The organism is Serratia sp. OLAL2 (genome assembly GCF_002752475.1).
Lineage (GTDB): Bacteria > Pseudomonadota > Gammaproteobacteria > Enterobacterales > Enterobacteriaceae > Serratia > Serratia bockelmannii.
The window spans coordinates 1-57,215 of record NZ_MSTL01000001.1 but is presented as its reverse complement, the minus strand read 5'-3'; the positions used below and the strand labels follow the sequence as shown (position 1 = coordinate 57,215).

The following is a 57,215-nucleotide window of genomic DNA, read 5'->3' as shown; positions in this document are numbered from 1 at the left end:
GCGCTGATGGATCGTTATGGTCATCAGGCGATGGCCGGCATGAGCATGAATCATGGCGCGACGGGCGCTGGAGACATGAAAGGCATGGAGAAGGGCGGCATGCAGGGCATGGACCACGGCAATATGAAGGGCATGGATCATGGCAAGATGGCCGGGATGGATCACGGCGGCGCGCAGAGCAAAGCCAAACCGTTCGATTTCAGCCACGGCAACATGATCAACGGCAAGGCCTTCGACATGAACAAACCGATGTTTGCCGCCAAACGGGGCCAGTATGAAAAATGGACCATTTCCGGTGAGGGCGACATGATGCTGCACCCGTTCCACATTCACGGCACCCAGTTCCGTATCCTTTCGGAAAACGGCAAACCGCCGGCGGCGCATCGCAGCGGCTGGAAGGACACGGTGCGCGTCGAAGGTTGGCGCAGCGAAGTGCTGGTGCGTTTCGATCATCCGGCAAGCAGCGAACATGCGTATATGGCCCACTGCCACCTGTTGGAGCATGAAGATACCGGCATGATGATGGGCTTTACCGTCGACGACTGATCGCGGTTCATCGCTCAGGTGGCGGTGCGCTCGCGTCGCCACCGGCGAAAGGCTATGCTAAACTCTGCGCCTTTCTTCCGGCAACTGACCTGAATACTATGAAACACACTGTAGACGTAATGATTTCCGAGCAGGAAGTTAAGACCCGTATCGCCGAACTTGGCCGCCAGATCACCGAACATTACCGCGACAGCGGCAGCGACATGGTACTGGTCGGGCTGCTGCGCGGCTCCTTCATGTTCATGGCCGATCTCTGCCGCGCGATCGACGTGCCGCACGAAGTCGACTTTATGACCGCCTCCAGCTACGGCAGCGGTATGTCCACCACCCGCGACGTGAAGATCCTCAAGGATCTGGACGAAGACATTCGCGGCAAAGACGTGCTGATCGTGGAAGACATCATCGATTCCGGCAACACGCTGAACAAAGTGCGCGAGATTTTGGCGCTGCGCGGGCCGAAATCGCTGGCGATTTGCACCTTGCTGGACAAACCTGAGCGCCGTGAAGTGCAGGTGCCGGTCGAATATGTCGGCTTCTCGATCCCGGATGAGTTCGTGGTGGGGTATGGCATCGACTACGCTCAGCGCTACCGTCACCTGCCGTACGTCGGCAAAGTGGTGCTGCTGGACGAGTAATTGGATGTGGGGCGCGGCAAGCCGCGCCCGCGGCGGGGTTATACGCCTTTATCCTGCTTCAGTTTGGCTATCGCTTTGCGGTAGCCCATCTCCAGGCTCTCGCGGCTGGTCGCCAGCACTTCCATATCGCGCAGACGGCCGTCCTGAATGCCGTACACCCAACCGTGAATCATCACCTTCTGGCCGCGCTTCCAGGCGGACTGCATGATGGTGGAGTGGCCCAGGTTGTACACTTGCTCAATGACGTTGATCTCGCACAGCATGTCGAAACGCTGTTCCGGCGGCAGCTCGCCCAGCAGCGAGCTGTGCTTGTACCACAGATCGCGAATGTGCAGCAGCCAGTTGTCGATCAATCCCAGTTCCGGGTTTTCCACCGCCGCCTGCACGCCGCCGCAGCCCAGGTGGCCGCAGATGATGATGTGTTCGACTTCCAGCACATCTACCGCATACTGCACCACCGACAGGCAGTTAAGATCGGTGTGGATCACGAGGTTCGCCACGTTGCGATGGACGAACAGTTCACCCGGCTCGAGGCCGGTCAGGCGTTCTGCAGGAACGCGGCTGTCAGAGCAACCAATCCATAAGAAGCGGGGCTTTTGCGCCTGGGCTAAACGTTCGAAAAATTCCGGGTCTTCCTGACTGATATTGGCCGACCAGGCCTGGTTGTTGGCGATAAGCTCTTCGATTTCTTTCATGAAGGTGATTGACCCGTAACGAACAGATTGCGTTGGAGTAATATAGGGTAAGCGTCACAATTTGGAAATCGGAACAGTGGTGCAACCTCATTTACCGCACGGATTCGACGCAGTGAAAACGCCGTCGATGCTAGGATTATTGTTAGTGTTTCAAGCCTCGCAAACAGGGGCGCGGCGGCATACTCATCGTTATAAGGTACTATTTTACATATGAATTATGCACTGGAATTAGCGCAGCTGACCAAGACTTACGCCGGTGGCGTCAAGGCGCTGCGCGGCATCGACCTGAGCGTCGAAGCGGGGGACTTTTATGCCCTGCTGGGGCCAAACGGCGCCGGAAAGTCCACCACCATCGGCATCATCAGCTCGCTGGTGAACAAAACCGCCGGCAGCGTGCGGGTGTTCGGTTATGACATCGATAAAGACATCGTCAACGCCAAGCGCCAGCTCGGCCTGGTGCCGCAGGAGTTCAACTTCAACCCGTTCGAGACCGTGTTGCAGATCGTGGTGAACCAGGCGGGTTACTACGGCGTCACGCGGCGTGAAGCGATGGCGCGCGCCGAGAAATACCTCAATCAGCTGGATCTGTGGGGCAAGCGCAACGAGCGCGCCCGTATGCTGTCCGGCGGCATGAAGCGCCGTCTGATGATCGCCCGCGCGTTGATGCATCAGCCGAAGCTGCTGATCCTCGATGAGCCGACCGCCGGGGTGGATATCGAACTGCGTCGCTCGATGTGGGGCTTCCTGAAAGAGCTGAACGCCCAAGGCACCACCATCATCCTCACCACCCACTATCTGGAAGAGGCGGAAATGCTGTGCCGCAACATCGGCATCATCCAGAACGGGGAACTGGTGGAAAACACCTCGATGAAGGGGCTGCTGGCCAAGCTGAAGTCGGAAACTTTCATCCTCGATCTGGCGGCGAAGAGCCCGCTGCCGAAGCTGGATGGTTACCACAGCCGCCTGACGGATACCTCGACGCTGGAAGTGGAGGTGATGCGCGAGCAGGGGCTGAACGGCCTGTTCGCCCAGCTGAGCGCGCAGGGCGTGCAGGTGCTGAGCATGCGCAATAAGGCGAACCGCCTGGAAGAGCTGTTTGTCACCCTGGTTAACGGCAATGGAGAGAAAGCATGACGCGTTTGTATTGGGTGGCCTTACAAAGCATCTGGGCCAAAGAGGTGAACCGCTTCGCGCGCATCTGGATCCAGACCCTGGTGCCGCCGGTGATCACCATGACGCTGTACTTCATCATCTTCGGTAACCTGATCGGTTCGCGTATCGGTGATATGCACGGCTTCAGCTACATGCAGTTCATCGTGCCCGGCCTTATCATGATGGCGGTCATTACCAACTCCTATGCCAACGTCGCCTCGTCGTTCTTCAGCGCCAAGTTTCAGCGCAACATTGAGGAACTGCTGGTGGCGCCGGTGCCGACCCACGTGGTGATCGCCGGCTATGTCGGCGGCGGCGTGGCCCGCGGTATCTGCGTCGGCGTGCTGGTGACCATCATCTCGCTGTTCTTCGTGCCGCTGCAGGTGCACGCCTGGTGGGTGATTGCGCTGACGCTGTTGCTGACGGCGATCCTGTTCTCGCTGGCGGGGCTGATCAACGCGGTGTTTGCCACCACTTTCGATGATATCAGCCTGATCCCGACCTTCGTGCTGACGCCGCTGACTTACCTGGGCGGGGTGTTCTACTCGCTGTCGCTGCTGCCGCCATTCTGGCAGGCGGTGTCCAAGCTGAATCCGATCGTCTATATGATCAGCGGCTTCCGCTACGGCTTCCTCGGCATCAACGATGTGCCGCTGGCGTTCACTATGGCGGTGCTGGTGGCGTTTATCGCGGTGTTCTATCTGCTGTCCTGGTATCTGATCGAGCGCGGCCGCGGCCTGCGCAGCTGATCATATCGCGCTCCCGCTTTCCCGGCGGGAGCGCCTTTCTTGATTTGGCGCAGGCGGCGCGTAAATCAATAGAATTGCTCAAATAACCGCTAGTTCCCCGCTGTTCAAATCGTGCTATGCTGGCGCTCCACATTTCCTTCACTTTTGTCATTACGCACTCGTAAGCAGAACATCATCATGCGGTCTCAATACACGTTAACGGCTGGGTTACTCGGCATTCTGATGTCGTTGGTTTCCCCTGTGAGCCTGGCTAATCTGCTGTCGGAAGACGGCGCGGTTAAATCTGAATACATGGAAGCGCAGCGCGATAGCGAAGTCTATGCGTTGGTGGGCGAGCATGTGATCCCGGTAGGGGAAGTGAAGCGCGGGCAGCTGATCCAAGTCTTCCCGGCGGATGCGGAATACTACGAATTCAAATTCGGGCACGGTACCGGCTTTATCGATAAAGACGACGTGCGTGAATTGAAGAAGTCGCGCAAGGTGCAAGACGATTTGGGCGAGCTGAACAAACCGCTGACCAACCAGAATCTGATCACGCAAAAAACGATCGACGTATACACCGCAGCGGACAAGGACAGCGAGGTCTTGGGCACGCTGGAAGGCAACCTGCGCTATCCTATCATCGGCAAGCTGAAGGATCGCCTGAACAACACCTGGTACGAGGTCAACATCGGCGAGCGGCTGGGGTTCATTAATGAGTTGGACTGCGAGATCGATAACGGCATACCGGTGCTGACTTACCACCACCTGCTGAAAAACGAAGAGAACAAACGCTTCCGCCACACCTCGACCACCACCTCAGACGTGGCGTTCAGCAACCAAATGACCTATCTGAAGCAGGCGGGCTACGACACCATTTCGCTGTATCAGCTGGAAGCCTACCTGAAAAATCAGATCAACCTGCCGGGCAAGGCGATCGTGCTGACCTTCGACGACGGGCTGAAGTCGGTTTATCGCTACGCTTACCCGGTGCTGAAGGATTACGGTTTCCGCGCCACGGCGTTCATCATCTCTTCGCGCATCAAACGCCACCCGCAGAAATGGAACCCGGACTCGCTGCAGTTTATGAGCGTTTCGGAGCTCAAGCAGATTCAGGACGTGTTCGACGTGCAGTCGCATACCCATTTTCTGCACCGCACCGATGGCAACCGCCAGCCGATTTTGCTGAGCCGTTCGTTGCACAATATCGAGTTCGATTTTGAGCGCTCGCGCCGCGCGCTGTCGCAGTTCAACCCGCACGTGCTGTATGTGTCCTACCCGTTCGGCGGTTATAACCAACGGGCGATTCAGGCGGCGCAGGACGCCGGGTTCCATCTGGCGGTGACCACGGTGCAGGGCAAGGTGAAGCCGGGGGATAACCCCTATACGCTGAAGCGGCTGTATATTCTGCGCACCGACTCGATCCAGACCATGGCGGATCGGATAGCCAACAAGCCGGGTACGGTGGTGGTGCAGTAGGGAAGAACGGGCGCGTAAGGCGCCCGTTTTATTGTCAGGCGACCTGAACCGGCACGGCTTTCGCCTTGCGCTGCAGGTTGTTGTCACCTTCGAAATAGGCGACTTTCGGGTGGTGCTGGCGGGCGTCGGCGTCGGTCATTTGCACATAGGAGCAGATGATCAGTTTGTCGCCCACGCAGGCGCAGCGCGCGGCGGCACCGTTGACAGAAATGATGCGCGAACCGCGCTCGGCGGCAATAGCGTAGGTGGAGAAGCGCTGGCCGTTATCCACGTTGTAAATATCGATCGCTTCATATTCCAGAATGCCGGCGGCTTCCAGAAAATCCTGGTCGATGGCGCAGGATCCTTCATAGTGCAAGTCAGCCTGAGTGACTTTGACGCGATGCAGCTTGCCTTGCAGCATAGTACGTATCATAGCTTTACCTAACTGAATATCGGCCTTCACAGGCGCTGGGGTTGAACATCTCTCCTGCATCCCTGCAATCTCTATCGTCACCGATTGCTCCGCCATTGTCTACCAATGGCCAAGGCTTCAGGGTGACGATAGTATAAAAAACGGCTTATAGCGTCAGGTCAACCTGCTGGTTGTCGATAAGACGCGCCTTGCCCAGCCAGGCGGCCATCAGCACCACCGCCCGCTGGCTATCTACCGTCAGCGGCTGCAGGCTGTCGGCGTCGCGAATAAACAGCTCATCCGGCGTAAAGCCGGCGGCGCGCAGTTGCTCGGCGGTCTGCTCCAACAGCGTTTCGACCTGGCGCTCGCCATTGGCCAGCTGCTGTGCCAGCGCGTTCATGATCTTGCTCAGCTGCGGCGCGATCTTGCGCTCTTCGGCGGTCAGGTAGCCATTACGCGAACTGAGGGCCAGGCCGTCTTTGGCGCGCACGGTCGGCACGCCGACGATATCGATGTCGTAACCCATGTCCGCCACCATTTTGCGGATCAGCGCCAGCTGTTGGTAGTCCTTCTCGCCGAAGCAGGCCAAATCAGGCTGTACCAGGTTGAACAGCTTGCTGACGATGGTGGAAACGCCGCGGAAGTGGCCCGGCCGGCTTGCGCCTTCCAGAATGCTGGAGATGCCGGGCACGTCGACGTAGGTCTGCTGCTCCAGCCCCTGCGGATAGACCGCGGCCGGGGCCGGGGCGAACACCAGATCGACGCCGCGGCGGGTCAGCTTCTCGCTGTCTTCCTGCAGCGTGCGCGGGTAGCGCGCCAGATCGTCCGGCCGATCGAACTGCATCGGGTTGACGAAGATGCTCACCACCACCACGTCGGCGCGGGCACGCGCTTCATCGACCAGCGTCATGTGGCCGTCGTGCAGGTTGCCCATGGTCGGCACCAGCGCGATGCGTTTGCCTTCCTGGCGCCAGCGGCGGATCTGCTGACGCAGCAGCGGCAGGGTTTCGATAATAATCATTGGGTGACTCCTGGAACCATCGCTTAGTTAAAAGAGTGTTCAGCCGCCGGGTAGAGGCCTTGCTCCACTTCCTGAATGTAGTGCTGCACCGCCGTGCGGATATCGCCGCTCTGCGCCAGGAAGTTCTTGGCGAACTTCGGCGTGTGGCCGCCGGTAATGCCGAAGGCGTCGTGCATCACCAGGATCTGGCCGTCGGTGCCGTTGCCGGCGCCGATGCCGATGACCGGAATGGACAGCGCTTCGGTGATCTGGCGCGCCAGCTCGGTCGGCACGCATTCCAGCACCAGCAGCTGAATGCCGGCCAGTTCCAGATTCTGCGCGTCCTGCAGCAGCTGTTTGGCGGCCAGTTCGTCGCGCCCTTGCACCTTATAGCCACCGAACACGTTGACCGACTGCGGCGTCAGGCCCAGGTGGCCGCACACCGGCACGGCGCGCTCGGCGAGCATTTTCACCGTGTCGCACAGCCAGCTGCCACCTTCCAGTTTCACCATGTTGGCGCCGGCGCGCATCAGCTCGGCGGCGTTGGCGAAGGTCTGTTCCGGGGTGGCGTAACTCATGAACGGCAGATCGGCCAGCAGCAGGCAGGCCGGCGCGCCGCGGCGCACGGCGCGCGTGTGGTAGGCCACGTCGGCGACGGTGACCGGCAGCGTGGAGTCGTGGCCCTGCAGCGTCATGCCCAGCGAATCGCCCACCAACAGGACTTTGATGCCTTGCTCTTCAAACAGTTTGGCAAAGCTGGCATCGTAGGCGGTAAGGGTAGCAAACTTGCGCTGCTCCTGTTTCCACTGGCGCAAATGGGTCACGGTGGTGGGTTTCATCACAACGTCTCCTGAAACGGGCCGTGCGGCTTACGCAGGCCCAGGCTGCAAAAAAGTGCAGCCATTCTACTGTAACCCGATCGGGGTGGGTAGCGCGGATCGCCATGCTTAAGCGGTTCTTAAGAACCTTGTGGTGCAATGGCGCCAAGACTCAAAAGGGATACTCATGCGAATTCTGTTGATCGAAGATGACAAACTGATCGGTGACGGCATCAAGGCCGGGCTGACCAAACTCGGCTTCAATCTGGACTGGTTCACCGACGGCGCCGTCGGCAAAAATGCGCTGGACAGTGCGCCGTACGACGCGGTGATCCTCGATCTCAGCCTGCCGGGCCTCGACGGCCTGGATCTGCTGCGCCAGTGGCGCCAGGCGGGGCAGGACGTGCCGGTGCTGATCCTCACCGCCCGCGACGCGCTGGAGCAGCGGGTTAGCGGGCTGCAAAGCGGCGCCGACGATTACCTGTGCAAGCCGTTCGCGCTGGCCGAAGTGGCGGCGCGCCTGCAGGCGCTGATCCGCCGTCGCCACGGCCAACTGATGCCACAGCTGACGCACGGCAACGTGGTGTTCGACAGCGCCACCCGCAGCGTGAGCTGCAACGGCGAGCCGGTGACGCTGACGCCGCGCGAATTGGCGGTACTGGAGCTGTTTCTGCACAACAAGGGGCGGGTGCTGGCGCGGCCGTTGATCCAGGAGAAGCTGTACAACTGGGATGACGAGGTGAGCAGCAACGCGGTGGAGGTACATATTCACCACCTGCGGCGCAAGCTGGGCAACGGCTTCATCCGTACCATCCACGGCGTGGGTTACACGCTGGGGGATGCGCCGTGAAGCGTCTCAGCCTGCGGCTGCGCCTGATCCTGATCTTCAGCCTGCTGGCGCTGCTGACCTGGAGCACCGCCAGCGTGGTGGCCTGGGTGATGTCGCGCAACACCATCAACGAAGTGTTCGACACCCAGCAGATGCTGTTCGCCAAACGGCTGGCGACCGCCAACCTCGGCGATCTGCTGGCCGATGAAAGCGCGCGCAGCCTGCCGAAAACCAAGAAGCTGGTGCACCACGGCAAGCGCGGCGAGCAGGACGACGACGCGCTGGCGTTCGCCATCTTCGATCGCCAAGGCAAGATGCTGCTCAACGACGGCGAGAACGGCGCTGATTTCCTGTTTGACGGGGAGCGTGAAGGTTTTACCGACGGTGAGCGCAAAGGCGATGACGACAGCTGGCGCCTGGTATGGTTGACCAGCCCGGACGGGCGCTACCGCATTGTCGTGGGGCAGGAGTGGGATTACCGGCGCGATATGGCGCTGGGCATGGTGACGGGCCAATTGGTGCCCTGGCTGGCGACGCTGCCGGTGCTGATGCTGCTGATCGCGCTGATGGTGGGGCGCGAGCTGCGGCCGCTGCGTGCGGTGGCCGCCGGTTTGCGTCGGCGTGCACCCGATGACGCCACGCCGCTGGATGCGCGCCAGGTGCCGACCGAGGTGCGCCCGCTGGTGGATGCGCTCAATGCGCTGTTCGCTCGCATCAACGCTTTGCTGGTGCGAGAGCGACGCTTCACCTCCGATGCCGCGCACGAATTGCGCAGCCCATTGGCGGCATTGCGGGTGCAGACCGAAGTGGTGCAGTTGGCGGGGGATGATGCGCCGATGCGCGAGCACGCGCTGGACAATCTGACGGTCGGCATCGATCGCGCGACCCGGCTGGTGGATCAGCTGCTGACGCTGTCGCGGCTGGATTCGCTGTCGGATCTGGCCGAGCTGACGCCGATCGACTGGAACGATCTGGTGACGATGACCCTGGCGGAACAGGATCGGCAGGCCCATGCGGCGGGTGTGATGCTGCGCTATGAACATCGGGGAACGCCACCGCCGCGTCAGGGGGAAACCTTGCTGTTGTCGCTGCTATTGCGCAACTTGCTGGACAACGCAGTGCGCTATACCCCGCAGGGCGGCGTCGTCACCGTAACGCTGAGCGAACGTTCGCTGACGGTGGAGGACGACGGTCCGGGGGTGACCACGGAGCATCTGGCGCGGCTCGGAGAACGTTTCTATCGCCCGCCGGGACAGGAACAAACCGGCAGCGGGCTGGGGTTATCTATCGTGCAGCGTATTGCCGGCTTGCATGGTCTACAGATCAGTTTCGCCAATCGCCCGGCGGGGGGATTCGTTGCGCGGTTGGCATTGTAGGTGAGTCAGGATTTCGGTTTTGGCTGATGCCATAGCGCCATGCCGTTTTCCGGCACGCGCTTGAGGCAGCTGGCGAGCGGTTCGCCATCGGGGAAAATCAGCTCGGGGGCGATTTCCGCCAGCGGGTAGAGCATGAACTCGCGCTCTTTCAGGCCGTAATGCGGTACGGTCAGGCGATCGGTATGGATCACCTTGTCGCCGTACAGCATGATGTCTAAATCGAGCGTGCGCGGCCCCCAGCGTTCATCCTTGCGCACGCGCCCCTGATTGCGTTCTATCGCCTGGGTATGGTCGAGCAGCTGTTCGGGCGGCAACAGGGTATCCAGCGCCACCACCGCGTTGAGAAAGTCCGGCTGGTTTTGCGGCCCCAGCGGCTTGGTGCGGTAAAACGAAGAACAGGTGACCAGCCGGGTGCGCGGGAGATGCTCCAGCGCCTCCAGCGCGGCGTTAACCTGTTGCAGCGGCTGCGCCAGGTTGCTGCCCAGCGCGATATAAACGCGGATCATTATGCCCCTTCTTTACGCGGTGCCCGGCGACGAGGACGGCGTTGACGCGCGCGGCGCGGCGCCGGATCGTCACCCAGGGTGCTCAGCATGGCTTTCTGCCGCGCCGGCGTGGCGTCTTGGAACTCACCCCACCACTCGGCCAGACGCAGCATCTCCTGATTGTCTTCCACTTCCGCACGCAGCGCCAGCAAATCATAGGCGGCGCGGAATTTCGGATGTTCCATCAGTTTGTGCGCGCGTTTGCCCTGACGGCGGGACAGGCGCAGCTGCAGCTGCCAGATATCGCGCACCAGCGTGGTGATGCGTTTCGGGATCGCCAGCGAGCGGCACTGCTCGTCGAGTACGTCGTTCATCGCCAGCGCGAAGGCGTCGTAGTACGCCAGGCCGCTTTCCTGCGCCAGCTTCTGCGCGTGCTCCAGCAGCGGGTACCACAGCATGGCGGCAAACAGGAAGGCTGGGTTGACGCGCATGTCGTTCTGCAGACGGTGATCGGTGTTCTTCAGCACCTGCGCCAGAATGCGCTCCATCGGCGTATCGTGGTTCGGCGTGAAGTTGCGGGCGATCAGCGGGAACAGCGGTTGGAACAGCTGGTATTCGCACAGCTTCAGGTAGGTCTGGAAACCGTAACCCGCCTGCAGCAGCTTGAGGGATTCTTCGAACAGGCGCGCCGGCGGGATCTCGTGCAGCAGCGAGGCCAGGCGCGGGATCGGCTCGGCGGTCTCTTCGCTGATGCGCATATCCAGCTTGGCGGCGAAGCGCACCGCGCGCAGCATGCGCACCGGATCTTCGCGGTAGCGGGTTTCTGGATCGCCAATCAGGCGGATCACGCCTTGCTTCAGATCGTTCAGGCCGCCGACGTAATCGCGCAGGGTGAAATCCGCCACGCCGTAGTACAGGCTGTTGATGGTGAAATCACGGCGCTGGGCGTCCTCCTCGATCGAACCGAAGATGTTGTCGCGCAGCAGCATGCCGTTTTGCGCCTGCTGAGACGAGTTCTTGTCGGATTCCTGATTCTGTTCGTGGTGACCGCGGAAGGTGGCCACTTCGATGATCTCCGGCCCGAACATCACGTGCGCCAAGCGGAAACGGCGGCCGACCAGGCGGCAGTTGCGGAACAGCTTGCGCACTTGCTCCGGCGTGGCGTTGGTGGTGATGTCGAAGTCTTTCGGCTTTTTGCCGAGCAACAGATCGCGCACCCCGCCGCCGACCAGATAGGCCTCGTAGCCGGACTTGTTCAGGCGATAAAGCACTTTCAGCGCATTTTCGCTGATGTCTTTACGGGAGATCGAGTGCTGTTCGCGCGGGATCACGGTCATCGAGTCGTTGCTCTCGGCGATAGGAAAAGGCGGACGCTTGCGCGGCGTTGAGCGGCGGGCAGGGGCGTTGCTGCCGTTATCGGCGGCGCGCGGCTGCGGCGCAGGGCGGCTTGGCGCCGCGGCACGCTCTTCGCGGACTACGTTTTTATCGCCGGCCGCCGCGTCGTCGCGGGGCAGCTTGTCATCGCGGGTCAGTACCTTACGACAGAAGTTGGCTACTCGGGTAAAAATGGTACACCTCGATAGTGACTGATAAAAATGGAGCTAACAAAAAATAGCGGCTAATCATAGCTCACCATGGCTCCTTTGAGAATGCCGGCGTGTTTTCATCCAGAGGGATAGCCTCCTGACGCGGCACGTTTTCCAACCGCCAGTGTTCGATCGCCCAGCTCAATAATAATGGCAGGTCAAGATCTTGCCAGCTTTCCGGCAGCGGTTGGCGCAGAAATTTCAGCGCGGCGATCAGCACCGGCCGCGGATCGCCAGCGGGCAATGCCGGCGCATGGTTTTGCTTCGACAGCTTGATGCCGTTGGCACCCAGCGCCAGCGGCAGATGCACATAAGTGGGCACCGGCGCCTGCAGCTGGCGGTAAAGGGCAATTTGGCGCACCGTCGGTTCGATCAGATCGGCGCCGCGGACAATCTCGGTCACGCCCTGAAAATGGTCGTCGATCACCACCGCCAGATTGTAAGCGAACAGCCCGTCGCGGCGGCGAATGATAAAGTCTTCCCCCGCCAGCGCCGGATCGGCGTGCAATTCTCCCTGCAGGCGATCGTGGAACCGGTAAACGGGGGCGGTCTGACGCAAGCGGATGGCGGCACCCTGCGGGCCGAGCTGCAAATCGCGGCAGTGGCCGTCGTACAATCCGCCGATGTGCTGGATGCGGCTGCGGGTGCAGGTGCAGTAATAGCTGAGCCCCTGGCGCTGCAACAGATCCAGCGCGGCGCGATAGGCATCGTGACGTTGGGATTGATAGATGACCTGGCCGTCCCAGTGGAGACCATAATGTTCCAGCGCGGACAGGATGCGAGCGGCGGCGCCGGGGACTTCGCGCGGCGGGTCGATATCTTCGATGCGAACCAGCCACTGCCCGCGTTGGGCGCGAGCCTGAAGGTAGCTTCCCAGAGCGGCAATCAGCGAACCGAAATGCAGATCCCCGGAAGGCGATGGGGCAAAGCGCCCCACATAATGACTTTCTTGCATATCAGAGGGGAGAGGTTCCCTTTTCTCTGTGCGGCGCACGCAGGTGCGCACGCCGCAGCGGTAACAACGGTATTAGCCGGCCATCTGCTTTTCGCGGATCTCAGCCAGCGTCTTGCAGTCGATGCACAGATCGGCGGTCGGACGCGCTTCGAGTCGACGAATGCCGATCTCCACGCCACAAGATTCGCAGTAGCCGAAATCATCGTCTTCCACTTTCTTCAGCGTTTTCTCGATCTTTTTGATCAGTTTGCGTTCACGGTCACGGTTACGCAGTTCAAGGCTGAACTCTTCTTCCTGGGTAGCGCGGTCGGCCGGATCAGGGAAGTTGGCTGCCTCTTCTTGCATATGCGATACAGTACGGTCCACTTCGTCCCTGAGCTGGTTGCGCCACGCTTCAAGAATGCGCTTGAAATGCGACAACTGGGCGTCGTTCATGTACTCTTCGCCCGGCTTCTCTTGGTACGGCTCCACCCCAGCGATGGCGAGAATGCTCAAGGACGAGGTTTTACGGTTTTGCCCTTCTTGCATGTTGCTTCTCCTACATACACACGCACTATCGAATCCCCAATGCGGGGGAAAAACAGGCCGCTATAAATAACAGAAGGAAGGTAGGTTGGCAATTATTCCTGTCGCCCGCTTGACAATCGTGTGAAGGAGGGCGTATTTGGCGATCGTGCTGGCCGGTTGTCTATTTATAGGGACCCGACTGCGCTAATCGATAAAAAACGGCAGCTTATCGCAGAGATAAATACCGTCAGGTGATAATTTTGCCCCATAGCAAACCACTTCCACTCCCAACTGCCGGACCTGTGCCAACAGCGCCGCATAGCGCTCATCTATATGATGTGCCGGTGCGACCTGCTCAATACCGCTGTGTAACACGGCAAAGAACAACACCGCCCGTTGCCCGCTTTCAACCACGCTGAGCAACTCACGCAGATGCTTTTGCCCTCTGAGCGTTACCGCATCAGGAAAGTAACCACGTTGTTGTTGCAGTAATGTGACTGACTTAACTTCAATATAGCAGTTAACCCGATTTTCTGCCTGTAATAACAAATCGATACGGCTGTTTTCACCGCCGTATTTCACTTCGCCACTAATTTTACTGTAACCGGATAATTCATTGATTGAATTGTGTTCAATCGCCTCGCGCACCAGCGCGTTGGCGCGCAGGGTGTTGACGCAGATCCAGTGTCCCTGTTGGGTATGGGTCAGCTCCCAGCTGTGGGCGTATTTACGTTTGGGGTTGTCCGAGGTGGAGTACCAAACGGTATCGCCGGGCGTGGCGCAGCCGGTCATGGCGCCGGTATTGGCGCAGTGCAGCGTAAAGGTTTCCCCTTCCGGGGTGATCACGTCCGCCAGAAAGCGCTTGTAACGTTTGATCAGCGTGGCGGAACGCAGCGGTGGAGAGAAAATCATGCGGATGCCTGCTTGGCCAGCGGCCACTGTTCGAGGTGTTGATAGCGGGTGCGGCCGTTTTCGAACACCGACTCATATAAGGAAAAGGCGTCGGCGCTGAACGCCCAGCCCGGCGTCGCCGGCGGGATGGCCACCGGCTGGGTGGCGGCGCGCAACAGCGTGATGTGCGGATGGAACGGCAGCGCGCTTTGGTGGCAGCCGCTGCGGGCGGCCTGCGAACGCAGCAGCTCGGCCAGCTGCAGCAGCCCGCGCGGTGCGCGGCGGGTGCCGAGCCAGACCACGCCGGGGCGCGGCCAATGGCCGAGATCGTCGAGCCGCATGCTGAAGCCGGGTTGAACGATGCGGCCGGCCAGTTTGCGCAGCGCCAGCTCTTTCTGCGCGGTGACCTCGCCAAGAAACGCCAGCGTCAGGTGCAAATTGGCCGCCGCCACCGGTCGGCCGGCCTCCGGCGCAAACGCCTCGGCGCGCCAGCGGATCACCTGCTGTTGCAGGGCATCAGGCAAAGACAGGGCGAAAAACAGGCGGCGCGAATTGGACATGGGGGCTCGGTAAATAATGACAAATCCGTCAGGAACAGACTTGAATGCGGTTTGCAACGGTCTCGCGCGAAGCGGGGCGCATGGATGAGCTCCGTACTATAGCTAACGACGCCGCAGTTTGAAAGGCTACGGGGGCAAAGCTAATGCTACACTGTACGCCGTTTAACGTTAACCACCACGGAGAGTTCAGTGTCTTCATTGCCCGTCAGCGCGGTGCTTGATGAGTTGCTGGCTGCGCTGCAGTCCGCTCCTCAGGTGCTGTTGCACGCCCCGACCGGCGCCGGTAAATCCACCTGGTTGCCGCTGCAGATCCTGGCTAAGGCCGGATTGCCGGGGCGCATTATCATGCTGGAGCCGCGGCGGCTGGCGGCGAAAAACGTCGCTTACCGCCTGGCACAGCAACTGGGGGAGGAGCCCGGCCAGACCGTGGGCTACCGCATGCGCGCCGAAAGTAAAAGCGGGCCGCAGACCCGGCTGGAAGTGGTGACGGAAGGCATTCTCACCCGCATGCTGCAGCAGGATGCCGAGCTGCAGGGCGTGTCGCTGGTGATCCTCGATGAATTTCACGAACGCAGTCTGCAGGCCGATTTGGCGCTGGCGCTGCTGCTCGACGTGCAGCAAGGGCTACGCGACGATCTGAAACTGCTGATCATGTCGGCCACGCTGGACAACGTCCGTATGACGCAGCTGTTGCCGCAGGCACCGGTGGTGGTGTCAGAGGGACGCAGCTTTCCGGTTGAACGTTTATATCAGCCGTTGGCCAGCCATCAGCGGCTGGAGGATGGCGTAGCGGCGGCGGTGAAGCGCATGCTGGCCGAACAGCCGGGGTCTTTGCTGTTGTTCCTGCCGGGCGTAGCGGAGATCAATCGGGTGCTGGAGCGATTGACCGGCGAGGTGGCGAGCGATACCGATCTTTGCCCGCTGTATGGTGCCCTGCCTTTGGCGCAACAGCAAAAAGCGATTCAGCCGGCGGCACCTGGCCGCCGCAAGGTGGTGCTGGCGACCAACATCGCCGAAACCAGCCTGACGATCGAGGGTATCCGGCTGGTGGTGGACAGCGGCCTGGAACGCGTGGCGCGTTACGACGTGCGCAACGGTTTGACGCGGCTGGCGACGCAGCGCATCAGTCAGGCCTCAATGGTGCAGCGTGCCGGGCGCGCCGGGCGCCTGGAGCCGGGCCTTTGCTGGCATCTGTTCGCCAAAGAACAGGCGGAGCGCGCGGCGGAACATGCCGAACCGGAAATTTTACAGAGCGATCTCACCGGCTTCTGGCTCGAGCTGTTGCAGTGGGGGTGCCATGATCCGGCGCAGCTGACCTGGCTTGATGCGCCTCCGGCGGCGGCATTGGCAGCGGCCAGGGCACTGTTGCACCGGCTGGGAGCCACGGATGACGGCGGCAAACTTACCGCGCCGGGGCGCCAGATGGCCGCGCTGGGGTGCGAGCCGCGGCTGGCGGCGATGCTGGTCGCCGGGGCGGCACTGAGCGCCGACGGCCTGGCGACGGCGGCGTTGCTGGCGGCATTGCTGGAAGAACCGCCGCGCGGCGGGCAGATGGATATCGACTACTGGCTGAGCCGCCCGCAACCGAACTGGCGGCAGCGCGCCGCGCAGTTGACCAAACGCCTGCCGCAACGTGCGGGGCAAGTCGACGTCGATCTGGCGCCGCGCCTGTTGGCGCAGGCGTTTACCGATCGCATCGCCCAGCGCCGTGGCCAGGACGGCCGCTACCTGCTGGCCAACGGCCTGGGCGCGGCGATGAACCAGGACGAGGCGCTGTCGCGCGCCCCCTGGCTTATCGTTCCCAGCCTGTTGCAGAGCCACAACAGCCCCGATGCGCGTATCCTGCTGGCGCTGCCGGTGGACATCGAAGCCCTGGCGGCGCAGCTGCCGGCGATCGTCACGCAGCGCACGGCGGTGGAATGGGATGAAGAGAAGGGGACGCTGCGCGCCTGGAAGCGCCAGCAGATCGGTCGTCTGACGCTGCGCGCTCAGCCGCTGGCCAAACCGGCGGACGAAGAGCTGCAGCAGGCGCTGCTCGACTGGGTGCGCGCGCAGGGGTTGGCGGTGCTCAACTGGGAGGGTGCCGCTGAACAATTGCGGGTGCGCCTGCAGTGCGCGCAAGCCTGGCTGCCGGAGGCGGAGTGGCCGGCGATGGATGAAGAGCCGCTGCTGGCGGCGCTGGAGCAGTGGCTGTTGCCGTCGCTGAACGGCGTGCGCGATCTGCGCGGATTGAAGCAGGTCAACATCGCCGAGGCGCTGTCCCGTCTGCTGGACTGGCAGCAAAAGCAGCGGCTGGATAATGCGCTACCCACTCATTACACTGTGCCGACCGGCAGCCGCTTACCGATCCGTTATGAGGCGGGTAAACCGCCGGCGCTGGCGGTGCGTTTGCAGGAGGTGTTCGGCGAGCAGCGCAGCCCGATGTTGGCGGAGGGTCGCATCCCGGTGGTGCTTGAGTTACTCTCACCGGCGCACCGGCCGTTGCAAATCACCGGCGATCTGGCGGCCTTCTGGCAAGGCGCCTATCGCGAGGTGCAAAAAGAGATGAAGGGCCGCTACCCTAAACACGTTTGGCCGGACGATCCGGCCACGGCGGTACCGACGCGCCGAACGAAGAAATATCAGTAGGTCGCGATCATTTAAGGTTTGGAATTCAGATGTTTCTTCTGGTCAGCGCTGCGGCGTAGGCACAGATTAAGCGACTAATCATGGCCGGCAGTGTCGGCAAGCTCGGAGAACAACAGCCATGGCTGGGGATGACCGCGAGCCCATCGGGCGCAAAGGAAAACAACCAAAAAGCACCGCGTCGCGCAAGCCGCCGCGCCGTCGCCGAGACGACGATTATGACGATTACGAAGAAGACGAGTATGACGATGATGAGTATGAAGAGGAGGAGGAACGCATGCCGCGTAAGGTAAAAGCGACTCCGCCGCGTAAAAAACGCCGTTGGCTCGGCCTGTTTATCAAACTGATCCTGGTGATCGCCGTCTTGTTGGCAATCTATGGCGTCTACCTGGACTCGCAGATCCGCAGCCGCATCGACGGTAAAGTCTGGCAGCTGCCGGCGGCGGTGTACGGCCGCATGGTCAACCTGGAACCGGGTATGCCGTACAGCAAGAAGGAGATGGTCAACCTGCTGGAAGGCATGCAGTATCGCCAGGTCAGCCGCATGACGCGCCCGGGCGAGTTTACCGTGCAGGCCAACAGCATCGAAATGCTGCGCCGCCCGTTCGACTTCCCGGATGGTAAAGAAGGGCAGATCCGCGCCCGCCTCGATTTCCAGAACAACCGTTTGGCGAAGATCGAAAACCTGGACAGCGGCCGCAGCTTCGGCTTCTTCCGCCTCGATCCGCGTCTTATCACCATGCTGCAGTCGCCGAACGGTGAACAGCGCCTGTTCGTGCCGCGTTCCGGTTTCCCGGATCTGTTGGTAGACACGCTGATCGCCACGGAAGACCGCCATTTCTATGAGCATGACGGCATCAGCCCGTACTCCATCGGCCGCGCGGTGCTGGCCAACCTGACCGCCGGTCGTGCGGTGCAGGGCGGCAGTACCCTGACGCAGCAGCTGGTGAAGAACCTGTTCCTGACCAACGAACGTTCGCTGTGGCGTAAGGCCAACGAAGCCTATATGGCGCTGTTGGTGGATTACCGTTACAGCAAAGACCGCATCCTGGAGCTGTATCTGAACGAGGTGTACCTCGGCCAGAGCGGTAGCGACCAGATCCGCGGCTTCCCGCTGGCCAGCCTGTATTACTTCGGCCGTCCGGTGGACGAGCTGAGCCTCGATCAGCAGGCGTTGCTGGTCGGCATGGTCAAGGGCGCGTCGCTGTATAACCCGTGGCGCAACCCGAAACTGGCGCTGGAGCGCCGCAACCTGGTGCTCAAACTGCTGCAGAACCAGGGCGTGATCGACGGCGAGCTGTATGACATGCTGAGCGCGCGTCCGCTGGGCGTGCAGCCGAAAGGCGGCGTCATTACGCCACAGCCGGCGTTTATGCAGATGGTGCGTCAGGAACTGCAAACCAAGCTGGGCGATAAGGTCAATGACCTGTCCGGCGTGAAGATCTTCACCACGCTGGATCCGGTGTCGCAAGACGCGGCGGAAAAAGCGGTCGAAGACGGCATCCCGGCGCTGCGCGCTGCGCGCCACCTGCAGGATCTGGAAGCGGCAATGGTGATCGTCGATCGCTTCAGCGGTGAAGTGCGCGCCATGGTCGGCGGCGCCAACCCGCAGTTCGCCGGCTTCAACCGCGCCATGCAGGCGCGCCGTCTGGTCGGCTCGCTGGCCAAGCCGCCGACGTACCTGACCGCGCTGTCCGAACCGGATAAATACCGCCTCAACACCTGGCTGGCGGATGCGCCGCTGTCGCTGAAACAGCCGAACGGCGCCGTCTGGCAGCCGAACAACTATGACCGTAAATTCCGCGGTCAGGTGATGCTGGTGGATGCGTTGGCCAACTCGCTGAACGTGCCGACGGTGAACCTCGGCCTGTCGGTCGGGCTGGATCAGATCAGCGCCACGCTGCAACGCCTGGGGATCCCGAAAGCGGAGATCAATCCGGTGCCTTCGATGCTGCTGGGGGCGATCGGCCTGACGCCGATGGAAGTCGCGCAGGAGTACCAGACCATCGCCAGCGGCGGTAACCGTGCGCCGCTGTCGGCGGTGCGTTCGGTGATCGCCGAAGACGGCACGGTGCTGTACCAGAGCTTCCCGCAGGCGGAGCGCATGGTGCCGGCGCAGGCCGCTTACCTGACGCTGTACGCGATGCAGCAGGGCGTGGCGCGCGGGACCTCCCGCTCGCTGTCGGTGAAGTTCCCGAACTACAACCTGGCGGCGAAAACCGGTACCACCAACGATCTGCGCGACAGCTGGTTCGCCGGCATCGACGGCAAGGAAGTGGCGATCGCCTGGGTGGGGCGCGACAACAACGGCCCGGCCAAGCTGACCGGCGCCAACGGCGCGTTGACCCTGTATCGCCGCTATCTGGAAAACCAGACGCCGCTGCCGCTGATGCTGCAGCCGCCGGAAGGCATAAACCAGATGAGCATCGACTCTGCCGGCAACTTTATCTGCGGCGGCGGCAGCTGGCGCACCATCCCGGTCTGGACCGACAATCCGCAGGGATTGTGCCAGGCCAGCCAGGCGGCGGTGCAGCAACAGCAGCAACCGGCGGCGGGTGAGCAAAAAGATGGCGATGGCGTCGCCGGCTGGATCAAGGATATGTTCGGTCAGTAATCGCTACCGGGGCGTCGGCCCCGGTGAAAATTTTTCTTTGTTATTAGGCCCGTAACCTTGGTTGCGGGCTTTTTTGTTTTTCCGCTCGTTTTATTTCCCTGTTAACTACATGGCTAAGCGCCTAATCCTTAACCTATTTGCCCTATGAATTCGGCTTGCAGTTTAATTTGGCTTCTGCATAAAATGCGACGCTTATAATAATTATTATCGTTTACATTCGTCATTTAATAATTCATCAGAGAAATAAATCATGCCGACCAAGCGTCTTTCATCATCCGCGGCCAAGCAGGGCCGTCTCCCCGTCAGCGCGTTAGCGATCACCGTCGCTGCGGCGTTAGGCACGCTGGCGATGCCGGCTTTTTCCGCCGACGCCAAGCCGGCCGCCAAGGAAGACACGATTACCGTTGTGGGCGGCAGCAATTCCGCCCAGCAGGAAAGCGCCTGGGGGCCGGTCGGCACCTATGTCGCCAAACGTAGCGCCACCGGCACCAAAACCGATACGCCGATCGAAAAGAACCCGCAGTCCGTTTCCGTGGTGACGCGTGAAGAGATGGACATGCGCCAGCCGGATACGGTGAAAAGTGCTCTGGCCTATGCGCCGGGCGTATTCGCCAGCCGCGGCAGCTCCACGACCTATGACGCGATGGCAATCCGCGGCTTCCCGGCTACCAACACCACCCAGTATCTGGATGGCCTGCGGTTGCTGGGCGACAACTACAGCGAAGCGTCCATCGATCCTTATTTCCTCGAACGCGCCGAGCTGCTGCGCGGCCCGGTCTCGGTGCTGTACGGTAAAAGCAACCCGGGCGGTTTGGTCTCGATGGTCAGCAAGCGGCCAACCACCGAGCCGCTGCGCGAAATCCAGTTCAAAATGGGTACCGATAACCTGTTCCAGACCGGTTTCGATTTCAGCGACGCGCTGGACGATCAGGGCATCTATTCCTATCGCCTGACCGGCCTGGCGAAAGACAGCGATACGCAGCAGAACATGAGCAAAGAGAAGCGCTATGCGATCGCGCCGTCCTTTAGCTGGCGCCCGGATGACAAAACCAACTTCACGCTGCTGGCCAACATTCAAAACGATCCCTATACCGGTTATTACGGCTGGTTGCCGAAGCAGGGCACGCTGATCCCATTGCCGGACGGCAGCAAACTGCCGACCGATTTCAACGAAGGCGAAGCCAGCAACTATATGGCGCGCAAGCAGCGGATGATCGGGTACAGTTTCGAACACGCCTTCAACGATACCTGGGCGGTGCGCCAGAACCTGCGTTATATGCAGGTGGACACCGATATGAAGAGCATCTATGGATTCGGCTTGTCATCACCGACGACGATCAATCGCGCTTACGTTCAGTCGAAAGAGCACCTGAACAATTTTGCGGTTGATACTCAGGCACAGGCGAAGGTGAAAACCGGCGATATCGACCATACGTTGTTGTTTGGCGTAGATTATTCGCGTATGCGCAACGATATCAATTCCGACTATGGTTCCACAGACGGCCTGAGCATGACCCGGCCGCAGTATGGCAATGATGTGGTCAATATCAACTTCCCATACAAGTACTTGAACCGTCAGGAGCAAACCGGTTTGTATGTGCAGGAGCAAGGGGAGTGGAACCAGTGGCTGTTGACGCTGGGCGGGCGCTATGACTGGGCGAAAACGTCGGCCAATAACCGCGTTCTCGGGTACACCAACGAACGCTCCGATGGGCAGTTTACCTGGCGCGGCGGATTGAATTACCTGTTCGACAACGGCGTGACGCCGTATTTCAGCTACAGCGAGTCGTTTGAACCGACCCTCGATACGTCAATCAATGGCCAGACCTTTAAGCCCTCGATCGGCAAGCAGTATGAAGCCGGTGTGAAATACGTGCCGAAGGATCGCCCAATCGTGCTGACTGGTGCGTTGTATCAACTGACCAAGAACAACAACCTGACGCCGGATCCGGATAACGCGCAGTTCAGCGTGCAGAGCGGCGAGATCCGTTCGCGCGGTGTGGAGCTGGAAGCCAAGGCGGCGTTGAATGCCAACGTCAACCTGATCGCCTCCTATACTTATACCGATGCGAAGTACACCAAGGACAACACCTATCAGGGCAAACCGACCGTCGAAGTGCCGAAACACATGGCGTCGCTGTGGGCGGATTATACTTTCCACGAAACGGCAGTGAGCGGTTTGACGCTGGGTTCCGGTGTGCGTTACGTCGGCTCCAGCTCGAGCTTCAACAGCGATAACACCACCTTCAAGGTGCCGGACTACACGCTGGTGGACGCGACCATTAAATACGATTTGGCGCGCTTTGGCCTGCCGGGCTCGTCCGTGGGCGTCAACATCAACAACCTGTTCGACAAGACTTACGTGTCGAGCTGCTACCGCGACTACGCCTGCTACTGGGGCGCAGAACGCCAGGTGGTCGCCACCGCAACCTTCCGTTTCTAACCGGATAGCCGGGGCGGCGCCGCGTCGCCCCGGACAAAGCAGGATCTATGCAGGACAAACTTCTTAATCCCGGCGCGGCCTTTGCGCTGGATAACGCCAGCTTCGCCGTCCCCGGCCGGGTGCTGCTGCAACCGCTGTCGCTCAGTTTTCCCCAGGGCAAAGTCTGCGGCCTGATCGGCCATAACGGTTCCGGTAAATCCACCCTGTTGAAACTGCTCGGGCGGCACCATGCGCCCAGCGGCGGCCAGGTCTTGCTCAATCGGCAGCCGTTGGCGCAGTGGGACAGCAAATCCTTCGCCCGCCAGGTGGCCTACCTGCCGCAGCAGTTGCCGGCGGCGGAAGGCATGACGGTGCGCGAGCTGGTGGCCGTCGGCCGTTATCCGTGGCATGGCGCGCTGGGGCGTTTTGGCGCCAACGATCGTCAACAGGTGGAAGAGGCCATCGCGCTGGTGGGCTTGAAGCCGTTCGCCAACCGGCTGGTGGACAGCCTGTCCGGCGGCGAGCGCCAACGCGCCTGGTTAGCGATGATGGTGGCGCAGGACAGCCGCTGCCTGCTGCTTGACGAACCGACGTCGGCGCTGGATATCGCGCACCAGGTCGAGGTGCTGGCGCTGATCCAGCGCTTGAGCCGCGAACGCGATCTCACGGTGATCGCCGTACTGCACGACATCAACATGGCGGCGCGCTACTGCGACCATTTGGTGGCACTGCGCGGCGGTGAAATGATCGCACAGGGCGGCCCGCTGGAGCTGATGCAGGGGCCGGTGCTGGAGCAAATTTACGGTATTCCTATGGGCACGTTGCCGCATCCGAGCGGCGGCGCGCCGGTGAGTTTTGTCTACTGATGTCCTCTGCATTCACTTCTTCTCACGATCCGCTGCGCCGCCGTTTGTTGATGGCGCTCGCGCTGTCGCCGCTGTTGGGTTCGTTGCCCGGGCGGGCGGCGGAGGCGCCGCCGGATATCGCGCGCGTTGCGGCGCTGGAATGGCTGCCGATCGAGCTGCTGTTGGCATTGGGCGTGACGCCGCTGGCGGTGGCCGATGTGCATAACTACAACCTGTGGGTGGCGGAGCCGAAGCTGCCGGCGACGGTGGTCGACGTCGGCCAGCGCACCGAACCGAATCTCGAACTGCTGCAGCAGCTCCAGCCTTCGCTGGTGTTGCTGTCGCAGGGCTATGGCCCGACGCCGCGAAAAATCCAACCCATCGCGCCAACCATGAGCTTCGGCTTCAACGACGGCAGCGGCAAACCGCTGACCGTCGCCCGCCAGTCGCTGCTGGCGCTGGGCCAGCGGTTGGGCATAGAAAGCCGGGCGGTAAACCACCTGGCGCAGTTCGACCGCTTTATGCAGGACGCGCGTCAGCGCCTGCAAAGCTACACCCGCCAACCGTTGCTGCTGTTTTCCCTGATAGACACGCGCCATGCGTTGATCATCGGCCAGAAAAGCCTGTTCCAGGAAGCGATGGACCAACTGGGCATCCGCAATGCCTGGCAGGAGCCAACCGACTTTTGGGGCACGGCGGTGGTGGGGATTGAACGGTTGGCCACGGTGCGTAACGCCCGAGTCATCTATCTCGATCACGGCAATCAGGCGATGATGGACAAGGTCAGCGCGACGCCGCTGTGGCAGTCATTGCCCTTCGTGCGGCAAAACCAGCTGCGGCAGGTGCCGGCGGTGTGGTTCTATGGCGCCACGCTGTCGACGATGCGGTTTTGCCGCCTGTTGGCACAGGCTCAGGAGAGTGCGGCATGAATGCTGGCATCCGGAAATTACCGCTGACGCTGATCCTGCTGTTGCTGGCGGCGGCAGGTGGCCTGACGATATACAACCTGACGCAGCAGCTGCCGCCGGCGCAATGGGCGCGGGCGCTCAGCACGCCGGACATCGACGACGTGCGGCAAATGCTGTTCCATTACAGCCTGCTGCCTCGGTTGACGGTGTCGCTGTTGGCCGGCGCCGGCCTGGGGTTGGTCGGCGTGCTGTTCCAGCAGGTGTTGCGCAATCCGTTGGCGGAACCGTCGACGCTCGGCGTGGCCGCCGGTGCGCAGCTCGGCCTGACCATCGCCACGCTGTGGGTGCTGCCGGGGGGCGAATTTACCCGCCAGCTGGCCGCTATGGTGGGTGCGATTGTGGTGGGCGGGCTGGTGTTCGGCGTCGCCTGGGGCAAGCGGATGTCGCCGGTGACGCTGATTCTGGCCGGGCTGGTGTTGGGACTGTACTGCGGCGCGGTCAACAGCTTGTTGGCGCTGTTTCATTACGATCAGCTGCAGGGCATGTTCCTGTGGGGCACCGGCGCGCTGAACCAACAGGATTGGAGCGCCGTACAGTTCCTCCTGCCGCGTTTGCTGGTGGCAGGCCTGCTGGCGGCGCTGTTGCTGCGCCCGCTGACGCTGCTGGGGCTGGACGACGGCGTGGCGCGCAACCTGGGGTTGGGGCTATCGATGGCGCGCTTCTGCGCCTTGGGGCTGGCCATTATCTTCAGCGCCATGTTGGTGAGTGCGGTGGGCATTATCGGCTTTATCGGCCTGTTTGCGCCGCTGATGGCGAAGATGCTGGGCGCGCGCCGCCTGGCGCACCGCATGATGTTGGCGCCGTTGCTGGGGGCGCTGCTGCTGTGGCTGACCGATCAGGTGATGCTCGGGGTGACGCAGGTGTGGCGTGAGATCCCGACCGGCGCGGCCACTGCGCTGTTCGGCGCACCGCTGCTGCTGTGGCTGTTGCCGCGTTTGCGCAGCGCCACCACGCCGCCGCCGATGAACCTTGGCGACAAGGTGCCTGCCGAGCGCGGGAATCTGCCCGGCTGGATCCTGCTGGGTGGCCTCGTATTGCTGATCGGTCTGACGCTGGCGCTGATGCTGGGCAAAAATGCCGGCGGTTGGCACTGGAGCCTGGGTGCGGAGCTGGATTCCCTGCTGCCGTGGCGCTGGCCGCGGGTGCTGTCGGCGCTGGCGGCGGGCATGATGCTGGCGGTCGCCGGCACGTTGATCCAGAAATTGACCGGCAACCCGATGGCCAGCCCGGAAGTGTTGGGGATCAGCTCCGGCGCCGCTTTTGGCGTCGTGATGATGCTGTTTATGGTGCCGGGCGACGCCTTCGTTTGGCTGCTGCCCGCCGGCAGTTTGGGAGCGGCCGCTACGCTGCTGATCATCATGATCGCCGCAGGCCGCGGCGGTTTCTCGACGGAACGCATGCTGCTCGCCGGTATCGCGCTCAGCACCGCCTTTACTACCGTCATCTTCCTGCTGTTGGCCAGCGGCGATCCGCGTATGGGGGGCTTGCTGACCTGGCTCTCCGGTTCGACCTATTCGGTGGAGCCGGCGCAGGCGCTGCGTACCGCGCTGGTGGCCGCCGGCCTGATGGTATTGGCGCCGCTGTGCCGCCGTTGGTTGACCATCCTGCCGCTCGGCGGCGCCACCGCCCGCTCGGTGGGCATTGCGCTGACGCCGGCGCGGTTGACCATTTTGTTGCTGGCTGCCACCCTGACCGCCATGGCGACCCTGACCGTCGGGCCGCTGAGCTTTGTCGGGCTGATGGCGCCGCATATGGCGCGTATGCTGGGCTTCCGCCGCGCGCTGCCGCAGATGGTGATCGCCGCGCTGCTGGGCGGCTTGCTGATGGTGTTTGCCGACTGGTGCGGGCGTATGCTGCTGTTCCCGTATCAGATCCCCGCCGGGTTATTGGCGACCTTTATCGGTGCGCCGTACTTCGTTTATCTGTTGCGTAAGCAGACGTCGTAAGCCTCGCTCCCACCTTGCTTTCTCTGCCCTCAATGGCCCTGCGTTGCTGGGCCTTTTTTCAACGCTTTGCAAGGCGTTGCGTGCCGCTACGCAAGAAAGACATTTAACGTGAAAAGGAACGTGGGAAGAGAGGGGGAGGTGAATATACTGCGGGCGGGTGCTCTGGATCTTTGTCTCTGGAGCCTGCGTGAAAGATACAAAGAGAAAAGCCCCGAGTCGATATCCATCAACCCGAGGCCTACTCTAACGCACGACAACGTTAAGTTAGCCTCTTACCCGCCGCGAGGCAAGGAGAAGAAGGCATGATGCCGAACAAACGGAGCCTGTTAAAATTGGTGGTTATTTGTGCCACGGTAATATCACTGGCATGGATAACCCGCAGCACGCTGTGTGAGCTGCGTATCCGATCGGGCACTACGGAGGTTGCGGCCATTTTGGCTTACGAATCCGAACGGTAAGGCAACCCGGCGGCGGGGGCTTTGCCTCCGCCGCCGGCAGTCGATGCGTTGATCCAGGAGCACCCATCCGTTCAAAAAAAACGGCGAGCCTTGGCTCGCCGTTTTCATGTTGATGTCGGGGCTTATTTCAGGCCGGCGGCATCGCGCAGCAGTGCGGCTTTGTCGGTCGCTTCCCACGGGAAGTGCTCGCGGCCGAAGTGGCCGTAGGCGGCAGTTTCGCGGTAGATCGGCTGCAGCAGATCCATCATCTGGATCAGGCCGTATGGGCGCAGATCGAAGAATTCGCGCACCAGCAGCGTCAGCTGTTCGGTTGGCACTTTCTCGGTACCGAAGGTTTCCACCATGATGGAGGTCGGTTCCGCTACGCCGATAGCGTAAGACACCTGAATCTCGCAGCGATCGGCCAGGCCGGCGGCAACGATGTTTTTCGCCACGTAGCGCGCCGCGTAAGCCGCGGAACGGTCAACCTTGGACGGATCCTTACCGGAGAAGGCGCCACCGCCGTGGCGAGCCATGCCGCCGTAGGTGTCGACGATGATCTTACGGCCGGTCAGGCCGCAGTCGCCCATCGGGCCACCGATAACGAAACGGCCGGTCGGGTTGATGTGGTATTTGGTGCCCGCCGTCAGCCATTCCGCCGGCAGCACCGGCTTGATGATCTCTTCCATCACCGCTTCTTGCAGATCTTTCAGCGAGATGTCTTCTGAGTGCTGGGTGGACAGCACCACGGCGTCGATGCCGACGATTTTGCCGTCGTCGTACTGGAAGGTCACCTGGCTCTTCGCATCCGGGCGCAGCCACGGCAGGGTGCCGTTTTTACGCACTTCGGACTGGCGCTGCACCAGACGGTGCGCGTAGGTGACCGGTGCAGGCATCAGCACGTCGGTTTCGTTGGTGGCGTAGCCAAACATCAAGCCCTGATCGCCGGCGCCCTGCTCGAGAGGATCGGTACGGTCAACGCCCTGATTGATGTCTGGGGATTGCTTGCCGATGGCGCTCAATACTGCACAGGAGTTGGCGTCAAAGCCCATGTCCGAATGAACGTAGCCGATCTCGCGCACGGTCTTGCGGGTGATCTCTTCGATATCGACCCAGGCGCTGGTGGTGATTTCACCGCCGACCAGCACCATGCCGGTTTTCACGTAGGTTTCGCAGGCGACGCGCGCTTTCGGATCTTGTTCCAGGATGGCGTCGAGGACGGCATCGGAGATCTGGTCGGCGATTTTATCTGGATGTCCTTCGGAGACGGATTCGGACGTGAAGAGGTGTTTAGCCATTGTGTTCTTTACCTTGCATAAGACGGGTTAGAAATTACTGCACAGCGCTGGAGATCCGGCATCGAAGCGAAGGGTCTTCCGCTGATGGCGCGAGATGCATCCTGCAACGCCCCTCAGGCAAAGCCGTTAAGCAGTTTATCAGTTAACCAGTATAGATGGATTAACATCTGGACGTCTATTTTAGGTCAGGGTTTAGCCAGATTGCCAGTAATTTTTTGCGCTTTCGCTCTTTTGCGCAAACGGGTTGGCGCCATTTTCATCGCTTGAAACAGTTTTCGGCAAATTTTCATTTTGCTTTTTCACCTGCTTACCGGTATAAACTGCGCGCGCGGTTCATTTGCTGCACAGTACGGCGGTCTGGCGTGGGGGAAGGTGCGATAAACTTCCGCTTTGCATTCGCCAGCGTTGCGCTATTATCCGTCGCGGGCGTTCGCCGCTTCATCGAACGGTCACGTTCTTACACTATATTTAGAGGCTGGGTCGTTCACTCCGAACGGCGCGCGTGGAGGTGGTTGGATTAATGATCCGTTGTCTACCGGTTGTTGGTTCTCAACAGCAGTGCCGTTCTGGCGCACATTCTTCTGCTATTTCCCGTCTTGTCTCTCTGTCACTTACCAGGTGCGATAAACACTTGGCCGCTACTCAGGATTCTCGGGCCGGCTAACGGTCGTCTGAAGAACTGAACAAGGGTAGCCTGCAGCCTTCCTGTGGGATGTTTCTTGGCCCGATTCACGAGGTTTGAACAGGGTGTCTTACAATTATATGAGTGATAAACCGATCGCTGACCGCGAACGGCAGTTCTCTTCGCTGCCGCCGGCGCGGCTTGTTGGGTTGTTCTCGCGGGTTGTAGCTGCGATAGTGGCTGACGGTTTCGTCAGTAGGGAATGTGAGGCGAACCATGTCTGATGATCTGTTGATTCACCGCCCGCCGGTTGCGGGCGAGTCTTTATCTTTGCGCTCCATGCAGGAGGTTGCCATGAATGATCGTAATGCCAGCAAGATGCTGCGTACTTATAACGTCGCCTACTGGGGCAACAATTACTATGACGTCAACGAGCTGGGCCATATCAGCGTGTGCCCGGATCCGGATGTCCCGCAGGCGCGCGTCGATCTGGCAGAACTGGTGAAAACGCGCCAGCAAGACGGCCAACGTCTGCCGGCGCTGTTCTGCTTCCCGCAGATCCTTCAGCATCGCCTGCGCTCTATCAACGCCGCGTTCAAACGCGCGCGTGAATCCTTCGGCTACCAGGGCGGTTATTTCCTGGTGTATCCGATCAAGGTGAACCAACACCGCCGCGTGATTGAATCGCTGGTGAACTCCGGCGAACCGCTGGGGCTGGAAGCCGGCTCCAAGGCCGAACTGATGGCGGTGCTGGCGCATGCCGGCATGACCCGCTCGGTGATCGTCTGTAATGGTTATAAAGATCGTGAATATATTCGTCTGGCGCTGATCGGGGAAAAGCTGGGGCACAAGGTGTACCTGGTGATCGAGAAGATGTCCGAGATCAACCTGGTGCTGGAAGAGGCCGAGCGGCTGAACGTCATACCGCGCCTGGGCGTGCGTGCGCGTCTGGCATCGCAAGGCTCCGGCAAATGGCAGTCGAGCGGCGGCGAAAAATCCAAGTTTGGTCTGGCGGCGGTGCAGGTGCTGAAGCTGGTGGAGACCCTGCGTGAAGCGGGCCGCCTCGACAGCCTGCAGCTGCTGCACTTCCATTTGGGTTCGCAGCTGGCCAATATTCGCGACATCGCCACCGGCGTGCGCGAATCGGCGCGCTTCTACGTTGAGCTGCACAAGTTGGGCGTCAACATTCAGTGCTTTGACGTGGGCGGCGGCTTGGGCGTCGACTACGAAGGCACCCGTTCGCAGTCCGATTGCTCGGTCAACTACGGCCTGAACGAATATGCCAACAACGTGATTTGGGGCATCGGCGACGCCTGTAACGAACACGGCCTGCCGCACCCGACGGTGATCACCGAGTCCGGTCGCGCCGTGACCGCGCACCACACGGTGCTGGTCTCCAACGTGATTGGCGTCGAGCGCAACGAGTTCAGCGAACCGCAGCCGCCGGAAGCCGACGCGCCGCGCGCGCTGGAAAGCATGTGGGAAACCTGGCTGGAAATGAACGAGCCGGAGAACCGCCGCTCGCTGCGCGAATGGCTGCACGACAGCCAGATGGATCTGCACGACGTGCATACCCAATACGCGCACGGCATGCTGGACTTGACCAAGCGCGCCTGGGCCGAGCAGCTGTATCTGAACATCTGCAACAAGATCCAGCAGCAGCTCGATCCGAGCAACCGCGCGCACCGTCCTATCATCGACGAACTGCAAGAGCGCATGGCGGACAAGTTCTACGTCAACTTCTCGCTGTTCCAGTCGATGCCGGATGCCTGGGGCATCGACCAGCTGTTCCCGGTGCTGCCGCTGGAAGGGCTGGATAAGCCGCCGGAAGGCCGTGCGGTGCTGCTCGACATCACCTGCGACTCCGACGGCACCATCGATCATTACGTCGACGGCGACGGCGTGGCGACCACCATGCCGATGCCGCCATACGATCCGGAGAACCCGCCGGCGTTGGGCTTCTTCATGGTCGGCGCGTACCAGGAGATCCTTGGCAACATGCACAACCTGTTCGGCGACACCGCCTCGGTTGACGTGTACGTGTTCCCGGACGGCAGCGTCGAGACCGAGCTGTCCGACGAGGGCGATACCGTGGCGGACATGCTGGAGTATGTGCAGCTGGATCCGAGCGCGCTGCTGTCCAAGTTCCGCGATCAGGTCAAAGAAACCGATCTGGACAGCGAGCTGCAGGCGCAGTTCCTGGAAGAGTTTGAGGCCGGTCTGTACGGTTATACGTATCTGGAAGACGAGTGATGAAATGAAGAAAGGCCGGGCGTCGTTAAGGCGCCTGGCCTTTTCTTTTCTGTTGCACGACTATGTTACGGATGGCGTGTAGGTTGCAGACAGCTATGCTGCCGTTCGAACGGCGGCGCAGAGCGTACCGGGCTTTTGCCGCCCTGATACCACGCCTAACTCTGCAGCAGTGAGCTCAACGCGTTACGAACAGTCTGTTTTCTTTCATCTTTTTTATTGAAGTTATCCTTCCAATAAATTTACTTCCTAAATACAAGAAATCTCTGAAATTAACCTTTTCATTCATAAATTAGATTTTTAAATTAAAAAATATAATCAATATTAGTTATTTGTGTTCATTATAAATACGATAATTGATCAGTTTATCTTTCATTATGTGTTGTACTTGTGATGGTTTTAAGTTTTTAATTCATTATGCATATGGTTTGGTCTTTTGGTGAGCGATGCTAATCTCCTTGTTTTATAGTGAGTTGTATTTTTTCTATATTTAGGTATTCCTGTTGATAGGGCATGATTCTGATTTTTTAAAAAAGTAAATTCGTTAATTATGATGTGCGGTCCTGTTTTTTGTTCATTTTTTATTTTTGGTTGAATTAATTTTTTAAAATGTCTTAGTATCCTTGGTGGGTTTCTGAGTACTAATGACATTCCTTAGGTTTTATAATGATGACTTCATGCATGGCGCCCATATTATCGTGCGTGATGCGCAATATATTGGCATCGGTAACAGCGATGCGCAGTAAGCGTGGTGTTCACGCCACGATCAATTATGTATATCGACATATAACTTAGTGGTTTAAATAATATAAGGGACTTATATGAAAAAGTATCTGGTAGCTTCCGCACTGGCCTGTGCGGCGATCTCTTCCTCGGCGTTTGCCGCCGATGGTGTGATTAACTTCACCGGTAAAATCATCGATAACGCCTGTGTGGTTAACCCGACGCTGAACGTGCAGATGGGGGATGTGGCGGCGGCGGCGTTTAAGAATGTGGGAGATGAATCCGGTGCCCGGAAATTTGATCTGGAGCTGAAAGATTGCCCGGCTAACCTGAGCAGTGCCAAAGTGACCCTGGACGGCGCGGCGGACGACAACAACACCGAGCTGTTCAAACTGAATGACGGTGGTGCAACTGGCCTGGCGCTGCGTATTGCTGCGCCAGGTGAAAGGATGGGGCCGGGCAGCACCAAGGAATTCAAGCTGTATGAGGGTGACAATGTATTGACATTCGAGGCGGCTTATAAATCAACGGATAAAGTCACCGCCGGTGATGCTAACACGACTATTCAATTCAGCGTTGCGTATAACTAATTTTCTATCCGGCGTTAATTTACCGGTGAAACACGTTTTCGCCGGTAATTCGTTAAATTCTCATCGGGCGGAAGGCTTTTGCGGGTGAGGAGTGGGGTATTTGAAAAACAAAAATGTGTTTTAGGGGACTTCGATGAAAAAGTATCTGGTTGCTTCTATGCTGGCGTGTACGGCGCTCTGCTCCTCTGCGTTTGCCGCCGATGGTGTGATTAACGTTACTGGAAAAATTATTGATAACGCTTGTTTGGTGAGCCCAACTCTGGATGTGCGTCTGGGGGACGCGGCTGCGGCTGATTTTGAACACGTGGGAGATTGGGGTTATGCAACAGCGTTCTTCTTGGAGCTGAAAGATTGTCCGGCAAATACCAAGGCGGCTACTGTACAGCTGGATGGCGAGGCAGATTCCAACAATAAAAATCTATTCCAACTTATCTCTGGCGGCGCCACTGGTATAGCCTTAGAACTTATTGCAATAAGTGAGAGTGGTTGGGGAAAACAATCGATTGTACCTGGTGGTACTTCGGAGAAATTTTCGCTGAATGAGGGTGAGAATCGCCTGTCTTTTGCGGCACGCTACAGATCAACAGATAAAGTCACCGCCGGTGCGGCTAACGCCACTATACAATTCAGCGTTTTGTATAACTAATCTATCTGACTTGGCTTTATTGATCGATGGAATACGCATTCTGTGGCGGTAACTTGTTAATAGAACGACTTAATCACAACATCAAGGGAATGCACAATAATGAAGGCTGTCTATTTGGCGCTGTGCGCCGCGCTGTTAATCAATAGTTTTCAGGCTGCTGCTGGCGTGGTGATCGGCGGCACCCGGTTGGTGTATCCCGGCGGCAAGAAAGAAGCGACCATCACGGTAAAAAACCCGGACGACATCCCTTACTTAGTGCAATCGTGGGTCAATGCGGATCTGGAAGGCAACGTCAAGGCGCCGTTCTTGGTCACGCCGCCGCTGTTTCGCCTGAACGGCGGCAAAGAGAATACGCTGCGGGTGGTGAAAACCGCCCAGCCGCTGCCGGAGGATCGCGAGTCGGTATTCTGGTTCAGCGTCAAAACGGTGCCACCGGAGGCGGAAGGCAAAGGCAACCACCTGCAAATCGCGGTGCGTACCCGCATCAAACTTTTCTATCGCCCGGCGTCGCTGCCCGGCTCGCCGGAAGAGGCGGCCGGGAAAGTGCGCTGGGAGCGCAGCGGCAACACGCTGAAAGCGATCAATGATTCCCCCTACTACCTGAGTTTCTCTACGGTCTCGGTCGCCGGTGAAAAAATCAAGGAGCCGCAGATGGTGGCGCCGTTCGCCACGCTGGCCTATACCCTGCCGCCTTCAGCCACCGGCAAACAGGTGAGCTGGCAGGTGATCAACGACTACGGCGGCCTGAGCGCTCAGCACCAACAAGCGTTGTGATGGCTCGGTTGATAGCCAGGGGCGCGGTGTGAACAGGGATGTGAAACATGAACAGCAAAACAGCGCGCTGCCTATCTGGGCGGCGCAGCGAATATCGGCTGACGCCGTTGGCCTGGCAACTTGCCGGCCTGCTGATGTACAGCGGCGTAGCGCAGGCGGAATACCGTTTTAGCTCGGCTTTATTGCAGATAGGCAATACGCCGCAAACCGAAGTGGATCTGGCGCTGTTCACCGATGAGGAGAAACAGCCGCCGGGGGAGTATCGCGTTGATCTGTTTCTCAACGAGCAGCGGCTGGATACTCGCACGCTGGCCTTTTCTCTGCAGCCGGACGAACAGGGCAAAGAACGTCTGGTTCCTTGTCTGAAATGGGAAGATCTGCAGGGCTTTGGCGTGGATCTGGCCGCCTTTCCCGCGCTGAAACCCTCCGATGCGTGCATCAACTTGCCGCAGGTCATTCCCGGCGCCCGAACGGAACTGCTGTTCGAGCAACAGCAGTTGAAGCTGAGCATCCCGCAGGCGGCGTTAAAACGCCAGGCGCGCGGCTACGTGCCGCCGGAGCAGTGGGACAGCGGCATTCCGGCGTTGCTGAGCAACTATACCCTGCGTGGGGCGCACGATCGCAGCCGGCAGGGGGGCGGCAATGAAAGCAGCTATTTCGTCAACCTGCGCAACGGCGCCAACTGGGGCGCCTGGCGGTTGCGGCATGACGGCGTGTGGAACCGGAACGGTCAGGGAGAGGCGCACTGGCGCACGTTGAACAGCTATGTACAGCGAGACATCACCCCGCTGAACGGGCTGTTGACGCTGGGCGATGCCACCACGCCGGGCGATATCTTCGATTCGCTGCCGCTGCGCGGCGTACAGCTGGTCTCGGTGGAAGAGATGTACCCGGACAGCCTGCGCGGCTACTCGCCGGTGGTGCGCGGCATCGCCAAAAGCAATGCGGAGGTGATCATTCGCCAGAACGGCGTGGTGGTCGATCAGCGCTATGTGCCGCCGGGCGCCTTTGAAATCAGCGATCTGTATGCGGTTTCCGGCAGCGGCGATCTGGATGTCACCATCAAGGAAAGCGACGGTACGGAACAGCGCCTGCTGGTGCCGTTTGCCTCGCTGCCGGTGCTGCAACGCGAAGGGCGGCTCAGCTACGGCCTGGCCGCCGGGCAATACCGTGCGCAGGACGCGAGCGCCGATGACGAGAAGTTTATGCAGGGCACGCTGATCTACGGCCTGCCGCTCGGCGCCACGCTGTATGGCGGTGGCCAATGGGCCAATCGTTACCGTTCGCTGGCGCTGGGCGTGGGGCAAAACCTGGGCCGCGCCGGCGCGTTGTCGCTGGATATGACGCAAAGCTGGGCCCGGCGGCCGGAGGAGGCCGTTCAGGGGGACGATCGGCAGGGCAACATGTGGCGCCTGCGCTATGAAAAAAGCTTCCCGCTCACCGGCACCCAGCTGAGCCTGGCCGGTTATCGCCATGCCAGCGAAGGCTACACCACGTTGCAACAGGCGATGCAACCCCGCGATAGGACAAGCAACAGCGCGACCCGCAGCCGTAAAGAACTTTCGCTGCAGCAGGGATTGGGGCCGCTGCCAGGCTCACTGTTCTTGAGCCTGGCGGAAGATCGGCGCTGGGGGGAACAAGGCAAGCGCCAGTCCGTCAGCCTGGGCTACAACGGCAGCATCAAAGGGGTGAGCTATGGCCTTAACTACAGTCAGAACCAGAGCTATCAGGCTCAGACCGATCGCGTCGTGGCGCTGAATGTCAGCATTCCACTGAACCTGTGGGCACACAACACCTGGGCCGGTTATGGCATCAGCAATAGCAACAACGGCAAAACGTTGCAGACGCTGGGGCTGAACGGCACCGCGCTGGAAGGCGACAACCTGAACTGGGGGATAACCGGCGGCTATGGCAATCAGGGCGAAGGCGAGAATGGCAATCTGACGCTGGGTTATCGCGGCAGCAAGGCGCTGCTCGGCGCCGGGCTGAGCCACGACGGCCAGCGCCAGCGGCTGAATTACGACGTTCAGGGCGGGGTGTTGCTGCATGCCGGCGGGGTGACGCTGTCGCAACCGCTTAACGATACGGTGGCGCTGGTGCGCGCGCCGGGTGCCGGCGGGGTCAGCGTGGTGAATCAGGTGGGGGTGAAAACCGATAGCCGCGGCTATGCGGTGGTGCCTTACCTCTCCGCCTATCGCCAGAACGCGATTGCACTGGATCCGACCACCCTCGCGGACGACGTGGAGCTGGGGCTGACCAGCCAGACGGTGATCCCGACCCGCGGCGCGGTGGTGCTGGCGGATTATCAAACCAAGGTCGGTGCACGGATGATGATGACGCTGACGCGCGCCGACGGCCGGCCGGTGCCGTTTGGTGCGATCGCCACGCTGGCAGGCGCAGGCGGTGACGGCAGCATCGTCGGCGACGGCGGGCAGCTGTTCCTGGCCGGCATGCCGGCCAACGGCATGCTGCACGTGCAGTGGGGCAAACAACCGGACCAGCAATGCCAGGTCGTCTACGGCCTGCCGGAAACTGCCGGCCCGGAGATCCCAGAGATAGCGGCCGAGTGCCGTTAAGGAGCAAAGGATGAAAGCGGGAGTATGGATGCTCGGCCTGTGCGGGCTGTGGGCGGCGGGCGGCGCCTGGGGAGCGGAATGCCTGCCGGCCGGCAACCCGGAACGGCTGCTGTTCGACATTCCGCCGCAGACGCTGCAACGCGATCTGCCGGTCGGCAGCGTGGTGTGGCAGGGCACGCGCCAGGTGCAGCAGGCCGCGTCGCTGGCGCCCTGCGCGGAGGCGAAGGACGCCCGGCTGAATCTGCAGGGCGTCGACAGTGGGTTGAAAAGCGGCAACAGCGCGGTCTACGGCACCACGATTAGCGGGCTGGGCTATGCGCTGGATACCGATGCCGCTTTCAGAGATGGCTGGCCGGCGAGCGGCGCCATTGCCGCCGGAAAACGGCAAATCAGCCTGCGGCTGGTGGTGACCGGGCCGCTGGTCTCCGGCGTGTTGACGACGGAAACGCTGGCTCGGCGCACGGTTAATGGGCTGCCGGTGCTGGATATCGCCCTGCAAAAACCGGTCGCTATTATCCGGTTGGCCTGCGAGCTGCAGGGCGGCCGCCATCGCACGGTGGCATTGGGCGAGGTGGCGCGCAGCGATTTTCGCGGCGTGGGCAGCACGCGCGGCGAGCAGCCGTTCCTGCTGGATCTGGCCTGCGACGCCGGCGCCCGGGTCAATGTTCAGTTCGACGGCATCGCCGCAGGCGGCGACGCGCCCGGGGTGCTGGCGTTGACCCACCCCGAAGCGCAGGAGAGCGCGCGCGGCGTCGGGGTACAGCTGCTCTACCGCGGCGCGCCGCTGGCGCTGGGGGAACGGCTGCCGCTGGAAACGGCCTTACAGGGGCTGCGCAGCTACCCGTTCAGCGCCCGTTATTACCAAACGCAACCGCAGATCGCCGCCGGCGAGGCCAACGCGGTAGCAACCTTTAGCCTCACCTACCAATAAGGATGAAGATAATGATGAGAAAAATAGCACTGCCCCTGACGCTGCTCGGCGCCGCCATGCTGGCACCGCCGCTGCAGGCGGCGGATGGGAATATTAATGTGACTGGCAGAGTCACCGAAAGCAGCTGCGTGCTGGATGCCAGTTCTAAAAACCAGAAGGTGAATAAGGGGGTGCAGAGCGCTACCATTGCGACTTGGTTAGGGGGCGCTGGCTATATCTATGTGCAGTTGGCGGACTGCCCGGACAGCATTAGCCAGGTACGCATCAGGTTTGAAGGGACGTTGGCTAATACCCAAAAATACTCAGGAAAAGTTTTTGCCACCGATAATAGCGATCAACCCGATGCCGCTAAAAATGTGGGTTTTATAATTCAAAAGTCAGGGGAAGTTGCATTTCAAAATTTGCTGGGGGTAAATGAGTTCAGCCCAGCTATTGAATTGAAAAAAGGGGCGGTGAATGAGCTTAAATTCAGTACGGGATATACCACCGATAACAAAATGCCTACTGCAGGGGTTGCTCGTACTCGCCTACAGTTTAGCCTGATTTACCCATGATGGATTATTGAATTTCGTTTTTATTGAGATAAGGAACAGCTAATGAAAAATATCATCAAGGGGCTGCTGCTGGTGGGGGGCGGATTGGCCTTTAGCGCTTATGCTGCAGACGGCAGCGTGGATATGGAATTAACGCTTGCTCATGGCACCTGCAATTTAACCGCAGGCAGCAAAAATATGCAGGTAGCGCTGGGGAATATTTCCCGTACCGAGCTGACATCAATTGGTGCGACTAGCAAGCCGGTTGATTTTACCGTTGAAGCAACCGACTGTGCCCCAGGCTTGGCCGTATTTTTCCGCTTTGATGGCGTTGCTGCCGGCCAAAATAATAAAGCCTTTGCATTAGGCAGTGGCTCCGTTGCCGAGGGGGTTGGGGTACAGGTGGCCGATGTTTCCCCTTACGAGGAGTATGTCAAAATTCCTAATGCAAGTTATGGGTATGGAGTTATCCCAAGAAATGATGGTTCTTTTTCTAAACCATTTAATGCACGATATATCGCTTTAACCGATAAGGTAACACCCGGCACGGCAAACGCCACCGCTCAACTCAATCTGGTCTATGACTAAATAACGCCACCCGCCACCCCCTGCGTCGGCTTATCGATATCATCAGAATAAAAGGCTGTTATCCAGTAATAAGGAAAGTGGCGAGAGTAAAAAGTAAATCAGCGGCGCGGCTGCCTATATTGCCACGAAGGCGCAAACGGTCATCCCCGGCAGCGCCAACCTGACCACGCAGATTAGCCTGGTTTATCCATAATAACCGGGCCTGTTTCAGCACGATGATTGTTTGGCATTATCAGACATATAAGGAAATTAATGATGATAGCAACAGTAAGAAAAAGAATGCCACTGCTGACATTATTCAGTGCAGCAATATTATCCCCGTCGTTATACGCAGCGGATGGGAATATTAATGTGACCGGGCGGGTGGTGGAGAATGCCTGTGTAGTCGCCGCCGAGTCGAAGAATATCATGGTGGATTTTGGTGTGCAGGCAGGTAATTCCTCATTGGGTGGCAGAGGTTATTGGGAAACTATAAGGCTTCTGGATTGCCCTTCGGGGGCTAAGCAGGTGAAGATTAGATTTGAAGGTACCGCTATTAGCGGTAACGAGTATATTTTCGCCCCCGATAATCAGGGGCAGCCGGGAGCTGCACAGAACGTAGGGTTCACGATATACAATCGGTATCCTATTGATACTGATATTAAAGTTAACGGTGAATCGCAGCCTTATGAGCTGGAAAACAGCGGTTCCGGCAGTGTGAATGAGCTTGATTTTGGTGTGATGCTACGTTGGCTTAATGGGGGCGGGGGGAGCCAGTCCATCCCACTTGGTGAGGCGACGAGTACTATTCAGTTCAGCATTCTTTATAACTAAACCCGCCATGGCCTATTTTTAGGACAGCGAAGGAAAATATGATGAATAAAGCAATCAAAGGCATCGCTCAGGGCTTGTCCATTTGCCTGATTGGCCTGGCCTGTGCGGCACAGGCAGCAGACGGCACCATCAAAACTAAAGTGAAGTTTATTCAGTTTACCTGCAACCTGACGGCTGCCAGCAAAAATATGCGCGTGCCGCTGGGGGATATCAACCGCAGTCAGCTGGCTAAAACCGGGAGCCTGAGTTCGCCAGTGTTGTTTGAATTAAAAGCGACCGGTTGTCCGACTAATGGCGATACTAGCGTTGGAGTGCGTTTTTCAGGCACAGCAGCGACGGGGGATCATCAATCTTTTGTTTTGGATCAAGACAGTGTGGCATCGGGGGTCGCAGTTAAGATAGCTAAAGAATTTCGAGGCAGTTATGATTATTTCGTTACCCCCAATGAAAAGGGTGGAGCTTACTTTGGTCCAAACTCTGGCGGTGAGGTAACCCTGAAGTACGCGGCACGGTATGTCGCCCTCAATGATAAGGTTACGCCCGGTACCGCCAATCTGACTACCCAAATTGATTTGTTTTACTATTGAGTTACCCAGCCCGATGGCGTAAAAACTGTCGGGCTGATGCTATTGATAGCAAAGTAAAGCTACCCAAAATAATTCGCGGCGGTAACGGAGCGAGTTCCCAGGCGCTTATTTCCGACTTTTTCAGGCGCAGTGATGTCTATTATCTGCCTCATCAGCCGGGGAGAATACGATTGATATGGCCGCCAGCCTGCGCGCATCATCCCCTTGAAGCATGAACAAAATGCGGCCATAATCTGCCGTATCGGTAGCACCGAAACACACATCGAATAAATCCCTTTCTCGTCGGGCTAACGACGCGGGAGGGATTTTTTTTTGTAACGGCCCGGCGTCTGCGCCCGGCAACTTGTTGAACTACGAGGGTTTACTATGAGCACCTTAGGCCATCAGTCCGATAATTCATTAGTGTCCAACGCCTTTGGTTTCCTGCGCTTTCCGCTGAACTTCATGCCTTACGACAGCGATGCAGAGTGGGTCATCACCGGCATTCCGTTTGACATGGCGACCTCCGGTCGCGCCGGTGGCCGCCATGGCCCGGCGGCCATCCGTCAGGTGTCCACCAACCTGGCCTGGGAAGGCAACCGTTGGCCGTGGAGCTTCGATCTGCGCGATCGGCTGAACGTGGTTGACTGCGGCGACATCGTGTTCAACTTCGGCGATGCGCAGGACATGAGCGACAAGCTGCAGGCGCACGCGGAGAAACTGCTGAAGGCCGGTAAGCGCATGCTCTCGTTCGGTGGCGACCACTTTGTCACCCTGCCGCTGCTGCGCGCGCACGCCAAGCATTTCGGCAAACTGGCGCTGGTGCACTTCGACGCCCATACCGATACCTACGCCAACGGCAGCAAGTTCGACCACGGCACCATGTTCTACCATGCGCCGAATGAAGGCCTGATCGATCCGCACCACTCGGTGCAGATCGGTATTCGTACCGAGTTCGATCATGACAACGGCTTTACCGTATTGGACGCCGCGCAGGTGAACGATCGCAGCGTGGACGACCTGCTGACCCAGATCAAAGGCATCGTCGGCGATATGCCGGTGTACCTGACCTTCGACATCGACTGCCTGGATCCGGCGTTCGCACCGGGCACCGGCACGCCGGTGATCGGCGGCCTGACTTCCGATCGCGCGCTGAAGCTGGTACGCGGCATGCAGTCGCTGAACATCGTCGGCATGGACGTGGTGGAAGTGGCGCCGGCCTATGACCAGTCCGAGATCACCGCGCTGGCCGCGGCGACCCTGGGCCTGGAGATGCTGTACCTGCAGGCGGCCAAGAAACACGCCTGACGCCAGACCACTCCTCGCTGAAAAAGCGGCTTCCATTGTATGGGGGCCGCTTTTTTTATTTCATTTGTCGCCATCCGCACTGAGATTTTCAGTCTGTTGCAACGCCTTTGCGCAATTTTGCGCAGAAATGAAACTGAGTCGGAGAAAAGGAACCGGGACAACGGAGAGGATGAATATACTGCGCGCGGGTGCTCTGGATCTTTGTATCTGGAGCCTGCGTGAAAGGTACAAAGAGAAAAGCCCCGAGTCGATATCCATCAACCCGAGGCCTACTCTAACGCCAGCAACGTTAAGTTAGCCTCTTACCCGCCGCGAGGCAAGGAGAAGAAGGCATGATGCCGAACAAACGGAGCCTGTTAAAATTGGTGGTTATTTGTGCCACGGTAATATCACTGGCATGGATAACTCGCAGCACGCTGTGTGAGCTGCGGATCCGATCGGGCACTACGGAGGTTGCGGCCATTTTGGCTTACGAATCCGAACGGTAAGGCAACCCGGCGACGGGGGGTGTCCCCCGTCTGCTGGTTGTTGGCGTCCAGATCCATGAGCACCCTCTCAACGCTTTCGGTTTGCCGCCGTAGAACACGGTGAAACGGATTTATGCCCGCTTCACCTGGCGAGCCAGCAACATGCGGCTAAACAGCGCGCCGCCCGCCAGCAGCGTCAGCAGCTGTGAGGCAATCAGTACCGCAAAGCCCGAAGACACCTTGCCCTGGCTGGCCATCACCATGCCCATCGCCATCGGCACAAACGCCGAGAACAGATTGCCGATGCCGTTGATCAGCCCATAGGCGCTGCCGACCGCCTCCGGCCGCGCATAATGCTGCAGCAGAGTGGGGATTGCCGCGCCCTGTGCGCCCCAACAGGCGTTGGCCGCCAGCAGGAAGAAGGCGATCCAGCCAAGCTGATGACTGTTCATTACGCCATAGATGCACAGTGCGGTCGCCGCGCCGCCAAAGACGAAGATCAGTGGCGCCTGATAGGGGCGGATACGATCGAGCAGCACGCCGCCGAGGTATTTTGAGGCGATGCTGACGATGAAAGGCAGTGCGGCCATCCATCCCATCTGCTTGATGGAGAATCCTTTTTCATCAGTCAGGTAAGCCGGCAGCCAGGCGCTGGATCCCCACAGGTAGCTGAGCGTGGCGATCTCGATCAGCAGGATCCAACCGAGCATCGGTGTGCGCCAGGCCAGCGCGAAGGTGTGCCAGACGCGGCTCAACACCGGCTGAGGATCGGCGGGGCGTGAAGATGAGGGTAAGGCGAGCGGATGAACGAACAGCCGCACCAGCGCCAGGCCCAACAGCAGGTTGAGCAGTGCCAGCAGGTGAAACGACATCGCCCACCCGAAGTGCGCCATCAGAAAACTCACCAGCGGAAAGCCGATCACCAGCCCCAACGAGACGCCCAGCGCGCTGACCGCGTTGGGTTTGCCACGCTCGTCGGCGGCGAAATGATCGCTGATGTACATGGTCTTCAGCGAGAACAGCGGCCCTTCGCTGACGCCAAGCAGCGCGCGCACCGCGCACAGCAACAGCAGCGATCCCGCCAGCGGCGACGCGGCGGTGAGCAGCGCCCACAGCACCACGCTCAGCGTCAGCGCGCGGCGGTAACCCATCAGCGTTTCCAGAAACGGCGTCAGCAACATGGCGGACAGGCCGTAACCGAGTAAAAACACCGTCATCAGCGTGCCCTGATGGGCGCGGTCACCGCCGAGTTGAAAGTGTTGCAGGAAGTCGGGATTGACCAACATCACGGCGATATTAACCCGATCCGCATAGGCGATAACGATCAGAAACAGCAGGGCGATCACCCCAAACCAGCGTTGACGTTGTTGCACGGCGCGTTCCTCAGTGCGAGCGGTTGACGAATTCAGGCAGCAGTAAACTCGCCCGCGGAGGCCATTACGCGCAAACGCGGGGGACGAGGCTGATTAATGTAAATTAATTGTTATTAAATTGAGTGTAAAAGACAGTGAGAAAACACTTTTACGCGCAATGCGCCGCCGGGATCAACGCATTTTTTGCCATAAATTAGCGGAAGAGCGCACAACTGACATAGGTTTTTCATATCCGTGCATGATTTCGTGATCCCTCCCGCATTTGTCATTTTTAAACAACCTTTCATTAACATTTGCCGTTCCGCTCGCTTGACGAAAGTTTCGCCAGACTTATAGTGGCTGTATTAAATAAGAAACTGAGTTTCATATATGAAACAATCAGATAGAGGATAAAAGCAATGAGCTGGAAGAATGTGTGCGAAGTGTCTCAGGTGAAAGAAGATTTTCCTTTCTCCGGCAAAGTGGAAGGAAAAGAGATCGGGGTGTACCTGCTCGACGGTAACTACTACGCGCTGGAAGACGTCTGCCCGCATGCTTATGCCTTGCTCAGCCAGGGGTTTGTAGACGACGGCAAGGTTGAGTGCCCGCTGCACGAAGCGCTGTTTGACGTGCGCACAGGCCAGTGCCTGCGCGAGCCAGGCGGCCGCGATCTGCAAACCTATCCCACCCGGGTGGTCGACAACCAAATCCAGATCACCTTTATCGCGGAGGAGTAATCATGCAGCACATCACCGATTTCAATCCCTGGCTGCCGGACACCCAACAGGTGACGCCGGCCCGCGAAGGCGGCAACGGCCAAATCCATCAGCCGGGCCAGTTCCGCAATGTCATCTGGCAAAACCGCGCCCGGGTGCCGGACGGTTTCGAAACCGCGCTGGTGGCGGCGCTGGAAACGATCTTCGATCAGGGGGCGGAAGAGCTGGAGCAGATCGTCAGCGCGTTGAATCAGCGCCGCCTGTTCGATCGCAGCGGCCAACCGTGGAATGAGGCGACGTTCCGCGAATTCCTTCACGTTAACGGTTTCTGAGCCACATCCGGGAGAAGACAATGACAGCAAACACAACATCCTCCGAACAGAGCCTGCAGGACTATCTTGACCAGGGATTGCGCGGCATGTGGTATCCGGTGCTGGCCAGTTGGGAAGTGGGCAACAACCCGGTCGGCATCACCCGTCTCGAGCAGCAAATCGTGGTGTGGCGCGACGGTGAAGGCCAGATCCACGCGTTGGAAGATCGCTGCCCGCACCGCGGCGCGCGGCTTTCCATGGGGTGGAACCTCGGCGATCGTATCGCCTGCTGGTATCACGGGGTGGAAGTCGGCGGAGACGGGACGGTGAAAGACGTGCCGGCGGTGGATCGCTGCCCGCTGGTGGGGCAAAAATGCCTGCGGTCTTACCCGGCCAAAGAAGCCTACGGCGCAGTGTTTCTCTATTTCGGCGTGACGGCGGATGAAGCGCCGGCGGAGCTGACTTTCCCGCAAGAGCTGGCGGACGAAGCGTCGTACAGTAATTTTCTGTGTACCGCCAGCTGGGACTGCAACTACCAGTACGCATTGGAAAACGTGATGGATCCGATGCACGGCACCTACCTGCACTCTTCCTCACACTCGATGGCGGAAGGCGATCGCAAGGCGGATATGGGGCTGGAGCCGACCGACAGCGGGTTTATCTTCAAAAAGAACGGACAGATCGGGGTTAACTTCGACTGGGTGGAATTCGGCAGCAGCGGCGCGTATTGGATGCGCCTGTCGATCCCGTACAAGAAGCGCTTCGGGCCGGGTGGTCACTTCTGGATCATCGGCATGGTGGTGCCGGAAGACAAGGATCACTGCCGGGTGTTCTTCTGGCGCATCCGTAAGGTCAAAGACTGGCAGCGCGACATGTGGCGCTTCATGTACCGTAATCGCCTGGAATCGTTGCATTGGGACGTGCTCGAGCAGGATCGCATCGTGCTCGAGAACATGGCGCCTAACGCTCGCGGCCGCGAATACCTGTACCAGCACGACGTCGGTCTGTCGCGCCTGCGCCGCCTGATGCAGAAAGAGGCGCAGAAACAGCTGGCGACGCTGCGCGAGCGGGAGGCGGCGCAGTGAACGGCTTGCTGGACGGCAAGCGCATCGTGGCCACCGGTGCGGCGCGCGGCCTGGGCTACAGCTTTGCCGCCGCCATCGCCGCAGCAGGCGCGCAGGTGGTGATGTGCGACATCTTGGCGGATGAGCTGGCGGCGAGCGGCGCCGCGCTGCGCGAGCAGGGCGCTCGGGTGGAAACGCAGACGATCGATCTGGCCTCACCGGATTCGATCCGCTTGGCGTTCGAGAAGATCGCCGCTGGCGGCGGGATCGACGGTCTGGTGAACAACGCGGCGCTGGCGACCGGCGTCGGCGGTAAAACCATGATGGAATACGATATCGATCTGTGGGATCGCGTGATGCAAGTCAACGTGCGCGGCACCTGGCTGGTGAGCCAGGCGGCGGTGCCGCTGCTGGCGCGCAATCCGCACGCCAAGATCGTCAACGTGGCGTCGGACACCGCGCTGTGGGGCGCGCCGCGCCTGATGGCCTATGTCGCCAGTAAAGGCGCGGTGATCGCGATGACCCGATCGATGGCGCGCGAGCTGGGCCCGCAGGGTATCTGCGTCAACGCCATCGCGCCGGGCCTGACGCGAGTGGAAGCCACTGAGTATGTGCCCGCCGAGCGCCATCAGCTGTACGAGCAGGGGCGCGCGCTGGCCGGGGCGCAGCACCCGGACGATGTGAACGGTACGGTACTTTATCTGCTGTCGTCGCTGGCGGATTTCGTCACCGGCCAACTGCTGCCGGTCAACGGCGGCTTCGTATTCAACTGACGGCCCGCAGGGCAGGCGCACAGCGCAGGAGCGAGAGATGGCGGACGAGCAAGCATGTAAGTATCTGATCCCGGGACTGGATCGCGGGTTGCAGTTGCTGCTGGCGTTTGGCGAGCAGCATAAGGAAATGACTTTTGCCGAGTTGCATCGCCTGGTCGATATGCCGAAGGCCACCGCCTACCGCGTGGTGCAGACGCTCGAGCACCTGGGCTTTCTGGAGCGCAATCCGCGCACCAATACCTTCGCACTGGGCATCAAGGTGCTGCGTCTCGGTTTTGAATACATCGCGTCGCTGGACGTCGCGCAGGCCGGCCAGCCGGTGATCGAGCAGTTGCGCGATCGCAGCCAGTGCAGCAGCCATCTGGCGATCCGCGACGGGCGCGACGTGATCTATATCGCCCGCGTCAGCGCCGCCGGTTCACAGATCAATCAGGTCAGCGTCGGCACCCGCTTGCCGGTGCACCAAACCTCGCTCGGCCGCATGTTGTTGACCAGCGCCACCCGCAGCGAGTTCGAACAACTCTATCCGGACGCGCAGCTGCCGGGCAACGCGCCGGGCACCCCGGCGGATCGCGAAATGCTGTGGCAGATGGTGCAGCAAGACAAGGCGCGCGGCTATGTGATCGGCGAATCGTTCTTCCGCCACGGCATCTCCTCGATCGTGTACCCGATCTTCAACCGTGAGCAGCGGGTCGAGGCGGTGGTCAGCATCATGGTGCCGTCCGATGAGATCCCGAAAGCGGATCGCGAGCGGCTGCGCATGGAAGTGCGCGATGCGGCGGAGAAAATTTCTGGCTTCCTCGGCGCGCCGCCGCAGGCCAACGTCGGCTAACCGACAGGACCGACTCTTTCACTCAGGCAGGGATAAGGCCCACAGCAAACAGGGGCCGGGGTTCACTCATGCCTGAAAACCGTATGCAGCGAGAACGTGAGGCTGAACAATGAGCGTAATCGGAATCGAAAAACTGGAATTTGGCGTCGAAGATCTGCCAACCTGCGAAAAATTCATGCAAGACTTCGGCCTGCAGCCCGCCACGCAACATTGGGGCGAACCGCAGCGCGAATTCACCACCCTGAGCGGGGCGCAGGTCGTTCTGCACCCGTTGCAAAGCGCGGCGCTGCCTGCGGCGTTTGAAGGCGGTTCTACCCTGCGCCGCATGACCTGGGGCGTGGGCTCACCCGCCGATCTGGCGCGCCTGCAGCCGCGTTTGGCGTTGATGCCCGGCTTCCGTCAGGTGGGAGAAGAGCTGGAATGCCTCGATCCCAACGGCATGACGCTGCGCTTCGTCGTCAGCCGCCAGCAGGCGGTTGAGGTGCCGGTCACGCCGATCAACCAATGGGGCGACGTGCGCCGCATCGATCAACCCAGCCCGGTCTATTCGCAGGCGCAACCGATCAATATTGGCCACGTAGTGTTCTTCGTTGACGATCTGGCGGCGACCGAGCGTTTCTATCGCGAGCTGTTGGATTTCCAGGTTTCCGATCGCTATATCGATCGCGCCGTCTTCCTGCGCACCCAGGCGCGCGGCGGCCACCATAACCTGTTCCTGCTGAAGCTGCCTAACCGCCCACGCGGCCTGAACCATGTGGCGTTCACCGTGCGCGATATCCATGAAGTGATCGGCGGCGGCATCGCCATGAACAAAGAGCAGTGGAGCACCTTTATCGGCCCCGGCCGCCACCCTATTTCCTCGGCCTATTTCTGGTACGTCAACAGCCCGACCGGCGGCGCGTTCGAGTATTACACCAACGACGATTATCTGACGGAAAACTGGCAGCCGCGCGAGCTGGAGCATTCGCTGGTCTCCTTCACCGAATGGGCGGTAGAGGGCGGCATCGATCACGATACGCGCCGCCAGCATAAAAAGGCGCAAGCGTTATGAACCGGCCAGAACAGACGGGCATCGTCATCGTCGGCGGCGGCCAGGCCGGCGGCTGGGCGGCCAAGACGCTGCGCGACCGCGGTTACAGCGGCCGGCTGACGGTGGTCAGCGACGAGCCCTACGATTTTTACGAGCGGCCGCCGCTGTCGAAAGCGGCGCTGCTGGATGCCGCGGCTCCCCTCAGTCGGCTGTTCAGCGAACAGGCGGTGGCGGAGCTGAATATCGACTGGCGTCGCCCGCTGCGCGCCGAGTCCATCGACGCTGAACAGCAAATCGTCACGCTCAGCGACGGGCAACGGCTGCAGTTCGAGCAGTTGCTGATCGCCACTGGCGGGCGGCCGCGTGTGCCGGGCGCCGCCTGGGCGCAGCATCCGCGCGTGATGACGCTGCGTTCCTGGGACGATGCGGCCCGGTTGCGGCAGGGCCTGCAAGGTTGCCGCCATCTGGCGATCGTCGGCGGCGGTTGGATCGGGCTGGAGATCGCCGCTTCTGCGCGCCGTCTCGGCGCCGAGGTGACGGTGTTTGAACGCCAGCCCGCGCTATGCATGCGCAGCGTCGGCGCCGATGTCTCGCAGGCGTTGCTCGAACTGCATCGCCGGCAGGGCGTTACGGTGTTGTGTGGCTGCGGCGAGATCTCGCTGGAAGATCGCGACGGCGCCGCCTGGATCGGCAGCGAAGTCAGCGATCCGCAGGTCTTCGATCTGGTGGTGGTGGGGATCGGCGTCGAGCTGAATCTCGAACTGGCGCGCAGCGCCGGGCTGGCGATCGAGTCCGGCATCGTGGTCGACGGCCAAGGGCGTACCAGCCATCCGGCGATCTTCGCCGCCGGCGACGTGGCGCGCCACCCGACGCTTGGCCTGTGCCTGCAGTCCTGGGCCTACGCGCAAAATCAGGCCATCAGCACCGCCTGCGCGATGCTCGACGCCTTTGCCGCTCCGTATGACGACGTGGCCTGGCTGTGGTCGGATCAATATGACGTCAATATCCAGATCCTCGGCGTGCCGAGCGGCGGCGTGCACCATGTGGTGCGCCGCACGCCGCAGTCGCAGGTGTTCTTCACGCTGAACGCCGATCGGCAGCTGGTGCAGATGGTGGCGTTCAACGACGCGCGCACCATCAAGCTCGGCAAGCGCTGGTTGGCGAGCGGCCGGGTGCTGGACCCGCAGCAGCTGGCGGATGCGGAGTTTTCTTTGATGGCGTTGAAATAACGCCCGAACCTCGGGAGCGTTTTATGACTACGCAAGACATTGACGCCCGCGCTGGACGGGCGGGGGAAGCCGTTGCCGAAAATCCGCAGCAACGGGTGCGCTGGTCGGTGCCGATCGCGCTGTTCGCCTGCGTGCTGCTGGCGTTTTTCGACAAGATCAGCATCGCGGCGCTGTTTTCCGACGCCGAGTTTCAGCAGGCGTTAGGGATCGGCTTTGACCCGGCGCGGCTGGGCTTGCTGATGAGCGCGTTTCTGTTCTCCTACGGCATCTCCTCGATGCTGCTCAGCGGCATCGGCGATCGGCTTAACCCGGTAAAAGTATTGATTGGCATGATGGTGGTGTGGGGCGTGCTGATGGTGTTGATGGGGCTGGTGCGCTCCTATCACGCCATGATGACGCTGCGCATTCTGCTCGGCATCGCCGAAGGGCCGCTGCTGCCGATGGCCTACGCCATTATTCGTCAGGCCTTTCCGCCGCAGCTGCAGGCGCGCGCCACCATGCTGTGGCTGCTCGGCACGCCGCTCGGGGCCGCGCTCGGCTTCCCGGTCACCCTGTACATCCTCAATACCTTCGACTGGCAGACCACCTTCTTCTTTATGGCGTTTCTGACGCTGCCGGTGATGTTGCTGGTGCTGTTCGGCATGCGCCACCTGAACGTCTCGCGCCCGGCGGCGGCGGCCAAGCCGGCGGTGTCCGAACGCAAACAGCACCGCCGCGAGCTGCTGCGCAGCCCGCATTTCTGGATGATTTGCCTGTTCAATATCGCCTTCCTGACCTACCTGTGGGGCATGAACGGCTGGTTGCCGAGCTACCTGATCAAGGGCAAAGGCATTCATCTGGAGCATGCCGGTTACCTCTCTTCGCTGCCGTTCATCGCCATGCTGCTCGGCGAAGTGCTGGGCGCCTGGCTGTCGGACAAGCTGGATCGGCGCGCGCTGGCCTGCTTCCTGTCGCTGTGCGGCGCGGGCCTCGGCCTGGCGGTGGTGCTGCACCTGCAGGGCACCTACAGCGTGATTGCGGCCATGGCCTTCAGCACCTTTATGTGGGGCGCCGGCGCGCCGAATATTTTCGCGCTGTTGGCGAAGGCGACCAGCAGCAAGGTCAGCGCCACCGCCGGCGGTATTTTCAACGGACTGGGCAATTTTGCCGGCGCGCTGGCGCCGGTGCTGATGGGGGCGTTGATCGCCGCCACCGGCAATATGGATAACGGCCTGCTGTTCCTGGTGGTGATGGCGTTCGTCGGCTGCCTCATTCTGCTGCCGTTGCTGAGAAAGTACTGAATTAACAATTGCTAAGCCCAATGGATTTCATGCTGTGGCTAGGCGGCAAGTTCGTGAGTTTCCAGGAGCTTACTGCGGTAAGTGACTGGTGTGAACGAATGCAGCCAACAACGCCACAGCGTGAAAGACGAAGGGGATAACCATTTGATTCAACAGAGGAGTGACAACATGTCTCAGGTTGAGAACAAAGCCGGCGTCAAGCCGCAGGATCTGTCGATGGAAAACTGGGTAGAGTCGCGCATCGCCCGTTTCGAGGGCCGCAAATACGACTGGAACGCGCTGAAATTCCAGGCCGACTTTGACCCGAAATACCGCCGCGCGCAGATGCGCTACATCGGCACCGGCGCCACCGGCGTGGCCAGCGACGCCAACACTATTCCGGCGGGCAACTTCACCTTTTCCACCATGGTGCTGCCGTCGAAGTGCGAGGGCCCGTTGCACCTGCACGACGACGTGGAAGAAGTGTTCTTCATGCTGAAAGGCAGCATCACGCTGATGATCCAGGATGGGGAAGAGTATTACGAAACCAGGCTGAAAGAGCGCGATCTGATCTCGGTGCCGGCGGGCGTGTACCGCGGCCTGTTCAACCACGGCGAGGAAGAGGCGCTGATGTGCGTGATGCTCGGCACCGCCAAGCCGGAGATCCCAACCTATCCGGCGGATCACCCGCTGTCCAAAGTGAAGCGCAACTGATGAACGGCCTGGCGCAACGCCAACGGGCGCGCTGCGGGGCGTACACCCTGAGCTGGCGCGAGGCCGGGCAGGGGCGGCCGGTGGTGTTGCTGCACGGCATCAGCTCCGGGTCCGCCTCGTGGATCAAGCAGTTCAACGACAGCGGTCTGACGGACGGTCACCGCCTGTTGGCGTGGGACGCGCCGGGCTACGGCGGCAGCCTGCCGTTGGCGGACCCGCAGGCCGATGCCGCCGGTTATGCGGCGGCGTTGGCGGCGCTGATTGCTGAGCTGCAGCTGGCGCAGCCGCTGATCGTCGGCCATTCACTGGGGGCGCTGATCGGCAGCGCCTACGCCGCCGGCTATCCGGACGGACTATGTGGGCTGGTGTTGGCGGATCCGGCGCAGGGCTATGCCACGGCGCCGGAGGAAAAACGCCGGCAGGTATACGGCCAGCGCCAACAGATGATAGAGACGCTGGGGCCGGTGGGCTACGGCGAGCAGCGGGCGGCGGCCTTGCTGCATGAAGAGGCGGATCCGCAGGACATTGCCTGGGTGCGCAACGGCATGCAACAGCTCGATCCCGACGGTTTTCTGAGTGCCGCCTGGATGCTGGCCAACGACGACATCGGCCGCTATCTGGCGCGCTATCGCGGCCCGCTGGAAGTGTGGTGCGGTGAACAGGATCGCATTACGCCGCCGGAGAAGGCGGCCGAGCTGGCGCGTGAGCAAGACGCGACGCTGCGTCTGATCGCCGCCGCCGGTCATGCCAGCTACCTCGACGCGCCGGCGTGTTTCAACCGCTATCTGCGGGATTTTACGGGAGCAATCCAACGATGAATTTTCAGCTTGAGGATCGGGTGGCGGTGGTGACCGGCGGCTCGTCGGGCATCGGTTTCGAAACTCTGAAGCTGCTGCTGGCCGAAGGGGCGAAGGTGGCGTTCTGCGGCCGCGATCCGGACAAACTGGCCGGCGCGGAGGCCAGCCTGCGCGCGGACTTCCCGCAGGCGGAGATCCTGGCGCTGCGCTGCGACGTGCTGGATGCACAGCAGGTGGCGCAGTTCGCCGCTCAGGTGACGGCGCGTTTCGGCGGCGTGGATCTGCTGATCAACAACGCCGGTCAGGGCTTCGTCGCCCATTTTGACCAGACGCCGCGCGAGGCCTGGCTGCATGAGGCCGAGCTGAAGCTGTTCGGCGTGATCAACCCGGTGCAGGCGTTTTTACCGGCGCTGGAACGATCGGCGATCGCGTCTATCACCTGTGTGAACTCGCTGCTGGCGCTGCAGCCGGAAGAACACATGATCGCCACCTCGGCGGCGCGTGCCGCGCTGCTCAACATGACGCTGACGCTATCGAAAGAGCTGGTGGACAAAGGTATTCGCGTTAACTCGATCTTGCTGGGGATGGTGGAGTCGGGTCAGTGGCGCCGCCGTTTCGAAGAGCGCAGCGATAAAGATCAAAGTTGGGAGCAGTGGACGGCGGCGATCGCCGAACGGCGCGGCATCCCGATGAAGCGCCTGGGCAAGCCGCAGGAGCCGGCGCAGGCGCTGCTGTTCCTCGCTTCGCCGCTGGCTTCTTTTACCACCGGTGCGGCGCTGGACGTTTCCGGCGGCTTTAACCGCCATGTGTAGCAGGGGCAGAAAAAGATGAAGAAGATCATGATGATTGGCTACGGCGCGATGGCGAAGGAAGTGATCGCCCGTTTGCCGGAAGGCGTGGAGGTCGGTTGGATCCTGGCGCGCGCAGCTCATCATGCGGCGATCGCCGAGGCTTTTGGCGGGCGGGTGCAGGCGCTGGCCCATCCTGGGCAGTGTTCGCAGCGGCCGGATCTGGTGCTGGAGTGCGCCAGCCAGCAGGCGGTGGCGGAGTTTGGCGAAGCGGTGCTACAGCGCGGCTGGCCGCTGGCGCTGATCTCGACCGGCGCGCTGGCGGACGCCGCATTGCAACAGCGGCTGCAGCAGGTTTGCCGCCGCCATCACGGGCAGCTGATCGTGCTGTCCGGCGCGGTGGCGGGGATGGACGGGCTGGCGTCGGCGCGCGAAGGCGGGCTGGAGAGCGTGACCTATCAGGCCAGTAAAAGCCCGGCCAGCTGGCGCGGCAGCCCGGCGGAACAGTTGATCGATCTCGATGCGGTGAGTGAAGCGCAGGTGTTTTTTGAAGGTTCGGCGCGTGAAGCGGCGCGTTTGTTCCCGGCTAATGCCAACGTGGCGGCCACCATTGCGCTCAACGGCCTGGGGATGGACGCCACCCGGGTACGCCTGCAGGTCGATCCCGCCACCCGACGCAATACCCATCGCCTGCAGGTGTGCGGCGATTTTGGCGAGTTTCACATCGAGCTGAGCGGCACCCCGCTGGCGAGCAATCCCAAAACATCAACCCTGGCGGCGCTGAGCGCGGTACAAGCCTGCCGCCGTCTGGTGGACGGCGGTTTTATTGCCTGAACGGCAGGAGCGGAGCATGGAACGATTGAATATTTTTGTCGCCGGACGCTGGCGCGAAGGGCGTGGCGAAGAGATGGCTTCGGTATTCCCGGCCGACGGCAGCGTCAACGCGCGGCTGCGTGCCGCTAACGTCGAGGACGTGAATGAGGCGGTGGAGGCAGCGGAACGCGCCTGGCGCGCGCCGGAGTGGCGTGGGTTGGTGCCGCACCAACGCGCCTCGATCCTCTACCGCGTCAGCAACCTGATCCTGGCGCAGCAGGAACAGCTGGCCGAGCTGCAGACCCGCGACAACGGCAAGCCGCTGGCGGAGACCCGCGGGCTGGTGGCCAGCGCAGCGGCGACCGCGCGCTACTTCGCCGCCGCCTGCGAAGTGTTGGAAGGCGAATTGCCGACCCCGCGCAGCGCCGAGGTGATGACGCTCAGCCAGTATCAGCCGATGGGGGTGATCGCCGCCATCACGCCGTGGAACTCACCGATCGCCAGTGAAATGCAGAAGGTGGCGCCGGCGCTGGCGGCGGGCAACGCGGTGGTGCTCAAACCGGCCGAAGCCACGCCGCTGATGGCGCTGAAGCTGGCCGAGCTGTTCGAACAGGCGGGCCTGCCTGCCGGGCTGCTCAGCGTGCTGCCGGGCAAAGGTTCGGTGATCGGCGAGGCGTTGGCGCGCCATCCGCGGGTGAAAAAGATCGCCTTTACCGGTGGGACCAGCACCGGGCGCCATTTGGCGCATATCGCCGCCGACAAGCTGATCCCCACCTCGTTGGAACTGGGGGGCAAATCACCGACCATCGTGCTGGAGGACGCCGATCTGGAACAGGCGGCGCGCGGTATCTGCTACGGCATTTTCAGCTCCGCCGGCCAGGCGTGCATCGCCGGATCGCGGCTGTTCGTGCATCGTTCGCTGTATCAGCCGCTGCTGGCGCGCTTGACCGAACTGACGGCGGGGCTGCGTATCGGCAACCCGCTGGTGCCGGGCGTGCATCTCGGTCCGCTGATCAGCGCCAAACATCGGCAAAGCGTGGCGGACTACGTGGCGCTGGCGCGGCAGGAGGGTGGCCGGGTGATCATCGGCGGCGAAGCGCCGGCCGATCCGCAACTGGCGAGCGGCAGCTATTACCTGCCGACCATTATCGAAGGTTTGAACAACGACGCCCGCGTGTGCCAGGAGGAGATCTTCGGCCCGGTGCTGGTGGCGCTGCCGTTCGACGACGAGCAACAGCTGATCGAACAGGCCAACGACTCGGTGTACGGCCTGGCGGCCGGCATCTGGAGCCGCGATTTCCCGCGGGCGATGGCGCTGGCGGAGCGGCTGGAAACCGGCACCGTCTGGATCAACACCTACAAAACGTTCTCGATTTCTACACCGTTCGGCGGTTTCAAGGAAAGCGGGCTGGGCCGCGAAAAGGGCCTGAACGGCATCAAGGCCTACATGCAGCAGAAAAGCGTGTATCTGGCACTGAGCCATCAGGTGAACCGCTGGAGCGACTAGGCCGACACCTCTACGCATAACCCTAATAACGACTACCCTAAGAAGGCAGATGATGAGCGATAAAATCACGGTTGGCGAGGCGATAGCCCGGACTCTGGAACAGTACGCGGTGTCGGCGATGTACGGCATCATTTCGATTCATAATCTGCCGATCGCCGATGCGGTGGGGCAGCGCGATAAAATTCGCTTCGTGCCGGCGCGCGGCGAAGCGGGTGCGGTCACCATGGCCGACGCGCACGGGCGCTTCTCCGGCCTGGGCGTGGCGTTGACCAGCACCGGCGCCGGCGCGGGCAACGCGGTGGGGGCGATGATTGAGGCGCTCAACGCCAACACGCCGCTGCTGCATATCACCGGCCAGGTGGAAAAAGCCTATCTGGACGCCGACGCCGGTTTTATTCATGAAACCCGCGATCAGCTCGGCTTCCTGCGCGCCTGCTCCAAGCGCGCTTACCGGGTCAATTCGCCGGAGCAGGCGGTGGCGGTGATCCAGCGGGCGATCCTGGATGCGCAAACCGTGCCCTGTGGCCCGGTGGCGGTCGAGATCCCGATCGATATTCAAAGTAGCCTGGTTTCCCGTTCGGTGCTGACCGAAGCGTTGGCGCCGGCGCCGCTGCCGAAGGCGGACGATGCGGCGGTGGAGCGGCTGCATCAGCGGCTGAAACAGGCCAAGCGTCCGCTGCTGTGGTTAGGCGGTGGCGCCTTGGCCTGCGGCGACGCGGTGCGCAAGCTGGCGGACGCCGGCGTGGCGGTGATCTCCAGCACCCACGGGCGCGGCATTCTGCCGGACAGCCATCCGCGCAGCCTGCGGGCGTTCCACAACTCGCCGAGCATCGAGGCGATCCTGACGCAGTGCGACCTGACGCTGGTGGCTGGTTCGCGCCTGCGCAGCAATGAAACCCGCACCTGGACGCTGCCGCTGCCGCGCCCGCTGGTGCAGATTGACATCGATCCGGCGGCGGCCAACCGCAACTACCTGGCCGATGAGCAGATCAACGGCGACTGTGCGGCGCTGCTGGCCGCGCTGGCGGCGCGGCTGAGCCCCGGCGAGAAGGTTAACGCCGAGTGGGATGCCGAGATCGCGGGGGCGGTGCAGCAGGCGGAGAGCGCGTTGCGTCAGCAGTCCGGTGAATACGCCAAACTCAACGACGCCATCGACGCCGCGTTGCCGCAGGACGGATTGCTGGTGCGCGATATCACCGTTTCCGGCAGCGTCTGGGGCAGCCGTTTGTTCCGCGCGATCTCGCCGCTGTGCAACATTCACTCGCTGGCCGGTGCTATCGGCATGGGGCTGCCGATGGCGATCGGCACCGCGATCGCCAACCCGCAGCGCAAGGTGGTGGGGCTGGTGGGCGATGGCGGTCTGGCGCTGGGCCTGGGGGAACTGGCGACCATGGCGCAGGAACAGGTGAACATCACCCTGCTGATCATGAACGACGGCGGTTATGGCGTGATGCGCGGCATTCAGGACAAGTATTTCGCCGGGCGCCAGTATTACAACGAGCTGCATACGCCGGCCTTTACTCAAATAGCCGAAGCGATGGGGCTGAAAGCCTGGAAGGTCGAGGCGGCGGCGCAGTTCAACGGCGTATTGGCCGAGGCGATCAACTACCCGGGGCCGTCGGTGGTCGAGGTGGACATGAAGCAGGTCGGGCCGCTGACCTTCGCCGGGCCGCCGCAGAAAACCCTGTATTGAGACGATAAAAAACGCCCGGCGGTTGCCGGGCGTTCTCGTTGTTACTTCTCTGCCGCGATGCGATCGCGAATGTGCTGCGCGCGCGCTTGGGAAGACGGGTGATCGTCGAACATGCTGCTCTGACGGCCGGCTTCCATTTGGGCCAGTTTTTCGAAGCTGGTGGCCAGGCCGTTCGGATCGATGCCGCGCTTTTTCAGCAGATCGAACGAGTAATCATCCGCTTCGCTTTCCTGTTTCTGCGAGAACTGGGCGCTGACCAGCTTCTCGCCGATGTCCGCCAACTGCGACTGCGACAGCGAGCCGATGACGCCGCCGGCGGAGGACGCCGCGGTGCGCAGCGCCACGGTGCCGTAAGCCACCTGCATCGCTTTACGGGTGTGGCCCAGCGCTACGTGGCCCATTTCGTGGCCCAGCACGCCTTCCACTTCGTTGTCGTTCATCATGTCCATCAGGCCGCTGTAGACGCGGATACAGCCGTTGGCCATCGCCCAGGCGTTGACGTCTTTGGTCACGTAAACCTTATAGTTGGCCGGGGTGCCGTTGATGTTGTCGCCCAGCGCCGCAGCGATTTTGTTGAGACGCTTGGCGTAGGTGCTGCCGGCCGGCGCGATTTGTGCCTTGCTGTCCATCTCGGCGCAGGATTTATCACTCAGGGCCTTAACGTCGTCGTTGCTCAGGGTCGCCGCCTGGAACGCCTGCGCGCCGGACTGCATCAAGGTTTCGGTATTCAGGTTTTGACAGCCGGTTGCCAAGGTGGCAATGCCCAACGCAATCAAAGAGGTACGGATCTTCATAACGCCATCTTCCTGTGAAGGTAACAAGGTAAAAGAGTCATTTTGCTTTGAGGAAATCTTGTCGCAAGAGCCTAGTGTACGCCAGCTAAGGCGAGAATAGTGTTATTCCGAAAAAGCGTCCAATCGTGCTAATAAGTGGTGAACTCGCTCTCATTTGGCATTAGGGATTGCCGTTGTGATGTGGAGTCTGAGAAAATAGGGAACTTGACTGCTTTTTTTATCCGACCTGGAGTAAAACATGTCCTCTCGTAAAGAGCTTGCCAACGCCATCCGCGCACTCAGCATGGACGCCGTACAAAAAGCAAATTCCGGCCACCCGGGGGCCCCTATGGGCATGGCGGACATCGCCGAAGTCCTGTGGCGTG

The 57,215-nt window shown here is 60.7% G+C and carries 54 protein-coding genes (1 of these 54 running past the window's edge); 41 read left to right on the top strand and 13 right to left on the bottom strand.

The genetic code is table 11. The annotated features are described in order from the left end of the window. Both cueO and hpt read left to right on the top strand, forming a co-directional pair. Positions 1-546, top strand: the 3' portion of a protein-coding gene (gene cueO, locus BVU99_RS00275) for a multicopper oxidase CueO (protein ID WP_025304229.1). It extends 1,098 nt beyond the left edge of the window; 546 of the gene's 1,644 nt are visible here — the last part of the coding sequence; the start codon falls outside the window, past its left edge; the stop codon is at positions 544-546. A 98-nt stretch (positions 547-644) separates the two neighbouring features. After that, positions 645-1,181 (top strand): hypoxanthine phosphoribosyltransferase, encoded by a 537-nt coding sequence (gene hpt, locus BVU99_RS00270; protein WP_048234659.1) that lies wholly within the window; start codon positions 645-647, stop codon positions 1,179-1,181. A gap of 38 nt (positions 1,182-1,219) precedes the next feature. Here hpt and can read toward each other — a convergent pair whose 3' ends face one another. After that, the gene (gene can, locus BVU99_RS00265) at positions 1,220-1,876 is read right to left on the bottom strand and encodes a carbonate dehydratase (RefSeq protein WP_016930066.1); all 657 of its coding nucleotides are present in this window, start codon (positions 1,874-1,876) and stop codon (positions 1,220-1,222) included. Positions 1,877-2,086: 210 nt separating this feature from the next. Here can and BVU99_RS00260 point away from each other — a divergent pair, with 210 nt between their 5' ends. The 3 genes from BVU99_RS00260 (at position 2,087) to BVU99_RS00250 (ending at position 5,235) form a co-directional block, all read left to right on the top strand. Further along, complete coding sequence (locus tag BVU99_RS00260; RefSeq protein WP_015379030.1) at positions 2,087-3,010, top strand: ABC transporter ATP-binding protein; 924 nt, start codon at positions 2,087-2,089, stop codon at positions 3,008-3,010. Next, a complete protein-coding gene (locus tag BVU99_RS00255; protein ID WP_004937535.1) occupies positions 3,007-3,777 on the top strand; it encodes an ABC transporter permease in 771 nt (256 codons plus the stop codon). Before BVU99_RS00260 ends, BVU99_RS00255 begins: the two co-directional genes overlap by 4 nt. 177 nt (positions 3,778-3,954) lie before the next feature. Beyond that, positions 3,955-5,235, top strand: a complete 1,281-nt coding sequence (locus BVU99_RS00250) for a polysaccharide deacetylase family protein (protein ID WP_025304228.1) — start codon at positions 3,955-3,957, stop codon at positions 5,233-5,235. Between the two features lie 34 nt (positions 5,236-5,269). Here BVU99_RS00250 and panD read toward each other — a convergent pair whose 3' ends face one another. From panD to panB, 3 genes are all read right to left on the bottom strand, one after another. Then, positions 5,270-5,650: an aspartate 1-decarboxylase gene (panD, locus tag BVU99_RS00245; RefSeq protein ID WP_004937544.1), complete on the bottom strand. Its 381-nt coding sequence runs from the start codon at positions 5,648-5,650 to the stop codon at positions 5,270-5,272. A 145-nt stretch (positions 5,651-5,795) separates the two neighbouring features. Continuing rightward, on the bottom strand, positions 5,796-6,650 hold the full coding sequence (panC, locus tag BVU99_RS00240) for a pantoate--beta-alanine ligase (protein ID WP_089181281.1): 855 nt from the start codon (positions 6,648-6,650) through the stop codon (positions 5,796-5,798). Between the two features lie 23 nt (positions 6,651-6,673). Continuing rightward, positions 6,674-7,468: a 3-methyl-2-oxobutanoate hydroxymethyltransferase gene (gene panB / locus BVU99_RS00235; RefSeq protein ID WP_004937548.1), complete on the bottom strand. Its 795-nt coding sequence runs from the start codon at positions 7,466-7,468 to the stop codon at positions 6,674-6,676. 166 nt (positions 7,469-7,634) lie between these two features. Between panB and qseB the strand changes: the two genes are divergently transcribed. Beyond that, entirely contained in the window at positions 7,635-8,297 is a 663-nt protein-coding gene (gene qseB / locus BVU99_RS00230) for a quorum sensing response regulator transcription factor QseB (protein WP_004937550.1), read from the top strand. Continuing rightward, positions 8,294-9,652, top strand: coding sequence for a quorum sensing histidine kinase QseC (gene qseC, locus BVU99_RS00225; protein WP_099817515.1), 1,359 nt, complete (start codon positions 8,294-8,296; stop codon positions 9,650-9,652). Before qseB ends, qseC begins: the two co-directional genes overlap by 4 nt. Positions 9,653-9,657: 5 nt before the next feature. Here qseC and folK read toward each other — a convergent pair whose 3' ends face one another. The 6 genes from folK to thpR form a co-directional block, all read right to left on the bottom strand. After that, entirely contained in the window at positions 9,658-10,158 is a 501-nt protein-coding gene (gene folK, locus BVU99_RS00220; protein ID WP_060448070.1) for a 2-amino-4-hydroxy-6-hydroxymethyldihydropteridine diphosphokinase, read from the bottom strand. After that, entirely contained in the window at positions 10,158-11,474 is a 1,317-nt protein-coding gene (gene pcnB / locus BVU99_RS00215; RefSeq protein ID WP_025304223.1) for a polynucleotide adenylyltransferase PcnB, read from the bottom strand. Before pcnB ends, folK begins: the two co-directional genes overlap by 1 nt. A 292-nt stretch (positions 11,475-11,766) precedes the next feature. Further along, positions 11,767-12,678, bottom strand: coding sequence for a tRNA glutamyl-Q(34) synthetase GluQRS (gene gluQRS, locus BVU99_RS00210; protein ID WP_025304222.1), 912 nt, complete (start codon positions 12,676-12,678; stop codon positions 11,767-11,769). A gap of 72 nt (positions 12,679-12,750) precedes the next feature. Further along, the gene (gene dksA / locus BVU99_RS00205; protein WP_004937569.1) at positions 12,751-13,206 is read right to left on the bottom strand and encodes an RNA polymerase-binding protein DksA; all 456 of its coding nucleotides are present in this window, start codon (positions 13,204-13,206) and stop codon (positions 12,751-12,753) included. 183 nt (positions 13,207-13,389) lie between these two features. Then, entirely contained in the window at positions 13,390-14,097 is a 708-nt protein-coding gene (gene sfsA, locus BVU99_RS00195) for a DNA/RNA nuclease SfsA (RefSeq protein WP_060419704.1), read from the bottom strand. Further along, a complete protein-coding gene (gene thpR / locus BVU99_RS00190) occupies positions 14,094-14,636 on the bottom strand; it encodes an RNA 2',3'-cyclic phosphodiesterase (protein ID WP_025304220.1) in 543 nt (180 codons plus the stop codon). Before thpR ends, sfsA begins: the two co-directional genes overlap by 4 nt. Before the next feature lie 189 nt (positions 14,637-14,825). Between thpR and hrpB the strand changes: the two genes are divergently transcribed. The 7 genes from hrpB (at position 14,826) to BVU99_RS00155 (ending at position 26,514) form a co-directional block, all read left to right on the top strand. Then, positions 14,826-17,264, top strand: a complete 2,439-nt coding sequence (gene hrpB, locus BVU99_RS00185) for an ATP-dependent helicase HrpB (RefSeq protein WP_210403902.1) — start codon at positions 14,826-14,828, stop codon at positions 17,262-17,264. Between the two features lie 118 nt (positions 17,265-17,382). Then, positions 17,383-19,875 (top strand): bifunctional glycosyl transferase/transpeptidase, encoded by a 2,493-nt coding sequence (mrcB, locus tag BVU99_RS00180; protein ID WP_025304218.1) that lies wholly within the window; start codon positions 17,383-17,385, stop codon positions 19,873-19,875. A gap of 250 nt (positions 19,876-20,125) precedes the next feature. Beyond that, a complete protein-coding gene (gene fhuA, locus BVU99_RS00175) occupies positions 20,126-22,318 on the top strand; it encodes a ferrichrome porin FhuA (protein WP_099817513.1) in 2,193 nt (730 codons plus the stop codon). Between the two features lie 47 nt (positions 22,319-22,365). Then, positions 22,366-23,163, top strand: a complete 798-nt coding sequence (gene fhuC, locus BVU99_RS00170) for a Fe3+-hydroxamate ABC transporter ATP-binding protein FhuC (protein WP_099817512.1) — start codon at positions 22,366-22,368, stop codon at positions 23,161-23,163. After that, a complete protein-coding gene (gene fhuD, locus BVU99_RS00165) occupies positions 23,163-24,071 on the top strand; it encodes a Fe(3+)-hydroxamate ABC transporter substrate-binding protein FhuD (RefSeq protein WP_049296224.1) in 909 nt (302 codons plus the stop codon). Before fhuC ends, fhuD begins: the two co-directional genes overlap by 1 nt. Further along, positions 24,068-26,056 carry a Fe(3+)-hydroxamate ABC transporter permease FhuB gene (fhuB, locus tag BVU99_RS00160; RefSeq protein ID WP_099817740.1) on the top strand — a complete coding sequence of 663 codons (1,989 nt, stop codon included), beginning with the start codon at positions 24,068-24,070 and terminating at the stop codon, positions 26,054-26,056. Before fhuD ends, fhuB begins: the two co-directional genes overlap by 4 nt. Positions 26,057-26,361: 305 nt before the next feature. Beyond that, complete coding sequence (locus BVU99_RS00155) at positions 26,362-26,514, top strand: Hok/Gef family protein (protein WP_004937610.1); 153 nt, start codon at positions 26,362-26,364, stop codon at positions 26,512-26,514. Between the two features lie 122 nt (positions 26,515-26,636). Here BVU99_RS00155 and metK read toward each other — a convergent pair whose 3' ends face one another. Then, complete coding sequence (metK, locus tag BVU99_RS00150; RefSeq protein WP_016926681.1) at positions 26,637-27,791, bottom strand: methionine adenosyltransferase; 1,155 nt, start codon at positions 27,789-27,791, stop codon at positions 26,637-26,639. An 898-nt stretch (positions 27,792-28,689) separates the two neighbouring features. Here metK and speA point away from each other — a divergent pair. From speA to BVU99_RS00090, 12 genes are all read left to right on the top strand, one after another. Then, entirely contained in the window at positions 28,690-30,666 is a 1,977-nt protein-coding gene (gene speA / locus BVU99_RS00145) for a biosynthetic arginine decarboxylase (protein WP_004937600.1), read from the top strand. An 818-nt stretch (positions 30,667-31,484) separates the two neighbouring features. Next, positions 31,485-31,976 (top strand): fimbrial protein, encoded by a 492-nt coding sequence (locus tag BVU99_RS00140; RefSeq protein ID WP_049208784.1) that lies wholly within the window; start codon positions 31,485-31,487, stop codon positions 31,974-31,976. Between the two features lie 133 nt (positions 31,977-32,109). Then, positions 32,110-32,622 carry a fimbrial protein gene (locus BVU99_RS00135; protein WP_099817674.1) on the top strand — a complete coding sequence of 171 codons (513 nt, stop codon included), beginning with the start codon at positions 32,110-32,112 and terminating at the stop codon, positions 32,620-32,622. Between the two features lie 99 nt (positions 32,623-32,721). Then, a complete protein-coding gene (locus BVU99_RS00130) occupies positions 32,722-33,396 on the top strand; it encodes a molecular chaperone (RefSeq protein ID WP_025304211.1) in 675 nt (224 codons plus the stop codon). Positions 33,397-33,443: 47 nt separating this feature from the next. Continuing rightward, positions 33,444-35,972 (top strand): fimbria/pilus outer membrane usher protein, encoded by a 2,529-nt coding sequence (locus BVU99_RS00125; RefSeq protein ID WP_099817675.1) that lies wholly within the window; start codon positions 33,444-33,446, stop codon positions 35,970-35,972. Between the two features lie 10 nt (positions 35,973-35,982). After that, the gene (locus BVU99_RS00120; RefSeq protein ID WP_099817676.1) at positions 35,983-36,903 is read left to right on the top strand and encodes a fimbrial protein; all 921 of its coding nucleotides are present in this window, start codon (positions 35,983-35,985) and stop codon (positions 36,901-36,903) included. Positions 36,904-36,914: 11 nt separating this feature from the next. Continuing rightward, entirely contained in the window at positions 36,915-37,457 is a 543-nt protein-coding gene (locus BVU99_RS00115; RefSeq protein ID WP_089181273.1) for a hypothetical protein, read from the top strand. A gap of 42 nt (positions 37,458-37,499) precedes the next feature. Continuing rightward, positions 37,500-38,024, top strand: coding sequence for a fimbrial protein (locus BVU99_RS00110; RefSeq protein ID WP_089181272.1), 525 nt, complete (start codon positions 37,500-37,502; stop codon positions 38,022-38,024). A 252-nt stretch (positions 38,025-38,276) separates the two neighbouring features. Next, positions 38,277-38,837, top strand: coding sequence for a fimbrial protein (locus BVU99_RS00105; RefSeq protein ID WP_080271270.1), 561 nt, complete (start codon positions 38,277-38,279; stop codon positions 38,835-38,837). Between the two features lie 38 nt (positions 38,838-38,875). Beyond that, on the top strand, positions 38,876-39,424 hold the full coding sequence (locus BVU99_RS00100) for a fimbrial protein (RefSeq protein WP_080350776.1): 549 nt from the start codon (positions 38,876-38,878) through the stop codon (positions 39,422-39,424). A 366-nt stretch (positions 39,425-39,790) separates the two neighbouring features. After that, positions 39,791-40,711: an agmatinase gene (gene speB / locus BVU99_RS00095; protein WP_004937606.1), complete on the top strand. Its 921-nt coding sequence runs from the start codon at positions 39,791-39,793 to the stop codon at positions 40,709-40,711. Between the two features lie 335 nt (positions 40,712-41,046). Beyond that, positions 41,047-41,199, top strand: coding sequence for a Hok/Gef family protein (locus BVU99_RS00090; protein WP_004937610.1), 153 nt, complete (start codon positions 41,047-41,049; stop codon positions 41,197-41,199). A gap of 110 nt (positions 41,200-41,309) precedes the next feature. Here the strand turns inward: BVU99_RS00090 and BVU99_RS00085 are convergent, their stop codons facing one another. Next, positions 41,310-42,551, bottom strand: coding sequence for an MFS transporter (locus tag BVU99_RS00085; protein WP_049296214.1), 1,242 nt, complete (start codon positions 42,549-42,551; stop codon positions 41,310-41,312). Positions 42,552-42,949: 398 nt separating this feature from the next. Between BVU99_RS00085 and BVU99_RS00080 the strand changes: the two genes are divergently transcribed. From BVU99_RS00080 to BVU99_RS00015, 14 genes are all read left to right on the top strand, one after another. Beyond that, the gene (locus tag BVU99_RS00080) at positions 42,950-43,267 is read left to right on the top strand and encodes a non-heme iron oxygenase ferredoxin subunit (protein WP_004937614.1); all 318 of its coding nucleotides are present in this window, start codon (positions 42,950-42,952) and stop codon (positions 43,265-43,267) included. 2 nt (positions 43,268-43,269) lie between these two features. Beyond that, the gene (locus tag BVU99_RS00075) at positions 43,270-43,578 is read left to right on the top strand and encodes a recombinase-like helix-turn-helix domain-containing protein (protein ID WP_004937617.1); all 309 of its coding nucleotides are present in this window, start codon (positions 43,270-43,272) and stop codon (positions 43,576-43,578) included. Between the two features lie 20 nt (positions 43,579-43,598). After that, the gene (locus BVU99_RS00070) at positions 43,599-44,642 is read left to right on the top strand and encodes an aromatic ring-hydroxylating dioxygenase subunit alpha (RefSeq protein ID WP_025304204.1); all 1,044 of its coding nucleotides are present in this window, start codon (positions 43,599-43,601) and stop codon (positions 44,640-44,642) included. Beyond that, positions 44,639-45,394, top strand: coding sequence for an SDR family oxidoreductase (locus tag BVU99_RS00065; protein WP_099817677.1), 756 nt, complete (start codon positions 44,639-44,641; stop codon positions 45,392-45,394). Before BVU99_RS00070 ends, BVU99_RS00065 begins: the two co-directional genes overlap by 4 nt. Positions 45,395-45,431: 37 nt before the next feature. Beyond that, the gene (locus BVU99_RS00060; RefSeq protein WP_025304202.1) at positions 45,432-46,226 is read left to right on the top strand and encodes an IclR family transcriptional regulator; all 795 of its coding nucleotides are present in this window, start codon (positions 45,432-45,434) and stop codon (positions 46,224-46,226) included. 109 nt (positions 46,227-46,335) lie between these two features. Next, positions 46,336-47,277 carry a VOC family protein gene (locus tag BVU99_RS00055; protein ID WP_099817678.1) on the top strand — a complete coding sequence of 314 codons (942 nt, stop codon included), beginning with the start codon at positions 46,336-46,338 and terminating at the stop codon, positions 47,275-47,277. After that, on the top strand, positions 47,274-48,485 hold the full coding sequence (locus tag BVU99_RS00050) for an FAD-dependent oxidoreductase (protein WP_099817679.1): 1,212 nt from the start codon (positions 47,274-47,276) through the stop codon (positions 48,483-48,485). The genes BVU99_RS00055 and BVU99_RS00050 overlap by 4 nt, the downstream gene beginning before the upstream one ends. Before the next feature lie 23 nt (positions 48,486-48,508). Beyond that, a complete protein-coding gene (locus tag BVU99_RS00045) occupies positions 48,509-49,765 on the top strand; it encodes an MFS transporter (protein WP_049208796.1) in 1,257 nt (418 codons plus the stop codon). Positions 49,766-49,933: 168 nt separating this feature from the next. Next, complete coding sequence (locus tag BVU99_RS00040) at positions 49,934-50,458, top strand: cupin domain-containing protein (protein ID WP_004937634.1); 525 nt, start codon at positions 49,934-49,936, stop codon at positions 50,456-50,458. After that, positions 50,458-51,276: an alpha/beta hydrolase gene (locus BVU99_RS00035; RefSeq protein WP_025304198.1), complete on the top strand. Its 819-nt coding sequence runs from the start codon at positions 50,458-50,460 to the stop codon at positions 51,274-51,276. The genes BVU99_RS00040 and BVU99_RS00035 overlap by 1 nt, the downstream gene beginning before the upstream one ends. Continuing rightward, a complete protein-coding gene (locus BVU99_RS00030) occupies positions 51,273-52,067 on the top strand; it encodes an SDR family oxidoreductase (protein ID WP_043141245.1) in 795 nt (264 codons plus the stop codon). The genes BVU99_RS00035 and BVU99_RS00030 overlap by 4 nt, the downstream gene beginning before the upstream one ends. Before the next feature lie 15 nt (positions 52,068-52,082). Next, positions 52,083-52,877, top strand: a complete 795-nt coding sequence (locus BVU99_RS00025) for an aspartate dehydrogenase (protein WP_025304196.1) — start codon at positions 52,083-52,085, stop codon at positions 52,875-52,877. Between the two features lie 16 nt (positions 52,878-52,893). Then, a complete protein-coding gene (locus tag BVU99_RS00020; protein ID WP_049208798.1) occupies positions 52,894-54,363 on the top strand; it encodes an aldehyde dehydrogenase in 1,470 nt (489 codons plus the stop codon). A gap of 52 nt (positions 54,364-54,415) precedes the next feature. Next, the gene (locus tag BVU99_RS00015; protein ID WP_025304194.1) at positions 54,416-56,056 is read left to right on the top strand and encodes a thiamine pyrophosphate-binding protein; all 1,641 of its coding nucleotides are present in this window, start codon (positions 54,416-54,418) and stop codon (positions 56,054-56,056) included. 41 nt (positions 56,057-56,097) lie between these two features. On the opposite strand, the gene BVU99_RS00010 is transcribed toward BVU99_RS00015, so the two are convergent. Next, a complete protein-coding gene (locus tag BVU99_RS00010; protein WP_016930039.1) occupies positions 56,098-56,850 on the bottom strand; it encodes a M48 family metallopeptidase in 753 nt (250 codons plus the stop codon). 238 nt (positions 56,851-57,088) lie between these two features. On the opposite strand from BVU99_RS00010, the gene BVU99_RS00005 reads away from it, so the two are divergent. Beyond that, on the top strand, positions 57,089-57,215 hold a 127-nt coding region (locus BVU99_RS00005; protein ID WP_144334738.1), incomplete at its 3' end, for a hypothetical protein.

Coding starts and splice junctions, on each gene's coding strand:
- hpt (WP_048234659.1), top strand. CDS start 645: ATGAAACACACTGTAGACGTAATGATTTCCGAGCAGGAAGTTAAGACC.
- can (WP_016930066.1), bottom strand. CDS start 1,876: ATGAAAGAAATCGAAGAGCTTATCGCCAACAACCAGGCCTGGTCGGCC.
- BVU99_RS00260 (WP_015379030.1), top strand. CDS start 2,087: ATGAATTATGCACTGGAATTAGCGCAGCTGACCAAGACTTACGCCGGT.
- BVU99_RS00255 (WP_004937535.1), top strand. CDS start 3,007: ATGACGCGTTTGTATTGGGTGGCCTTACAAAGCATCTGGGCCAAAGAG.
- BVU99_RS00250 (WP_025304228.1), top strand. CDS start 3,955: ATGCGGTCTCAATACACGTTAACGGCTGGGTTACTCGGCATTCTGATG.
- panD (WP_004937544.1), bottom strand. CDS start 5,650: ATGATACGTACTATGCTGCAAGGCAAGCTGCATCGCGTCAAAGTCACT.
- panC (WP_089181281.1), bottom strand. CDS start 6,650: ATGATTATTATCGAAACCCTGCCGCTGCTGCGTCAGCAGATCCGCCGC.
- panB (WP_004937548.1), bottom strand. CDS start 7,468: ATGAAACCCACCACCGTGACCCATTTGCGCCAGTGGAAACAGGAGCAG.
- qseB (WP_004937550.1), top strand. CDS start 7,635: ATGCGAATTCTGTTGATCGAAGATGACAAACTGATCGGTGACGGCATC.
- folK (WP_060448070.1), bottom strand. CDS start 10,158: ATGATCCGCGTTTATATCGCGCTGGGCAGCAACCTGGCGCAGCCGCTG.
- pcnB (WP_025304223.1), bottom strand. CDS start 11,474: ATGACCGTGATCCCGCGCGAACAGCACTCGATCTCCCGTAAAGACATC.
- gluQRS (WP_025304222.1), bottom strand. CDS start 12,678: ATGCAAGAAAGTCATTATGTGGGGCGCTTTGCCCCATCGCCTTCCGGG.
- dksA (WP_004937569.1), bottom strand. CDS start 13,206: ATGCAAGAAGGGCAAAACCGTAAAACCTCGTCCTTGAGCATTCTCGCC.
- sfsA (WP_060419704.1), bottom strand. CDS start 14,097: ATGATTTTCTCTCCACCGCTGCGTTCCGCCACGCTGATCAAACGTTAC.
- thpR (WP_025304220.1), bottom strand. CDS start 14,636: ATGTCCAATTCGCGCCGCCTGTTTTTCGCCCTGTCTTTGCCTGATGCC.
- mrcB (WP_025304218.1), top strand. CDS start 17,383: ATGGCTGGGGATGACCGCGAGCCCATCGGGCGCAAAGGAAAACAACCA.
- fhuA (WP_099817513.1), top strand. CDS start 20,126: ATGCCGACCAAGCGTCTTTCATCATCCGCGGCCAAGCAGGGCCGTCTC.
- fhuC (WP_099817512.1), top strand. CDS start 22,366: ATGCAGGACAAACTTCTTAATCCCGGCGCGGCCTTTGCGCTGGATAAC.
- fhuD (WP_049296224.1), top strand. CDS start 23,163: ATGTCCTCTGCATTCACTTCTTCTCACGATCCGCTGCGCCGCCGTTTG.
- fhuB (WP_099817740.1), top strand. CDS start 24,068: ATGAATGCTGGCATCCGGAAATTACCGCTGACGCTGATCCTGCTGTTG.
- BVU99_RS00155 (WP_004937610.1), top strand. CDS start 26,362: ATGCCGAACAAACGGAGCCTGTTAAAATTGGTGGTTATTTGTGCCACG.
- metK (WP_016926681.1), bottom strand. CDS start 27,791: ATGGCTAAACACCTCTTCACGTCCGAATCCGTCTCCGAAGGACATCCA.
- speA (WP_004937600.1), top strand. CDS start 28,690: ATGTCTGATGATCTGTTGATTCACCGCCCGCCGGTTGCGGGCGAGTCT.
- BVU99_RS00140 (WP_049208784.1), top strand. CDS start 31,485: ATGAAAAAGTATCTGGTAGCTTCCGCACTGGCCTGTGCGGCGATCTCT.
- BVU99_RS00135 (WP_099817674.1), top strand. CDS start 32,110: ATGAAAAAGTATCTGGTTGCTTCTATGCTGGCGTGTACGGCGCTCTGC.
- BVU99_RS00130 (WP_025304211.1), top strand. CDS start 32,722: ATGAAGGCTGTCTATTTGGCGCTGTGCGCCGCGCTGTTAATCAATAGT.
- BVU99_RS00125 (WP_099817675.1), top strand. CDS start 33,444: ATGAACAGCAAAACAGCGCGCTGCCTATCTGGGCGGCGCAGCGAATAT.
- BVU99_RS00120 (WP_099817676.1), top strand. CDS start 35,983: ATGAAAGCGGGAGTATGGATGCTCGGCCTGTGCGGGCTGTGGGCGGCG.
- BVU99_RS00115 (WP_089181273.1), top strand. CDS start 36,915: ATGATGAGAAAAATAGCACTGCCCCTGACGCTGCTCGGCGCCGCCATG.
- BVU99_RS00110 (WP_089181272.1), top strand. CDS start 37,500: ATGAAAAATATCATCAAGGGGCTGCTGCTGGTGGGGGGCGGATTGGCC.
- BVU99_RS00105 (WP_080271270.1), top strand. CDS start 38,277: ATGATGATAGCAACAGTAAGAAAAAGAATGCCACTGCTGACATTATTC.
- BVU99_RS00100 (WP_080350776.1), top strand. CDS start 38,876: ATGATGAATAAAGCAATCAAAGGCATCGCTCAGGGCTTGTCCATTTGC.
- speB (WP_004937606.1), top strand. CDS start 39,791: ATGAGCACCTTAGGCCATCAGTCCGATAATTCATTAGTGTCCAACGCC.
- BVU99_RS00090 (WP_004937610.1), top strand. CDS start 41,047: ATGCCGAACAAACGGAGCCTGTTAAAATTGGTGGTTATTTGTGCCACG.
- BVU99_RS00080 (WP_004937614.1), top strand. CDS start 42,950: ATGAGCTGGAAGAATGTGTGCGAAGTGTCTCAGGTGAAAGAAGATTTT.
- BVU99_RS00075 (WP_004937617.1), top strand. CDS start 43,270: ATGCAGCACATCACCGATTTCAATCCCTGGCTGCCGGACACCCAACAG.
- BVU99_RS00070 (WP_025304204.1), top strand. CDS start 43,599: ATGACAGCAAACACAACATCCTCCGAACAGAGCCTGCAGGACTATCTT.
- BVU99_RS00060 (WP_025304202.1), top strand. CDS start 45,432: ATGGCGGACGAGCAAGCATGTAAGTATCTGATCCCGGGACTGGATCGC.
- BVU99_RS00055 (WP_099817678.1), top strand. CDS start 46,336: ATGAGCGTAATCGGAATCGAAAAACTGGAATTTGGCGTCGAAGATCTG.
- BVU99_RS00050 (WP_099817679.1), top strand. CDS start 47,274: ATGAACCGGCCAGAACAGACGGGCATCGTCATCGTCGGCGGCGGCCAG.
- BVU99_RS00045 (WP_049208796.1), top strand. CDS start 48,509: ATGACTACGCAAGACATTGACGCCCGCGCTGGACGGGCGGGGGAAGCC.
- BVU99_RS00040 (WP_004937634.1), top strand. CDS start 49,934: ATGTCTCAGGTTGAGAACAAAGCCGGCGTCAAGCCGCAGGATCTGTCG.
- BVU99_RS00035 (WP_025304198.1), top strand. CDS start 50,458: ATGAACGGCCTGGCGCAACGCCAACGGGCGCGCTGCGGGGCGTACACC.
- BVU99_RS00030 (WP_043141245.1), top strand. CDS start 51,273: ATGAATTTTCAGCTTGAGGATCGGGTGGCGGTGGTGACCGGCGGCTCG.
- BVU99_RS00025 (WP_025304196.1), top strand. CDS start 52,083: ATGAAGAAGATCATGATGATTGGCTACGGCGCGATGGCGAAGGAAGTG.
- BVU99_RS00020 (WP_049208798.1), top strand. CDS start 52,894: ATGGAACGATTGAATATTTTTGTCGCCGGACGCTGGCGCGAAGGGCGT.
- BVU99_RS00015 (WP_025304194.1), top strand. CDS start 54,416: ATGAGCGATAAAATCACGGTTGGCGAGGCGATAGCCCGGACTCTGGAA.
- BVU99_RS00010 (WP_016930039.1), bottom strand. CDS start 56,850: ATGAAGATCCGTACCTCTTTGATTGCGTTGGGCATTGCCACCTTGGCA.